General features: G+C 61.7%; 36 protein-coding genes. 13 read left to right on the top strand and 23 right to left on the bottom strand.

The window, feature by feature from the left end; genetic code table 11:
• The 7 genes from K1X71_15645 to K1X71_15615 all read right to left on the bottom strand — a co-directional run.
• Positions 1-230, bottom strand: a 230-nt coding sequence (locus K1X71_15645) for a hypothetical protein (GenBank protein MBX7074576.1), incomplete at its 3' end; no start/stop codon positions are given.
• 170 nt (positions 231-400) lie between these two features.
• Positions 401-1,918 carry a hypothetical protein gene (locus K1X71_15640; protein ID MBX7074575.1) on the bottom strand — a complete coding sequence of 506 codons (1,518 nt, stop codon included), beginning with the start codon at positions 1,916-1,918 and terminating at the stop codon, positions 401-403.
• A gap of 4 nt (positions 1,919-1,922) precedes the next feature.
• Positions 1,923-2,774 carry a hypothetical protein gene (locus K1X71_15635; protein ID MBX7074574.1) on the bottom strand — a complete coding sequence of 284 codons (852 nt, stop codon included), beginning with the start codon at positions 2,772-2,774 and terminating at the stop codon, positions 1,923-1,925.
• Positions 2,775-2,876: 102 nt separating this feature from the next.
• Complete coding sequence (gene hpnH / locus K1X71_15630; GenBank protein ID MBX7074573.1) at positions 2,877-3,896, bottom strand: adenosyl-hopene transferase HpnH; 1,020 nt, start codon at positions 3,894-3,896, stop codon at positions 2,877-2,879.
• 37 nt (positions 3,897-3,933) lie between these two features.
• Complete coding sequence (locus K1X71_15625) at positions 3,934-6,081, bottom strand: terpene cyclase/mutase family protein (GenBank protein ID MBX7074572.1); 2,148 nt, start codon at positions 6,079-6,081, stop codon at positions 3,934-3,936.
• Positions 6,082-6,237: 156 nt separating this feature from the next.
• On the bottom strand, positions 6,238-6,792 hold the full coding sequence (locus K1X71_15620; protein ID MBX7074571.1) for a Uma2 family endonuclease: 555 nt from the start codon (positions 6,790-6,792) through the stop codon (positions 6,238-6,240).
• A 73-nt stretch (positions 6,793-6,865) separates the two neighbouring features.
• A complete protein-coding gene (locus tag K1X71_15615) occupies positions 6,866-8,980 on the bottom strand; it encodes a hypothetical protein (protein ID MBX7074570.1) in 2,115 nt (704 codons plus the stop codon).
• 136 nt (positions 8,981-9,116) lie between these two features.
• Between K1X71_15615 and K1X71_15610 the strand changes: the two genes are divergently transcribed.
• The 4 genes from K1X71_15610 (at position 9,117) to K1X71_15595 (ending at position 13,630) form a co-directional block, all read left to right on the top strand.
• Positions 9,117-10,151 carry a dihydrodipicolinate synthase family protein gene (locus tag K1X71_15610; protein ID MBX7074569.1) on the top strand — a complete coding sequence of 345 codons (1,035 nt, stop codon included), beginning with the start codon at positions 9,117-9,119 and terminating at the stop codon, positions 10,149-10,151.
• Between the two features lie 1,513 nt (positions 10,152-11,664).
• Positions 11,665-12,144, top strand: a complete 480-nt coding sequence (locus K1X71_15605; protein MBX7074568.1) for a VOC family protein — start codon at positions 11,665-11,667, stop codon at positions 12,142-12,144.
• A 55-nt stretch (positions 12,145-12,199) separates the two neighbouring features.
• Positions 12,200-12,607: a DoxX family protein gene (locus K1X71_15600; protein ID MBX7074567.1), complete on the top strand. Its 408-nt coding sequence runs from the start codon at positions 12,200-12,202 to the stop codon at positions 12,605-12,607.
• Positions 12,608-12,751: 144 nt separating this feature from the next.
• The gene (locus K1X71_15595; GenBank protein MBX7074566.1) at positions 12,752-13,630 is read left to right on the top strand and encodes a hypothetical protein; all 879 of its coding nucleotides are present in this window, start codon (positions 12,752-12,754) and stop codon (positions 13,628-13,630) included.
• Here the strand turns inward: K1X71_15595 and K1X71_15590 are convergent.
• Positions 13,627-14,622: a ketose-bisphosphate aldolase gene (locus K1X71_15590; protein MBX7074565.1), complete on the bottom strand. Its 996-nt coding sequence runs from the start codon at positions 14,620-14,622 to the stop codon at positions 13,627-13,629. The genes K1X71_15595 and K1X71_15590 overlap by 4 nt on opposite strands.
• A gap of 214 nt (positions 14,623-14,836) precedes the next feature.
• On the opposite strand from K1X71_15590, the gene K1X71_15585 reads away from it, so the two are divergent.
• The 6 genes from K1X71_15585 to K1X71_15560 all read left to right on the top strand — a co-directional run bounded on the left by K1X71_15585 (position 14,837) and on the right by K1X71_15560 (position 21,826).
• Entirely contained in the window at positions 14,837-15,853 is a 1,017-nt protein-coding gene (locus tag K1X71_15585) for a KpsF/GutQ family sugar-phosphate isomerase (protein ID MBX7074564.1), read from the top strand.
• Between the two features lie 110 nt (positions 15,854-15,963).
• Positions 15,964-16,485, top strand: a complete 522-nt coding sequence (locus K1X71_15580) for an HAD hydrolase family protein (GenBank protein ID MBX7074563.1) — start codon at positions 15,964-15,966, stop codon at positions 16,483-16,485.
• Between the two features lie 24 nt (positions 16,486-16,509).
• On the top strand, positions 16,510-19,902 hold the full coding sequence (locus tag K1X71_15575) for a hypothetical protein (protein MBX7074562.1): 3,393 nt from the start codon (positions 16,510-16,512) through the stop codon (positions 19,900-19,902).
• Positions 19,903-20,009: 107 nt separating this feature from the next.
• Positions 20,010-20,657: a cytochrome P460 family protein gene (locus K1X71_15570; GenBank protein MBX7074561.1), complete on the top strand. Its 648-nt coding sequence runs from the start codon at positions 20,010-20,012 to the stop codon at positions 20,655-20,657.
• 141 nt (positions 20,658-20,798) lie between these two features.
• The gene (cysC, locus tag K1X71_15565; GenBank protein ID MBX7074560.1) at positions 20,799-21,452 is read left to right on the top strand and encodes an adenylyl-sulfate kinase; all 654 of its coding nucleotides are present in this window, start codon (positions 20,799-20,801) and stop codon (positions 21,450-21,452) included.
• Positions 21,453-21,583: 131 nt separating this feature from the next.
• Complete coding sequence (locus K1X71_15560; GenBank protein MBX7074559.1) at positions 21,584-21,826, top strand: BON domain-containing protein; 243 nt, start codon at positions 21,584-21,586, stop codon at positions 21,824-21,826.
• Positions 21,827-21,860: 34 nt separating this feature from the next.
• Here the strand turns inward: K1X71_15560 and K1X71_15555 are convergent, their stop codons facing one another.
• From K1X71_15555 to rfaE2, 4 genes are read right to left on the bottom strand one after another with little or no spacing between them, the layout of a single operon-like run.
• Positions 21,861-23,012, bottom strand: coding sequence for a glycosyltransferase family 4 protein (locus K1X71_15555; protein ID MBX7074558.1), 1,152 nt, complete (start codon positions 23,010-23,012; stop codon positions 21,861-21,863).
• Positions 23,009-24,706 carry a hypothetical protein gene (locus tag K1X71_15550; GenBank protein ID MBX7074557.1) on the bottom strand — a complete coding sequence of 566 codons (1,698 nt, stop codon included), beginning with the start codon at positions 24,704-24,706 and terminating at the stop codon, positions 23,009-23,011. Before K1X71_15550 ends, K1X71_15555 begins: the two co-directional genes overlap by 4 nt.
• Positions 24,707-24,741: 35 nt before the next feature.
• Positions 24,742-25,788 (bottom strand): lipopolysaccharide heptosyltransferase II, encoded by a 1,047-nt coding sequence (gene waaF / locus K1X71_15545; protein MBX7074556.1) that lies wholly within the window; start codon positions 25,786-25,788, stop codon positions 24,742-24,744.
• A gap of 2 nt (positions 25,789-25,790) precedes the next feature.
• Positions 25,791-27,353 carry a D-glycero-beta-D-manno-heptose 1-phosphate adenylyltransferase gene (gene rfaE2 / locus K1X71_15540; protein MBX7074555.1) on the bottom strand — a complete coding sequence of 521 codons (1,563 nt, stop codon included), beginning with the start codon at positions 27,351-27,353 and terminating at the stop codon, positions 25,791-25,793.
• 192 nt (positions 27,354-27,545) lie between these two features.
• Here rfaE2 and K1X71_15535 point away from each other — a divergent pair, with 192 nt between their 5' ends.
• Positions 27,546-28,538 carry a hypothetical protein gene (locus K1X71_15535; GenBank protein ID MBX7074554.1) on the top strand — a complete coding sequence of 331 codons (993 nt, stop codon included), beginning with the start codon at positions 27,546-27,548 and terminating at the stop codon, positions 28,536-28,538.
• On the opposite strand, the gene lpxK is transcribed toward K1X71_15535, so the two are convergent.
• Together lpxK and K1X71_15525 are read right to left on the bottom strand one after the other, a co-directional pair.
• A complete protein-coding gene (lpxK, locus tag K1X71_15530; GenBank protein MBX7074553.1) occupies positions 28,501-29,604 on the bottom strand; it encodes a tetraacyldisaccharide 4'-kinase in 1,104 nt (367 codons plus the stop codon). The two genes, K1X71_15535 and lpxK, sit on opposite strands and share 38 nt — an antisense overlap.
• Before the next feature lie 15 nt (positions 29,605-29,619).
• Positions 29,620-30,720, bottom strand: coding sequence for an isocitrate/isopropylmalate dehydrogenase family protein (locus K1X71_15525; protein MBX7074552.1), 1,101 nt, complete (start codon positions 30,718-30,720; stop codon positions 29,620-29,622).
• A gap of 300 nt (positions 30,721-31,020) precedes the next feature.
• Between K1X71_15525 and K1X71_15520 the strand changes: the two genes are divergently transcribed.
• Positions 31,021-31,641: a methyltransferase domain-containing protein gene (locus K1X71_15520; GenBank protein MBX7074551.1), complete on the top strand. Its 621-nt coding sequence runs from the start codon at positions 31,021-31,023 to the stop codon at positions 31,639-31,641.
• A 30-nt stretch (positions 31,642-31,671) separates the two neighbouring features.
• Here K1X71_15520 and K1X71_15515 read toward each other — a convergent pair whose 3' ends face one another.
• The 9 genes from K1X71_15515 to K1X71_15475 form a co-directional block, all read right to left on the bottom strand.
• Positions 31,672-31,902 (bottom strand): hypothetical protein, encoded by a 231-nt coding sequence (locus tag K1X71_15515; protein MBX7074550.1) that lies wholly within the window; start codon positions 31,900-31,902, stop codon positions 31,672-31,674.
• A gap of 56 nt (positions 31,903-31,958) precedes the next feature.
• Positions 31,959-32,615, bottom strand: a complete 657-nt coding sequence (locus tag K1X71_15510) for a DedA family protein (GenBank protein MBX7074549.1) — start codon at positions 32,613-32,615, stop codon at positions 31,959-31,961.
• A gap of 42 nt (positions 32,616-32,657) precedes the next feature.
• Positions 32,658-33,890 (bottom strand): LL-diaminopimelate aminotransferase, encoded by a 1,233-nt coding sequence (locus K1X71_15505; GenBank protein ID MBX7074548.1) that lies wholly within the window; start codon positions 33,888-33,890, stop codon positions 32,658-32,660.
• A 92-nt stretch (positions 33,891-33,982) separates the two neighbouring features.
• Positions 33,983-34,552, bottom strand: coding sequence for a hypothetical protein (locus tag K1X71_15500; GenBank protein ID MBX7074547.1), 570 nt, complete (start codon positions 34,550-34,552; stop codon positions 33,983-33,985).
• A gap of 1,025 nt (positions 34,553-35,577) precedes the next feature.
• Complete coding sequence (locus tag K1X71_15495; protein ID MBX7074546.1) at positions 35,578-36,906, bottom strand: tetratricopeptide repeat protein; 1,329 nt, start codon at positions 36,904-36,906, stop codon at positions 35,578-35,580.
• Between the two features lie 83 nt (positions 36,907-36,989).
• The gene (locus tag K1X71_15490; GenBank protein MBX7074545.1) at positions 36,990-37,946 is read right to left on the bottom strand and encodes an amidohydrolase family protein; all 957 of its coding nucleotides are present in this window, start codon (positions 37,944-37,946) and stop codon (positions 36,990-36,992) included.
• A gap of 49 nt (positions 37,947-37,995) precedes the next feature.
• Positions 37,996-40,860, bottom strand: a complete 2,865-nt coding sequence (gene uvrA, locus K1X71_15485) for an excinuclease ABC subunit UvrA (protein ID MBX7074544.1) — start codon at positions 40,858-40,860, stop codon at positions 37,996-37,998.
• Between the two features lie 180 nt (positions 40,861-41,040).
• Positions 41,041-41,340 (bottom strand): BON domain-containing protein, encoded by a 300-nt coding sequence (locus tag K1X71_15480; GenBank protein ID MBX7074543.1) that lies wholly within the window; start codon positions 41,338-41,340, stop codon positions 41,041-41,043.
• 94 nt (positions 41,341-41,434) lie between these two features.
• Complete coding sequence (locus K1X71_15475; protein MBX7074542.1) at positions 41,435-42,118, bottom strand: DUF1080 domain-containing protein; 684 nt, start codon at positions 42,116-42,118, stop codon at positions 41,435-41,437.
• A 257-nt stretch (positions 42,119-42,375) separates the two neighbouring features.
• On the opposite strand from K1X71_15475, the gene K1X71_15470 reads away from it, so the two are divergent.
• On the top strand, positions 42,376-43,383 hold the full coding sequence (locus K1X71_15470; protein ID MBX7074541.1) for a UbiA prenyltransferase family protein: 1,008 nt from the start codon (positions 42,376-42,378) through the stop codon (positions 43,381-43,383).
• The last annotated feature ends 125 nt before the right edge of the window (positions 43,384-43,508 follow it).

Here is a 43,508-nt window from a genome sequence, read left to right as displayed (position 1 = left end):
ACCACCATGCCCGGCGGACTACTGATCGCGGCGGGGAAATTGGCGGTCGTGATTACCGGCGCCGCGCTCACTATCTGCGGCGCGGCAACCACCGCCGTGCTGGGATAGAAGGTCGTGGTCTGTGGCTGCACCCAAAAGGTGTCGACCGGCCCCGTAACCTCGGTGTAGTCGGCCCGCGCAAAGGTCAGCGGAAGCCCAATCAGTGCCAGGACCAATAGGTGTTTTCTCATGGCGCACGCCCTTTGAAGGGATGTGTCGCGGGCTGTTCACCCACAACAAGTGAGGCTAAATCGTCGCAGCTCGGCAAAAACGGTACAAACCGCATACCCTTTCTGCCTATCAACAATCTAGCTCTTTCCCCCGGGCGTGCAATGATGCGAAAAGTGCGAGCAAAATGCCGCTAGCGAGAGACGCCTGGCGACAAGACCGCCGCGAACCGCTGCCGGGCAGCCGCCGTTTGATCCAGCCGCAAAAAGCGCAGCATCCAATACGCGTGCAGATAATCGATCGCGCACGCAAACGTGTCCCCGGTCGGTCCGGTTGGCCGAAAGCGCTCCTCGGGGTTCACCTTCCAGTAGTAGTCATCCGGAAAGTGGGCATCGTTGTACAGCGCTTCACGGGCGTTCTCTTCCTCCCCTGGGCCGCAAAATCGATTGAGCCGAAAGCGCCGTAACTGCTCGATGCCATCAATTAGCCCGTATTCCGCTTGTCGCCGCACGCGCTCGGCGTCGCGCGGCGCAAGGGCCGCCAGCACCTGTCCGTCGCGAACCAGGCCCGCCCACATGAAGTTGCACAGGCTGTTGTGCTGGTTCCACAGCAAATTCATGCTGTGCGTCATCGTCTGGCCGAGTTGAAAAACCAGCTTGCGATCGAACGCCAAATGATGCTGCCGCGCATGCTCAATATCTAGCTCCAAGCCCAGGTACGCGGCATACGTCACATGCAGCCGATCGTTCATTCCCTTGACCAGCGGGCTCCCGCCAATTCGCTGCGGGAGCACCAACAGGCTTCCCCACGGCTCTTCGTAATAGACGTGGTGTTTGTGACGTAAGCGATTGAACTCCGCCGCGATCTTCTCGCGCGCGGCGTTGTTGTCCGGCGGAAAATAATGCGCCGCCGCCACAATCATGTACGCCACCTGCGCATTGAACGGCGCCCCGACCGATGCCACAACAGGCGTCAAGTCGCCGTATGGCGTTCGCTTGCCATCCGCCTCCGTCAGATGATATTCGTGCTCAATCAGGTGTAGAGCGATGGCCGCCAGATCATCGCTTGCCATCCGCTCGTAGTTTCCCGGCAGGTCGCGTCCCACGTGCAACAATAGCGTCAAGTAGCCGCCCGCAAGCTGGTTGACGGTCCCCTTGGCCGCCTGCGAACGAAACGCGAATTTTCGGCCATCTTTCTCAAAGCGGCCAGTTTGATCGTCCGCTACTGGTCCATCGAGCGGCGTCACATTGCGCGCCGGCAGCCCCGGTTGCCCGGTCGCCTCAAAGAACAATCGCAAGCCATCGAGCAAGCCGCAGATATGCGTTAGCGTGTCCCGGTCGCGAGTCACCGCGTACTTGTACGCCAGCGCTCCCAGCAGCGCCCCATTCCACGTCGAGCTATCCGAGCCTGGCAGCCACTCGGGCAGCTTGCCTCGTTCGCCCGGCAACCGCGCGCGGTTGTACACCTGCTGGTAATCGGTGCGGTGATAGCGCCACAACTGCCATTCGAAAAACGCCGCCTTCTCGGCCAGCGGAATATTCCGGTAATCGCCGTACTGCCGCTCGATGCCGGTCAAATACCGGCGCAGCGATGCGGCCGTGTAATCGTCGCCGTGCGGCGGCAGATCGACCAGTGGCGCCAAATCGGCGCCAAGACCTGGCGCCGCTCCCGCCGCGCAAATCACAATCGCAAGCAGCAACTGGCGAAGCATGACCTCACCGCGCTCGTGGTTCCGCATCGACCCCTGGCGACAGCTCGCGCACCAAACTGGTCAAGAAACGCGCCAGCCGATCCGAGAGCATCAAGCTCTCCTCGCGCATCTTGTACATCGTTTTGAAATTGCTCGGCCGCTTGGCTAGCGCGCCCAGCACTACGCCCGCCTTGCCGCTCAACGACTTCTGATGCGAGTATTGATCCAGAAACGGCGGCAACCGCGATTCAACATCGTCGCTCACGATCCGCACCGCCAGAAACGGCGTCCCCCGCTCGCGGCAGGCCGCGGCCACGGCATACGACTCCATGTCGACCGCCAGCGCCTCGTGTCGCCGCCCCAATTCCGCTTTGTCCGCCGGCTCGCAAACCAATTCGTCCACCGTGACCAGTGAGCCGATGTGCAGCCCGCTCTGCCGCGCCGACTGGCGATCAATCCGCAGATCGACGTCGATCGCCTCCCCCGCGCAGTCCACCACGCGCTCGGCCAGCACAATGTCTCCTAGCTTCGCCTGCGGCTGTAGCCCCCCAGAGTAGCCGGCCGAAATGACCCATCGTGGACGATGGCCTTCGACCAGCGCCAAGGTCCCACGGCGCGCGGCGTCGCGCCGCATGCCAGTCACCACCAGCCCCACGCGCCGTCCGGCCAATGTCCCCACCGTGGCGCGAAAGCCATCGCCTCGCACATGCCGCGCCTCGCCAAGCTGGTCCAACAGTCCGGCGGCTTCCATGCCCATGGCAAAGACAAACCCGATCTCGCAGCCCAAATCAACAGGCTCCGCGCCTGCGGTCGCCTGTTTGAGCACCGCCTCGCGTGCGGCGTCGCGCAACCAGCGCTGCATCAACAGGCGTAGCATCGGCCCTGCCTAGAACCAAAAAGAAGACGAGTCCCCCTTGAGCTTACGCGACGCCAAGGCGAGGGTGAACACGCGACGAGCCAAGCGGACGGAGCCGAATGGTTACGTCAACTGCCAGAGCGCCATCTTCAAGGTGTCGCCCAGGCGCTTGTTGACCCCCAGCACCGCCGCCGGCTCAAAGCCGCAGTGCATCATGCAGTTTTCGCAACGCGGGTCGTTGCCTTGCCCCAGTTTGTCCCAGTCGGTCAGTTGGACCAACTCCTTGTGCGTCTTGTAGTGTCGGTCGGTAATCAGGTAGCACGGCCCTTTCCAGCCGCGAATATTGCGGGTGGGGTTCGCCCAGGCCGCGCAGCGCAGGTCGCGTTCGCCTCGCAGAAACTCCTGATACACCGGCGACGTGTTCAACTTGAAACGCTTGAGCAGGTGCTTCGCCTCGCGGAACTTCGCATGCACGTCGTCGCGCGTCATGAAGATTTCCGCGGCGCCGTCCGGGTTGGTGTTCTGCACCGACTGATAGCCGAACGCCGGCGAGAGCATGAAGCCGTCCACGCCGAGCTCGGTCAGGTACGCCAACAGCACGGCGATCTCGTGCATGTCGGTTTCTTTGTAAATCGTGGTGTTCGTGCAAACCAAAAAGCCGGCCTGCTTGGCCGCCTTGATCCCCTCGACCGCTTCGTTGAACACCCCCTTCCGCTCCACCGCCAGGTCGTGCGTCTCCTCCATGCCGTCGAGATGCACGTTCCAGAAAAAGCGGCTGGTCGGTTGGAAGCTGGCCAGCTTCTTGCGGATGAACATGCCGTTGGTGCACAAGTAAATGTGCTTCTTCCGCTCCAGAATCTTGGCCACCAACTCTTCAATGCCCGGGTAGATCATCGGCTCGCCGCCGCAGATCGAAACTACCGGCGCGCCGCATTCGTCGACCGCGGCCAGACATTCGTCGATCGAGAGCTTGTCCTTGAGATTCGTCGAATACTCGCGGATTCGGCCGCAACCAGTGCAGGTCAGATTGCAGGCGTGCAGCGGTTCTAGCATCAGCACCAGCGGATACTTCTCCTCTCCCGACATGCGCTTCTTGAGCAGGTAGCTCGTCATCGTGCGGGTGAGAGAAAAAGGAAATCGCATGCTCGTGCTCCAATCGAGATCTGGGTCGCGGGTCGCCTTAGACCAAGGACGAGTCGTGTAGCGCGGCGTTCATCGGCGGCGTCATGGCCAACTGCGGGCGCTGCGCCTGCTTGGCCGCCGCAAAGCGCGCCAGCGCCATGAGCGGGAAATAAATCCGGTACAGGTGATAACGCAGATAAAACACGCGCGGGAAACCGGTGCCCGTGAACTCCGGCTCGTCCCACGTGCCGTCGCTATTCTGTTTGCTCACCAGGTAGCGCACTCCGCGCGCCACGGCCGGATGGTCGGCCAAGCCTGCGGCGATCAAGCCCATCAAGGCCCAGGCCGTTTGCGAAGCGGTGGGCTTGCCTTGCCCGCGCAGGCTCGGATCGTCGTAGCTGTCGGGCGATTCGCCCCAGCCACCACAGGGCTGTTGATAACTGAGCAGCCAATTGGCGCCAGAGACAATGGCCGAATCGTCGTGCGGCACGCCGACTTCGCGCAGACCAGACACGGCCAGCCAGGTTCCGTAGATGTAGTTCACTCCCCAGCGGCCAAACCAACTACCGTCGGCCTCTTGTGTGCTGCGCAGGTAGGCCACCGCGCGGTCAACCGGCGTGTCTCCCACCCGAAAGCCGAGTCGCCCCAACGACACCATCACACGGCCACTCAAGTCGGGCGCGCTCGGGTCGATCATCGCGTTGTGATCGGCGAACGGCACATAACAGAGAAACTCGCGATTATTGTCTTTATCGAACGCCCCCCAGCCGCCATCGCGGTTCTGCATCGCCAGCACCCAGCGCTTGCCGCGCTCCACTGCCTCCAGACTCTTTTCCATCAGCGCCACTTTGGCGTGGGCGTCGTGCAGGTTCGCCGCCGAGGCCTCTCCCATCAGTCGCAGTTCCGGCGCCAGCGCGTCGCCTCCTTCACGCACATCGCTGAACCGTTCGCTCAACGCCATGGCCACCATCGCCGTGTCGTCAACATCCGGGTAGAACTCGTTGGCGTGCTCAAAGCACCAGCCCGCCGGTTCGGCGTCCACCGTTTCCGACCAGTCGCCGCTGCGCCGAATCTCTTTCGACAACAGCCAGCGCGTTGCCTGCTCCAGACTGGGGTGATCGGCCTCCAGCCCGCTGTCGAGCAGCGCCTTCATGGTGATCGCCGTGTCCCATACCGGCGACTTGCACGGCTCCAGCCGCGCCGTGTCCCCTTCGCTAATCAGCAGATCGTCGACTTGCTTGCGGCAGTAGACCATCTCTGGGCTGTCGTCGGCGTAGCCCAGGCTACGCAGCGCGATAATGCTCCACACCATCGGCGGAAAGATGGCGCCCAGCCCTTCGCTCCCCTCGAATCGAGTCAGGCACCACTCTTTGGCCTGCTCGATCGCCCGGTCGCGCAGCGTATTGCGCTGCAGCAGCCGTTCGTAACACTTGATGCCGCGGTCGATCACACGAAAGAACCGATCCCAGCTCAACATCCCGGTGCTGCCCGGCAAGCCAGGACAACGCGGCAAGGGCCACGACTCCGGCGCGTTGATGAGTAGTTCGCGAATGCCCTTTTCTGGTTCAAGATGCCGCACCGGCTTCTTCGCCGAGACAATCGATAGCGGCACGATGATCGTCCGCGACCAGGCGCTCACCGCGTAGAGATTGACCGGAAGCCACTTCGGCAGCAGCATCACCTCGGGCGGCACCGACGGGCATTGGTCGTAGCTGATCTGCCCCAATAGCGCCAGATAAAACCGCGTGAAGCTGTTCACCGCGTCGGCCCCGCCGTGGCGCAAGATCGCCTCGCGAGCGCGCTGCATGTATTCGGCCGCCGGGTCATGTCCGGTGAGCTTGAGCGCGAAGTAGTTCTTCACGCTGCCGCTGATCTCGACCGCGCCGCCGGGGTACATCGACCAGCCCCCCTCGGGCGACTGCTGCTTCAAAATGTGTCGCGCAGCGCGCTGGGCCGCCGCCGAATTTTCTTCTCCCAGATACGCGAGCAGCAGGATGTACTCGCTCTCCAGAATCGTGTCCCCTTCCAATTCGCCCACCCAATAGCCCGACGGATGTTGCTCGTCGAGCAACCAGTTGCGGGTGCGAAAAATCGCCTGGCGGACCGAGCCGCTCAGTCGATCGCGAGAGTGATTTGGACCGGTCGTACGGGCAAAACCGACCGATTCTTGTTCAGGCGACAAGACGCGAACGTGGGTAGCTTCCATGCCGACTACTCTGCCAAGAGCGGTTACTAGGTCGTCCATGACCACACCAGCTATTGCCGGGACGAGAAGCTTAGACGAGCCGATTGCGCCTCACAAGGGCATTCGCGGTAATGCTTTCTAGCGCAGCCGCTGACAGCACTCGCTTGCTAGCAGTCGTTAGGGCGCACGAAAAAGCTCTGCAACGCGAACGGCAAACCCCGGCAGCAACACGGAGTCTTCCAGCAACATCGCCTCGGTAAAGATCGCGGCTGCGGCTTCGCGATGCCAGACGGCCACGCAGCGCCGAGCCGGGTCGACCACCCATACTCCCTGCGCGCCCGCCGTGAGCCAATGCTGCGCTTTTGCTTCGACCTGCGCGGGCGAATCGTTCGGCGGCATGACCTCGACCGCCAGATCGGGCGCGCCGCGATAATATCCCGTCCCTCGATCCGTCGGCGCCCGCGCGGCGCGAACGAAAGCAATATCAGGCGCTAGCAAGGTATCGGGGGTTGTCTCCAGTAAGAACCCCGTTTCGGCGCCACAGATTTTGCCAAGCTCGTGGAAACGCACAAACTGCCACAGGTGCCCCGTCAACTCGCCAATCACCGCCCCATGCTCATAGCCGCCGGGCGACAAACTGTTCAGCTTCCCTTGAATCAATTCATAGCGCCGACCGTCGTCCGGCATTTGCAGCAGTTCATCGGCGGTCGTCAGTCGCTCTCTAGTGGCCATCACATCATCCTCGAACATCCAGCGTCGTGGCGTTATCGCATGATACGACGGCGCCGACTGGCCGAGTCATTTATTACTCCAGCACCGGGTAAATCACCACCGCGCCCTCCGCGAACGACGCCGCCGGCCGCCCTAGCACCCCGCGGCGCAGCAACTCGTCGAACACGCTCGGCTGCACAAAGTCGCTAAAGCCATAGTTGCCCGGCGAGCGATAGCGCGCGATCTCCGACCAATCGACATACACATAGGCCACGCCCGCTAGTCGCGCGCGAATCTCGGCGGTCGGTCGCAATTGGCCATCGGCCCCGCGCACGATCTGCTCAAAGCGCGACTCGTCGAACACTGTGTTGTAGAGCGCCCTCGGCTCAAGATCAAAAACCTGCGCGTCCCCCACCGCCAGCACGGCCATGCCCGGCGGCGTGTGCTCGTTGAGCCAAAGTCGCCATGGCGCAACGCGCTGTGGATCGACCCGTAGTTGAGCAAGCGGCGCGAAAAATCGATTGTCCGCGATGACTCCCGCCACCAACAACAGGCCGCAATACACCACCGCCAGCGCGACTACCGCAGTCAGCGCCACGCGCCGCCAGCGCGATGACGCCCAACTGGCCGCCGCGCCGGCGGCCAGGCAGACCGCCGGCAACGCCGGTATCCAAAACCGATCGATGCGGTGCGTGAACAACCACCACGTCGCAATCACGATGGCGAAATACCCCAGCAGCGGCGGCGCCAGGTCACGCCGCTTGGAAATCAATAGCGCCAGCATCGCCAGCGGCCATAGCGCCGGACTCAACCACTCGCTGGCGACCAACACATCCCAGATCCGCCGCGCCAGATCGGCGACGCCGAAGCCCCCTGGTCCGTGCGCGGCATTCCATTGTGCAGCCATCTCGACTGTGCGCGTCGTCCCGCCAAACACCGAGTACAAGAGCGGATACGTCGGATTGCCCGTCAGCCACCAGTTTTTGGCGAACCACGCCCCGCAGGCCGCGGCGACAAAAATCAACAACAGCGCTGCCGCCTTAAACGCTCGCGAGTACCCTTGTTCCCTCCGCGCGCCATTCACCACCCACAGCGTGAGCGGCACGACCAGAAACAGCATCGCCGGATACTTAACCGCCACCGCGCTACCGGCGAGAAACCCGGTCAGGCAAAGCCGCCGCGTCGCGCATACCTCACCTGCCGTCGTCGCATCGCGCCACAGTAGCGCCGCGTACCAACTCATGAACACATAAAACGCCACCGCCGGCTCCACCAGTCCTTGCGTGGCGACCAGCCCAATCCAGGGGATCGACAGATACACCGCCGCCGCCAGTCCCCCCGCGCGCGTCGATATCCAGCGTCGTCCCGCGGCCGCCAGCGCCAGCGCCGTGAAGAGCGGATAGAGGCTCTCCAGCAACTTGCCCACCAGCGCCCCGTGCCACCAGTCCCCCAGCAGCGTCATCGCCAGCAGCGAGTGCATCTCGCTCCCCAGCGCCATGTTGGCATACACGTTGTGCGGCAAGAACGTGATATGCCCAGTCCGATAAAACTCCTTCGGCGCCTGCAAATGATATTCGCGCACATCAAACTCGGCGGGCGGCAGCATGCCGCCCAGCGCCATGAACACCACCAGCGGCGCCGCCATCCAAATCCAGCCGCTTCGCCATACTGGCAAGTCGTCCGCCAGCCGAGCCACCGCTTGGCGGCTACCGCTTTTCCAGGCCCGCGCCGCCAGCACCAGCGCGCTGAACAGCACCGTGGCCGCCGAGGTCATCATGAGCGCGCGATCTTGAGTCCGGCCAGCCAGCCCCAGCGCCAAGGTATAAAGCGAAGTCGCGCTTAGCCCGACCGCCAGTTCGAACAAGAAACGTTCGAGCCGCGCCAGTCCCTCGGCGGAGCGTGTCGCATGCAGCAGCAGCATGCCCAGCGACCACGACGCCAACAAGATCACGCCTGCGGTCCACACCAACGGTAGCCGATCGGCAATGGCCACCTCTCCCGAGGCGCCAAGCCAATGCGGCACAATCTGGTCGGGCGTCAACAACGGCGCCAAAAACTGCCAGCGGCGCACCACCCCTCCGGTCAACTGCTCCACGCTCGGCAGTCGCCCGACGAAAAACAGAACCTCGTAGACGATCGTGGCTAGCGTAAACGCGACCAGTCCTCGATCGATCGGCCCGCCGCGTCGCGCCGCCGCGACCGGCGCCACTGTGGCAATTTCCTGCGGTTTTGATCGCTTTTTGCTCGCCACTGACGGTTTTCTCGACGCCCTCAAAATCGGCCGCAAGCTATGTTACCCTTGACGCCGCCCCCTTGCGCAGCCACCCCCCCGAGGCCACAGCGACATGTCTGCCGCACCCCGACTGCAAGGCATCTTCACGCCTAATTTGGTCCCGTTCGACGCGCGCGGCCAGATCAACGAACGCGAACTGCGCCGCTACACCGATTGGCTGATCGCCAAAGGGGTGCATGGACTATACCCCAACGGCTCGACAGGCGAGTTCACTCGCTTCACCCCCGAAGAACGCCGCCGCATTATTGCCATCATGGCCGACCAGGCCGCCGGACGTGTCCCCATTCTCGCCGGCGCCGCCGAGGCCAACGTCCAGGAGACGATCGCCGCCTGCGAGTATTACCACTCGCTCGGCGTGCGGGCGGTGGCCATCGTCTCTCCGTATTACTACAAGCTGAGCCCGGCGAGCGTTTACGCCTACTTCAAACAGATCGCCGATCATTCTCCGATCGACATCACGCTCTACAACATTCCGATGTTCGCTTCGCCGATCGATGTTCCCACGGTACGCCGACTTGCCGAGGAATGTCCTCGCGTGGTGGCCATCAAAGATTCGTCGGGCGACATCCCGCACATGATTCGCATGATCCAGGCGGTGCGCCCCCATCGCCCTGAGTTCAGCTTTCTCACCGGCTGGGACGCCGCGCTCATGCCAATGTTGCTGATCGGTTGCGACGGCGGCACCAACGCCACCAGCGGCATCGTGCCAGAACTGACTCGCAAACTCTACGATCTCACCATCGCTCGGCGCATCGACGAGGCCCTCGATCTCCAGTACCGGCTGGTGACGCTCTTCGACACCATGATCTACTCGGCCGACTTTCCAGAAGGTTTTCGCGCGGCGCTCAAGCTCCGCGGCTTCGATACCGGCGTCGGCAGGCAACCGCTGTCGGTCGATCAGCAAATCGATCTGGCGACCCTTTCCGATACGCTGCAATGCCTGCTGGCCGAGCAAGGCTTTACCGACGAACCCGTCGGCGGCTGCCTCACTCGATCGGCCCCCAGCGGCGCTAAGTCGCCGTCCGCCGACGTGGGTCGCATCGTCGAGGCGGTCGTGGCAGAACTCTCCCGCCGCGGCTTGGCCTAGCCCCCGAATCCCCAATTTCTGTGACCGCGCGCGACACAACGTCTCAATGTGTGCCCTGGTGCGCGCTTGGCCGAAAATCGCGGCAAAAAGCCTGATCCTTGGGTTTTTTGCTAGTGCATACGGCAACGATACTTCCGCCGCGCGGCATCTTTTTCGGTCGCATCCGCCCTGCGCGGCGCCAATATTGCCTCAGCAATGCTGCGGTTTGAGGCGACCCAAAGTCAAAAGCGAGTGGCGCCTCTTCCAAGCGGGGTGGCGGCCAACGTCGCAGGGAGTGAGCGCCGGAATCTTTTGTCCAAAGGCCCGGCGCTCAGTCGCTTGCGATCGAGGCACGCAAGAACCCGTATCCAAGTCCGCGACATACGCCAGAGTAAGAAAACCCAGCGGACACCCAACTACCCAAAGCTGCTTCACGTGAATGGTGGAGTCGCAGTTCGAAGTCGGAGCGAGGCAACAAGGGTCAACGTGAAGGAGGCTTAATGGAGCATAGTCCGACATATAAGCCGATGGGTAAAACCCTCGGCGGGCGACATCTCTAGCTCCCAAAGGAGCGCCCCCGCGAATTCCCCCTACGATTGCGCCATGGCGCTCCCTCGTCGCCCCCTAAAGCCGTCCAGCGGAACAGCGGTGCGCCTCCGTTCTGGACGGCTTTTTTAATGCGCTCATCCGGCCACGCCAGGCGACTCTCCACCGCGCCCGCCGTCGCGCATCTCGCCCTCCCTGGGCCGGCATCGGTCCCGTGCTGAGAGGCCCAAATCATTGTCGGAGTGCGATTCCGAAAACTCCGAAAACCCCACCCGCGGTTCGCCGGCTAGGCGAAGCGCGCAAGCCATAGCTAGATCAGATGTTGTGATCTTATCACGCGCTATTTTTAGGGGTTGTCGGACAGGCGTTTTCGGAGTTTACCCCCCCTGTTTTTGTGTTTTCGTTGCAATTCCATTCGTTGCTTCCGTAGCGGCCCACCGGGCCGCCTCACCTGCTCCACTGCTCACCTGATCTCTCTCCTCACTCCTTTGTGTCCTTGCGATTCTTTCTTCTTCCCATCACCACTTCTCTCTCTGCGTCTCGGCGTCTCTGCGGTTCGTTCTCCCTCCTAATCACTCTCCACTCGCCGCTTCTCCTCCGTGCGCTCACCAAACTGCCAAACTGCGATTGTTCAAAAAAATGACTTGAGATTTGTACACCGAATTGTGTACTGTACGCATGTTCCTGTCGCGCGCTTCGTGAACGGCGTTTGTCAGCGACGGGAGCAATGTCGTGGCATTGATCCAACTTCCAGCGGTGGAGGGACGTTTATCGCGAAAACTCGCTAGCCAGCACAGAATCCAGCTCGAACTCTGACCGATCAGCGTGTTGTCCGGTTGCCGAACACTGCCCGCGAGTTGGCGAATATTTCGCAAGCCTGTCGAATTGGGCGATCCACCAACGACTAGCTTTTGAAGTTCAATCCAACCTCGGGCCCAAACGGGGCGCCCGCCCAGGCGTGCGCCCCAGACGCAACAAGGACACCCTCATGATCCGTCAGAAAATCAAGACGTTTCTTTGGTACGACCGAAGCGCCGAAGAAGCCGCGAATTTCTATTGCTCGCTCTTCAAGGACTCGCAGGTAAACAAAGTCACTCGCTACCCCAAGGGCGCCCCGGCGCCGGAGGGAACCGCGATGACCGTTGAGTTTCAACTGGCGGGCATCGAGTTCGTGGCGCTCAACGGGGGACCGCATTTCAAGTTCACCGAGGCCATCTCGCTGTCGGTCGACTGCGAATCGCAAGCAGAGGTCGATCATCTCTGGAGCAGTCTGACGCAAGGCGGGCAACCGAGTCAGTGTGGTTGGCTCAAAGATCGTTACGGCCTCTCCTGGCAAATTGTCCCCCGTGCCCTGCCAGAACTGCTTGCCAGCAAGGACGCGGCCAAGTCGGGTCGGGTGATGCAGGCCATGTTGCAAATGTCCAAGATCGACATCGCGGAGCTACAGCGCGCCGCCGACGGCAACTAACGCGGCCCATGTGAAGCCGCATGTCATTCAATACAACAATTCAGGAGCGATTCCGATGGTTCCGTCCAAGAAGCAACGCATTACCGGCTGGGTGCTCAGCGGCCTCACCGCCGCCTTCCTGATCGTCGCTAGCGCTATGGGCAAGTTCACCGAATGGGAAGGCAAGGAGAAGATGTTCGACCAGATGGGCTTCGACACCGACTTGATGTTCAAGATCGGGATCCTGGAAGTCGTGCTGGCGATCATTTATTTGATCCCCAGAACCTCCTTCATTGGCGCCGTCCTGCTGACCGGCTATCTCGGCGGCGCCGTGGTCACGCACTTGCGCGTCGGCGAACCGTTCTTCTTCCCCATCATCATCGGCGTCGTCATGTGGCTCGGCTGCGCTTTTCGCCGCCCAGAGGTCTTCGCGCTCGCCGCTGGCAAGACAGGAAGTTGCGATCGCACGCCAGCATCGTACTGAGCAGGCTGCGACTCATCGCAGTGCCACTGGAAGCACAATACTCTCGGAGGACGATTTGCCGAAACTGCCCCAATTGCCTTGACGCATGCTCTGGCCAACCTTAGCCTACGCCCCCATTTGAAACCTGGCCTTTGTGAGCGCGCCATGCGGGCGTTGTCGTGGATCATCGCCGTGTCGCTGGCCCTGGCTGGCTGTCGGCAGGTCAACGTCGACGCGCACAAGCTCTTGGCCGAGCCACGCATGTCCACTGCCAGTGTGGTGCTCGACCTGTTCTTCGTGCGGCTTCCCGCGGCTGACGAGCAGTTCGCCAACCGCTTGTGGAACGAGGTCGACGAACAAAAGTTGCCCCCCGCCCAGCGCCAGCGACTGGCCCGCTATGGGTTTCGCGCGGGGGTCTGCGGCGCTCACCCGCCGGCCGATCTCGAACGCCTGATCAACCAAGAAGCCGCCACCGTCCAGCCGGCAAAGAACACGATCAGCGATTTCGCGGTCGATCCGGTGGTTCGGCGTCGCCACCTGCAATTGCTTTCCGGACGTCCGGCGGAAGTGATCGCGTCGAGCATGTACGAGTCGCTACCGCTGCTGGAGGCCGCGGCAAATGGCGCCGTCTCAGGCCAAACCTTCAAGCAAGCGCAAGGCGTCTTTTCGCTCCGCGCCGTGCCAGAATCCGATGGCCGCGTGCGACTGACGCTTGTGCCCGAGGTGCAACACGGCGAAGCGAAGCAGCAATTCATGCAGCGCGACACCCATTTGGAGATTGTGTCGCAAAAGCCCCGCAAGACGTACGAATCGCTAACCACCGAGCTGCCGCTCGCGCCGGGAGAAATGTTGATCCTCGGCGCCTGGAACGAGCGTCGCGGCAGCGTCGGTCATTATTTCTTCACCGAGCCAACATCCAGCGGACTGGTCCACAAGGTGCTGGTGGTGCGACTATCGCAAACGCAACACGACTCCGCGGTCGGCGCCGAGCTTGCTGTCGATCAGCTACCGACCGCGGCGCTTGCCGATCAGAGCGAACCCTAAACTGGCTGACCCGACAATGCGGCGCGCACACCCTTCAGTTGGCCCGCAGATCCCAACTTTTGGTTTTTGTGAATGATGAAGCCGGCGTATTCCGCCATGAATGGCTTGCCCGGCGTGCGCGGATCGAAGTCGCCCGGCTTGTCGCGGAACGACTCGCGATACACCGCGCACCAGATCAAACGACCATCGGTGTCGATGTTCACCTTGGTCACTCCCAGCTTCGCGGCGGGCAGATATTGATCTTCCGCAACTCCGCTCGTGTCGGGCAATTGGCCGCCCGCGCGATTGACGCGATCGACCCATTCCTTCGGCACGCTGCTGGCGCCGTGCATCACCAGCGGAAAGCCGGGCAGCAGCTTTTGTATCTGCTCGATGCGATCAAAGTGCAATCCCTGGCTGCCCTTGAACTTGTACGCGCCATGCGATGTGCCGATCGCCACGGCCAGCGAGTCGCAGCCAGAGCGCCCGACAAACTCCACGGCCTGATCGGGATCGGTCAGGCAGGCGTGCTCCTCTTCGACGTGAATGTCTTCTTCCACGCCGCCGAGCATGCCCAATTCGGCTTCGACCGACAGCCCCCGCTCATGCGCCCGGTCCGCAACACGGCGAGTGATCTCAATGTTCTTGTCGAACGACTCGTGCGAAGCGTCGATCATCACCGAAGAGTAGAAACCGCTGTCAATGCATTCGTAGCACACTTCCTCCGTGCCATGATCGAGATGCACCGCAAAGATCGCCTCGGGAAATATCTCCTCGGCCGCCCGGATAATGCCCTCCAAAAATCGCTTGTCCGTGAACGCCCGGGCGCCTCGGGAAATTTGGATAATAAACGGCGCCGCCAGCTTGGCGTCGACCGGTTCTTCGTTCGCGTTGCGTTTGCCCAGATTGCCTCGAAACAGGCCAACCGTCTGTTCCAAGTTGTTGATGTTGTACGCTCCAACGGCGTATTTTCCATAAGCCTGGTCGAACAATTCGCGTGTCGTGACGATCATGGCGGGCGTGCTCCATCGCTAAAAGTGTTACTGCCGATTTTAGCGAATCGCGCCAATTTTGCCTATCACCCGCAGGTCAGCGAGACGGCCGCTGGCCCCGCTGGCACGCGTTTCGCACTCGCATTCCGTGGCTTGGCGTGCTTGGATACAATCGCCCCGCCGAATTCTGCCCGCATGCGCATGGATGCGCTTTCTCAGTCAAGGACGACAACGCATGAGCACTAGCGCCCTGGCCGCGACTGGCCCGCTCAGCCCCTTTGAGCAAATTCGCTACGCGCGCGAGATTATCCACATCGAGTCGCAAACTTTGACTCAATTGGCCACGCGCGTGGGTACCGATTTCTGCCGTGCGGTCGATTGCCTGTTCGAGTGTCGCGGCAGCGTCATCGTCAGCGGCATCGGCAAGGCGGGACTGATTGGCCAAAAGATCGCGGCCACACTATCGTCCACCGGCACGCGTTCGCACTTTCTGCATCCGGCCGAAGCCATGCACGGCGATCTCGGCCGCATTCATCGCGATGATTTATTGCTCATCCTCTCGCAAAGCGGCGAGACCGAGGAAGTCACTCGCCTGCTGCCGTCGCTCCGCGATTTTGGCGTGGTGACCATCGCGCTCACCGCGCGCTCCACCAGCACGCTGGGACGCGCCGCGACCGTCGTGCTCGAACTGGGGCCGCTCAAAGAGGCCTGCTCCCTCGGCCTGGCGCCTAGCACCAGCACCGCCGCCATGCTGGCGATGGGCGACGCGCTGGCGCTCGTGACCAGTCGCATGCGCAACTTCGGTCGCGAGGATTTTGCCCGCTTTCATCCCGGCGGCAGTTTGGGACGCCAACTCAGCCGCGTGCAAGATATCATGCGGCCGCTCGAAGAATGTCGTCTGGCGAGCGACGCGCTGTCGGTGCGCCAAGTCTATGTCGAACTGTGCCGCCCTGGCCGCCGCCCGGGAGCGATCATGCTGGTAGGCGAGGCAGGCCAGCTAACCGGTCTCTTCACCGACAGCGATTTGGCGCGACTGTTCGAGCACCGCCGCGACGACGCCTTCGATCGACCCGTCGCTGCGGTGATGACTGCACAGCCGCGCACGGTGCGCGTCGATTCGCGAACCGTCGACGCCGTGGAAATCATGGCCGAAAGAAAAATCAGCGAACTGCCCGTCGTCGACTCGCTCGGTCAACCATGCGGATTGATCGACATCACCGATGTCGTTGGCCTGATGCCCGAGGGAACCTGACGACGACCACTCCTTCGTCGGCCAATCAGATTATCTAACCCGCAAAGTCAACTGCCCTGATCCGCGAAACGCCAATCGCTTTGAACACTTTGCCGCTGCCGAGCCGTAGTATGAAACTGAGCGAACGCTGCCAATCGATTGAATTGATCCTGTCCGACGTCGACGGCGTGCTCACCGATGGTGGCGTGACCTTCGACAACAAGGGAATTGAGCTCAAGCGGTTTCACATTCGCGACGGCTCCGGCATCAAGCTGTGGCAGCGCGCCGGCGGACGCTTTGGGCTAATTACCGGTCGCACCTCGCACATCGTCGAGGTACGGGCGGCGGAGCTGGGCATCGAAATCGTGCGGCAAGGGACAGACAACAAAGTGACCGCGGCGCAGGAAGTAATGGCTGAGCTAAGGCTGAAACCCGAACAGGTGTGCTATGTCGGCGACGATCTGCCCGATCTACCGGTGCTGCGCCGTGTCGGTTTAGGTGTGGCCGTCGGCGATGCCTGTCTCGAACTACGTGACGAAGCCCATTTAGTCACCCGCGCGGTGGGAGGCTCGGGCGCCATTCGTGAAGTCATCGAAACCGTGCTCAAGCAACAGCAACGTTGGTCCGATTTGGTTCAGATTTATTACACGTAACAGACGAGTCGATTCATCGGCAAGTTGGGAGCCATCATCGCCAGTTGGAAACGCGGCCTCGCCAGTCTGGCGATCGTGCTGGCCGCATTCTGGCTCTATGCGCTAATCGCCGTGCCGCTGATCGAGCCCAGCGTTGAGCTATCGAATGTCGCTGCGAGTACAGCGGCAGAACGGCAGGCAGCCCGCGATCGTCCGGCGGTCCGGCACGAAGAGTTGGCCGACTGGTTTGGCCCACAAGATTGGGAGCTGACGAGCCCCAAGGTGCTCGAAACCGCGCGCGGCAAACTGCTGTTTCGCGAATATGAAAATGGCAAGGACGGCACGCTCCGTTTTCGCCCCTGCACGGTCATTCTGCTCGGCGAGCGCGGCGACAAGTCCGAAGAGCAGTGGAAGCGCGAGGCCATCATCCTGCAGGCGCCGGACGGCGCCGATCTCAAGTTCGACTCGCCACTGAGCATTGGCTCTGGCAAGCTCGGCAAACTAGTGGCCGGTCATCTGCGAGGGCGGTTCACCATTCGCAGCGATCAGCGCGCCCCAGGACCCGCTGACGACTTGTTGATCACCAGTCAAGACGCCCTTTTGGCAGACAATCGAATTACCAGCCAGCATCCGATTCAGTTCCGCCTGGCGGGAAGCTACGGCTCCGGACGCGAGTTGCGCATCGACTTGATGCCGAGCGAGGGCGAGTCCGAGGCGCTCAGTTTCGATGGCATCGCCGGGATTGAGGTGCGCCGCAATGTCGTCATGAATCTGAACGTCGATGAGCTATCCAGCCGCAGATCAGGACAACCACAGGCCACCCAACCGGCCCCGGCCCAAGCGGTTCCATTAGCTGGTCAAACCGGGCCACAGCCACCGATCCGCATCACCAGCCAAGGTCCATTTCGCTTCGACATGACGCAGTTCGTCGCCACGTTCAAGGAGCAAGTCGATGTGCTGCGGATGCACGCCCAGGGACAAAGCGATCATCTGCATGGCGATCTTCTCTCGCTGTTCTTTGCCGCGCCGCCCGGCGCCAGCCTCGAACCCGGTCGGTTTGGCAAGCTGCTTCCCAACCGCATCGAAGTTCGAGGTCTTCCGGTGGTGATGGAATCGACATTGGAAGACATGGATGCCCGCGGTGAACTGCTGATCTACGAGTTTTCTACTCGGCGCATGACGCTCGAAGGCAAACAACCGGTGACGGTTCGCCGAGGCGAGAGCCGCATCCAGGCGCCGCGCTTGCTCTACGAACCGCCGCTGCCATCCGCGCGCTCGCGTTTTGGCCGCTTCTCCGCCACCGGCCCAGGATTCTTGGACGCCGTGCGCCCGGATCGGCCCGGCGAAATGTATCGCGCGCGCTGGAGCAAACACGCCCTGTTCGGCCCGGAACAGCAGTTTCATCTCGTTTCGCTGGTGGGCGATGCCTGGTTCCACGATGCGCGCACCGGCGCGCTGGAAGGCGAAGAAGTCTATGTTTGGCTTGTGGAGCAGTCGCCACCGAATCCAGCGCCCGCGACCGCGACGTCCCCTCAAAGAGCGCCGCCGTTTATTCCAGATCGCATGCTGGCAAGGGGTGGCGTCCGGCTTGAATCGCAACAAGTGACGTGCAATGTCGAGGAGCTACAAGTCTGGTTCGCTGCCGCGGGCGGGGCCGCCGTCCGATCGCCAATTGAGGAACTGCCGTTGCCGCAAGCGCCGGGGCGGGCTCTGCCGCCAGTCGCACCGCCGCGAGGCCAACCCACTGGCCGCATTCAGCAAGTGGGCTTCCGTGGCGCTCCACCACCGCGGGCCGTCCCACGTAGTGCCGCGCCGGTTCAGTATCAATATCCAGTACGCACCCCCTCGCCACCGCCTTCAACCAACGCGGCGCCCACTGCCTTCTCCGGCGAATTGCCACCGCCTCAGAATGCAAAACCCTTGGGCCCTGGCGCCGGCGCGCGGTATTTCGTGCAAGGCAAGTTGCTCCAAGTGCAACTCCGCATGCAAGGCGCCACGGCGGCCGATATTCAACTGCAAAAGCTGCGCGTGGTCGACAACGTGCGCGTCACGGAGGCATTTCATGGCACACCCGATGGCGCGCCGTTGGTGGTGACTGGGCAGCAGCTCGATTATGAGCAGACCAACAACCTGGACGGCAAGTTGGCCGTGATCGGCGAGCCCGCGCATGTCGAAGGACGCGGAGTGACGCTAGATGGACCAGTCATTCGCTTGAATCGCGGCGAGAGCACCATGGACGTCGATGGCGCCGGCGCCATGATTCTGCCGGCGAACGCGCAAATCGCCGTTGGACCATCCCGATCCGGCGCAACGACGGCTGCGACAACAGCGACAACGACTCCGATCGTGCTCAACTGGCAAAAACAGTTGCACTTTGATGGACGCATTGCCCACTTCACGGATCGAGTTGTGGCCAAGCTCGACCAACGAACACTTCGTGCCGGGGCCTTAGATGTGGCCTTTTCGCAACCGGTCAATTTTGCCAACCCTCCGCGTGGCCAAGGCGGCCCGGAAGTCGCCGAGCTATTCTGCTCCGGCGGGTTGATTCTTGAAGGCCGTACGGTGGAAAGTGGCCGACAAACCTCCGTGGAGCGGATGGAGGCCAAGACACTGCGAGTCAATCGACTCACCGGCGCGATCTTCGGCGATGGTCCCGGCTCGCTCGAAACGGTGCGCATAGGACAATGGAAGCTGCCGACCGCCCCAGGACAATCGACCGACCTTGCCGCCGTTAATCCCGGCGAAGAGCGGCTTTTGTATCTCAAAGTCGAGTTTCTGACGCGCGTCACCGGCAATCTGAACGATCGCATCACCGAGTTCGGTAATCGCGTGCGCACCGTGTTTGGCCCCGTGACTTCATGGGATGGCGTGGTTCGTCGCGACGATCTGGACCGCGTGGGCGCCGACGGCAAGCCGCTAGCACAGAACTGCGGCACGCTCGATAGTAGCCGCCTGACCGTCGCGCGGCTTCAAGCTCCGGATGGCACGACCAGCGTCGCGTTGGACGCCAGCGGCGACGCCAAACTGGATGGAGTGAATTTCTATCAACAGTCGTTTCGCGCCATTGGCAACCACATCAAATACGAGCAAGCCAAAGACCAGATCATTCTCGAAGGCGACGGTCGCGCCGATGCCGTGCTCGCGCGTTATGAGCACGTCTGGGACAAACCGCAATACAGCACGAGTCGCAAGATCACGTTCTGGCCTTCGACCAGCCGTGTACACGTGGATGGCGCGCATCAAATGGACCTGGCGATCCCGGGACGTTCCATGCCGGCGCAGCTTCCTGGCACGGCGCCATTCGTCTCCGCTCCGCCGCGCAACACCTATGGCAACCCTTCGGCGCCGCCGCCGGCGCTGGAGTTTTCCAACGACGACTCCTCCGCGTTTGGCGTCTCGACTGGCGGCAACTATCCGCAACTCGGGCCACGGCCGTAGCAATCGGCTCGCCGCGCGGAATGTACAAAAAATGGCGCTAGATATTGGCGCGGGCATCACAGACAATGTGGCTCGATTGACGGTTGCCCCGCGAGGAGTTGTCACCGATGTTGCGCACCAAGTTGACGACGTGCTTGGTTTTCTTTGGTATCGCCCTGGCCTCGTGCGCGCTTTTCGGCGCTGATGCAGCGCAACCACAGAGCGACGGCCCCGATAAAGCCGAACACTTGTCGGAGTCGATGGAGTTGCCGCGCTATGACCAACACGGCGCGTTGCTGCGACCTGTGGACTACGACGACTGGACTTTCGTTGGCGCATCGCTCGGCCTGCGCTACGAAGTGAACGACGAGCACCACGGCGAGGGACCGGGCCTCTTTCTCAATGTGTTCATGCAGCCAGAGGCGTTCCGCGAATACGCGCGCACCGGCTACTTCCCCGACAAGACGATGTTCGTGATGGAGGTTTACAAACCCAAGGCAAAATCATCGATCGCGCGTGGCGGATATTTTGAGGACGAGTTGCTCGGGATCGAGATGGCCGTCAAAGACTACGATCGCGCTGACCTCGGCTGGAGCTACTACAACTTCATCACGCCCCAAGGTTTCGTCGACTCGGCGAAACCGTTGCCACAGGCGATGTGTTGGGATTGTCATGCCGAGAACGGCAACGACGACAACGTGTTCACGCAGTTCTATCCCACGATTCTCCGCGCTCGAGATCGGCAGCGGCCGAACAATTCTCAGGCAACTCGGTAGGGCGACCCGTGCGACGTAATGGCCCAATTGCTTCGGCCAGGCGACAATTGGCGCGATTTGTGCCCTTTGCGCGGCGAGCCAGACCCACTATGATTTTTGGTTTGAGAATTGCCGCATTTCTGCCTGGGAGTCCGTCGGATTATGACCGAGAAAGTACACGTAGTCTGGCATGAGCACAGTGTCTCTCGCGAGGAACGCGAGAAACTCAACCGTCATAAAGGCTGCGTGGTCTGGTTTACAGGGCTCAGCGGCTGCGGAAAGAGCACTATCTCCAACTTGGTCGACCACAAGCTGCACGCACTCGGTTTGCACAGCTATGTGCTTGACGGCGACAATGTCCGCCACAGCCTCAATGCCGGTCCCGGCATGCTCAAAGAGCGGCATGGCGAGGAGTTCGCCAAGCGGTTTGGACTGGGGTTCTCGGCGCAAGATCGCGAAGAGAACATCCGCCGTATTGGCGCGGTCGCGGGCCTGTTTTGCCAGGCCGGACTCATCACGCTGACGGCGTTCATCAGCCCTTACCGCCGTGATCGCGATTTCGTTCGCCAAAGCATGCCCGAGGGAGATTTTGTCGAAGTGTTCGTCGACGCTCCTCTCGAAGTTTGCGAGCAGCGTGATCCCAAGGGGATGTATAAGAAGGCTCGCGCGGGCGAGATCAAGGGATTCACGGGGATCGACGATCCCTACGAAGCGCCGGTGAAGCCCGAGCTGGTGGTGGAGACTTCGAAGAAGTCAGCGGAAGAATCGGCCGACGAAGTCATTGCCTATTTGCGCAAGACTGGTCGCATCAGCTAGCACTTCATTCTGATCATCGTTGGCGCCGCGCAAGTCGCGATTGACCTGCGCGCGCCATGGGCACTATGTTCCTGTCGCTTGGTCGACGCGATCATTCGCGCGCGGCGGCGCTATTTGGGGAGTTGCAACCTATGTCGCATTCGCAGACGAATCAAACTCAGCCTCGCGCGAGTTCGGCCTTGGCTACCAGCCCGATTCGCAATTTACGCCGCCTGAAAGTGGAAGCGCGCGACAATCAACTGCGGATTCATGGTTTGGTAACCAGCTACTATCACAAGCAGATGGCGCAAGAGGCTGTCCTGGCCGTGGCCGATGGCATGCAGGTCGTCAACACGATTGCGGTGGTGAATCGCCCCGGCGAATTGGACGATTGACGCATTACAGTCTTTCGCACTCGAGCGAACGACTTTAAGCGGCCCGCCTGCGAAGCTGCGACACCTCTTGATACACGCTCAGTATCTCGCGGCAATTTCGCTCGAAGGTATGCGATAGCGCCAGTTTTCTCGCGGCGGCGCTCATAAGCTCTCGGCGATCTTGGTTCAACAGCGGCCGGATCGCATCGGCAAGTTCCCGCTCGTCAAGCGGATCGCCGATGACATATCCATGCTCGCCTTCCTTGATAAGTTCGCCGGCGCCATTGTAGCGACTGGTGACCACCGGCAATCCGCTGGCCAGCGCCTCGAGCGCCACCAGGCTGCACGGATCATAAAGCGTCGGCTGGACATACAGGTCGGCCGCCGCGTAGAAGGGAACCGGGTCACTCACCGCGCCGATGAACTCCACGCGGTCGCCGACACCCAAGCGCCCGGCCATACGTCGATACGGCCCAACACGCTTGCCACCAGCCACGATCAATCGCAATGGCGCACCTTCACGCGCCAGCGCTGCGACCGATCGCAGCAGCGTGGGCACGCCTTTGAGCGCCAGATTATGGGCGACGATCAGCAGCAGTGTTTCATGCGTGCCGATCCCGTGGGCTTGTCGAGTTTGCTCGCGATGTCGTTCGCGGTGTAGTGGCGAGAAGCGCACTGTATCGACGCCATTGTAAACGATGCGAATACGTTCGCGCGAAACCCCGTGCCAGCGCTGTAGATCGTGAGCGACCATTTTTGAGATCGCCAGGATCAACCGTCCATCGTTGGCGTATTGCCGGGAAACGAGTTGATCGAACTCGCGATATCGTGGAAGCCAGCGGCAGGCCTGTTCTTTCAGTGGCCGCGCCCAGCGCGGCAGCAGCAGGAGGTTTTGCCGAAATGCCGCCGTGCGCGAGCCGCCGTGCGGCTGCAACACGTGGGCGCGCCAGCCGGCGCCGGTGTCATGAACTACGTCGATCCGCATGTTACGCAGTTTCTCCGCGGCGGCGCTGGCGAAACCAAGTCGCGTGGCCGTCGTCGGCACGTAATGGCGCTCGATGTCGTGGTCAAAGCAGTTGCCGAAGCGGCGAGCAACCACATGGATATCGTGCCCCCAGTTCGTCAGTTGTCGCGCGAACTGATAAGTCCATTGTTCAACGCCGCCACGCGATGGATCGTATTCTTCAATGACCAGCGCGACCTTCATGGATGCCTTCCCAACTGCCATTCCATCAACTTTTGTTTGGCGAGCACCTGACGCACCAATCGCTTCTCGCCAGGGCCAAGCTTGGCGACGCCAAGATAGCGTTTGAAGAACGCCATGCGATCGGCGCAACTCACGTGAGCGGTCGGAGCGGAATAGGCCAGTTGCGCCAGGTCTTTCACAATCCAGCGCCGCCGCATGCGTCGCCGATGCTCAACGCGGTGAAGATCAATGAGATTCACCTGAAACTGGCCGCGAGCCTGCTCCTTGACAAAGAAGTGGCAACAATACAAATCGCGATGGTTGTATCCGAGCCGATGAAAATTGCTTGCCAGAGCTGCGACTTCGCCAAGCAGGCAACGCCATTGCCAATGGTCGTCTGGTTGTGTCTTGCTGGCGACGGTCGGAAAGCGGCGCTTGATGAAATCGTCCAGCGGTGCGAATCCGGCCAACTCCTCCGTCAGGACAAACGAGTGCAACTGCCCGTCGGCGGCGAGGCTCTCGCCAAACGCCACCAAGCGCATGGCGGCAATTCCCGCACGATTCAGTTCCGCAATGTTGCGGGCTTCTACCCGCCCATCCGTATTTCCCGGACCGCGATTCAACTTGGCGCGCAGCCAGGTGCTCAGCGTTCGGTGGTGATGCTTCTTGAGATACGCGCCTCGCGGACCGCGTGGATGCGCGAACTCGAGCCGCCGGTTTTCGCGATTCTTCAGCACACGCAGTTGCTTTCCCGCCTGGGAATTCATCATGTCGGGCACGCTGGCGATGCCGGCCGTCTCCAACTGCGCTCGATACTCCGGATCAATCCAAAGATGGCTGCGCATCGCGCCGTCTGTCCGACGGCGGGTCAGCTGTTCGGCTGACTCGCATTCGCGTATTTCCCAGATTTCGCGATGACTCAGCAACCGCTTGACGCGCAGGTCGATTTGTTCGGAAAGTTCCGCGGCCACGCTCGCGATGCGTCCTGCTGCGATATAACTGTCGACCATCCGCTGACGATCGTCACGCGTAACGAACCTCTCGGGCAGTGTCGCGATGATCGAGGCCAAATCGGCTGCTCTGTGCCGCAAACCAAGTGTCGCCGATTGTCTCATCGCTCCGTGCGCTTGCGTGCCAACGTCCCAGTGGCCGCTGATCTCGCGCGCGAGCAGATGAATTGCAAACAACTGCCCATGCGCAAAGCCCTTCGAATGCAACTCGGCGACATGTCGACCGATGGCGTGCAGCAACTCTTTTCGCCGCAGCGCATCGGCGGATTGTTGCAGCGTGGACAAGATCTGATGCATTGACAACGCTTCGGGAATCGACTCGAACATGAAGCAACCACCGCTGGGCGCGCCAAGCTCCTCGAGATAGACGAGCGGTTGCCCGACCAGCAGGCCAGCAGCTCTTAGTCGGCGCGACCATTCGAAATCACGCCGTAACTCAGTGACAGGTCGACCATGATTCAGCAAATTGCCTGCGCGGCGTCGCCAGTCGGACGTCGATCGCCGATTGAGCGTCAATGTGCGCTGTTCATTGCAGGCCATCGGATGTGGCCAGCGAACCAACGGCGCATCACCAAAACTATCGGACAACAAGGTTTGCAAGTCGGCGAGCCCATAGGCTTCGAGCCACCAGCGATCCTGCGGGGCAATCCATTCGCTACGCCACAAGATCCAGCGGCGCGAAGCCGTCGGGACGCTTCGTGGCATCGACCGTGACGGCGCTTGTGAGATGAGCGTCGGCTTCAGGCTGCTTGCGCCGTCCATAATTTCCCTAACATCTTGGCGACGGCAGTTTCTACAATGTCAACAGAGAGATCACGCATGCAGCGATGATGGCCGAGCGGGCACGTTCGTTGCTGGCAAGGACCGCAATCGACTGGATGTTGCAGATGCACCGCGCGGGTGTAATGAGTTTCGCTCCAGGCAATATGCGTGGGTCCGAAAAGCGTGATGACCGGCACGTCGAACGCGGCGGCAAAATGACGCGGTCCGCTGTCGGTCGTGATCATCAGTTGTGAACGGGCCACACAGGCCTTGGTCAGCCCAATGCTCAGCGGCATGTCAGCCACACTGCGCACGCGCGGATTGGCGGCGAGCGACACAATCTGGCGTGCGATCTCCCTTTCGTTGGGGCCACAGAGCACCAACACGTCATGGCGGTATTGCGTTACGATTCGCTTGGCCAACTCGGCGAAATATTCTGTTGGCCATAACTTGGCGGCGCCGAAAGCGCCGCTGGAGTTGATGGCGACAAACGGCGGCGAGATGCCCAGCGACTGAAGCGCCGCATCGGCAGCCGATTCGTCGGCGTGCGTAGTACCTAGTTCAATCCGCGGTGATTCCGCCGGACATCCCAGCGCATAGGCCAAACGCAGATAATCGTCGAGCACAGGCGACGGCACGAATTTGCCGTTCTGTGTATCCTGAAAAAGTCGATCGGTGAGCAGCCAGCCGCGCGCATTTCGCGAATAACCGATTCGTCGACGAGCGCCGCTCAGCCTGGCGAGCCAGGCGGTGCGAAACGAATTGGTGAACAGCACCGCAGCGTCGAGATGCCGACTGCGCAGGGCGCGAACAAAACGGCTGCCGCGCTGCGACGGATCCTTGCCGCGTGGGTCATACAAAAGTTGCTGATCCAGAAAATGCGTTCCGGCCAACACATCGACCAGATACGGCCGCAAGACGCCGACGATCTCCGCATGAGCAAAATGCCGCCGCAACGCGCGCAAGGCTGGCGTGGCCATTGCCAGATCGCCCACCCAGTTGGGAAGAAATAGTCCCAGTCGCATGTTCAACCAATACTCCGCGTATCTTGCCGAGTCGACGACTGCGCGAAGTGCGGTCCCCGTAGCGCATGCCGATCGGCAACGCTGTTAACAATCTTGGTAGTCGAGATGCCGTCCACCATGCCGGTCACACAGACACGGCCGCCATAGGCCTCGACCACTTCATGTCCAACCACCTGATCGGGCGTGTAGGTGCCGCCTTTGACAAGCACATCTGGCCTGAGACGATGCAGGAAATCGTGCGGCGTGTCCTCGTCGAACACCAACACATAATCCACCGCCGCCAGAGCGGCGAGCATCGCCGCGCGGTCGGCTTCGCTGATCACGGGGCGCGTCGGTCCCTTGAGCCGGCGCACGCTGGCATCGCTGTTGACCGCCACGATCAAACGATCTCCAAGCGCGCGCGCCTCTTGCAAATAGCTCACGTGACCGACATGCAACAGATCAAAACAGCCGTTGGTCAGCACAATGGATTCCCCGCGCGCACGATGTTCTCCCACCACGCGCGTCAGGTCATCCAGCGAGAGGATTTTCGATTGGGCTGCCGCCTGACGTTCGGCCAAAGCCGCGCGAATCTCCGCTCGCGGCACCACCGCCACACCAACTTTCTCCACTTCCAATCCCGCCGCGATATTGCCCAGCTCAATCGCCGCCGCGGGTGAAGCGCCGGCCGCCAGCGCCACGCCGATCATCGCCAACACCATATCGCCGGCGCCAGTGATGTCGTAAACGGCGCGTGCCCGAGTGGGGAAGATTTCCCCGGTCGGCTGGTCATTACGAGCGGGGGGGGGCCAAGCTAGCGCCATGCCATCGCGATCGAGCGTGACGATCGCCATGTCGAGCGCCAATTGCCGGCAGAGTTGCTCGCCCGCGCGGAAGGCGTCGGCGGTAGTGGAAATCTTGACGCCGGTCGCCAGTTCCGCCTCCAAACGGTTGGGCGTCATGGTGGTCGCGCCATGATAGACACTATAGTCGACTCCGCGCGCCGGATCGACAATTACCGGCACGCCGGCGTCTCGCGCCGCGTGAATGACTGCCTGCAGCAAACGGGGAGTGCAGACTCCCTTGTTGTAGTCGGAAATCAGCACGACTTGATACGAGCCAAGTTGCGGAAGCAATCGCTCGATGAATCGTTGCTCGATGCTGGTCGGCAGCGGATCACGCACTTCGCTATCGACGCGCAGAATCTGATGGGGATGCCGATTAGCCGCGCGCCCGATGAATCGCTCTTTCACGGTCGTTGGCCGTGTCGTATCGCTCAGCACGCACGAGGAGTCCACGCCCGCGTCGCTCAAGAGCGACACCAGTTCGCGACCGTCGGCGTCGTCGCCGACGACGCCGACGCATGTTACTTGGGCCTCCAGACCCAACAGCATCAGGCACACGTTGGCGGCGCCGCCGGCGCGGGCCTCGCGCTGATCCGCGCGCAGCAAAATCACCGGCGCCTCCTGGCTGACGCGTTCTGCGTTGCCAAAGGTGTAGCGGTCGAGAATCAGGTCGCCAATCACGAGAACCCGTGGATTTCCCAGGTTCTCAAACGTCTGCGCCAGCGCGTGCGAGTTCATCATCGAGGGTCGTCCCTGACCAGCGGGTGACAAGCTCGCAGACTGTATCGTCCCGGCGTAAACCAGAAAAGACGATTCATCACGGCGGATGCAGAGACGATAAGATAGATAACCGCGCTTTCGGATTGGCGCTCGTCGCCGCGCGACTGTAGGTTGAACGCGGTTCCAACAACTGATAGACCGGAAATTGCTAGCATGAGCCGCTATCAACTCTTTGATCGCAGTCGGATCGAGCTGCGCGATCTCGGCGACCGCGGTCATGACCTGACGCTGGCTGGTTTCCGCGAACTGGCGCCGCCGAACGAGTTGTTTCAGCATCCCGAATTTGATGATCTGATCGACGCGATTGTCGCCGCACGGCGCCATGGCAGACCGGTGATCGCGTTGATCGGCGGTCACCCGATCAAATTGGGTTTGTCGCGGTTCTTGATCGACTTGATTGAGCGCGGCGTCATCACGCTCTTGGCGACCAACGGGGCGGGCATCATTCATGATTACGAGTTGGCGCTTGGCGGCGGCACCAGCGAGAGCGTGCCCAAATGGATCAAGGCCGGGCAGTTTGGACTTTGGCGTCAGACCGGCCGCTTGAACGACATCGTTCGCGAAGCGGCCGACCGCGGCGAGGGCATGGGCGAAGGAGTAGGTCGCGTCATCGAGGCCGAGCGATTTCCGCATCGCGATATCAGCCTGGCCGCCGCCGGTTGGCGGGCCGGTGTGCCGGTCACGGCGCATGTGGGAGTAGGCAGCGACATCATCCACGCGCATGCCAATTGCGACGGCGCGGCGTTGGGGGCGACCAGCTACACCGACTTTTTGATCTTCGCTCGCGCAGTGCAAGATTTGGAAGGGGGCGTGTTTTTGAATATCGGCAGCGCGGTTGCCGGGCCGGAGGTGTATCTCAAGGCGCTCTCGATGGCTCGCAACATCGCGCGACAAGAGGGACGCGAGATCCGCGATTTCACCACGGCCGTGTTTGACCTGGTGGAACTGCCCGATGGATATCGTCATGGCCCGCCGGGCAAGGATCATCCGCAATACTACTACCGCCCTTGGAAGACCATTTTGGTTCGCACCGTGGCCGACGGCGGACGTAGCTATTATTTCTGCGGCGATCATCAGAAAACGATCCCCTCGCTCTGGCACGGAGTCGTCAGTCGTCAGGCGGCGGCGACAGCGGCGCGAGTCTAGCAATCAACTCGTCCTCGCCGCTCAAGATCTGCAATTCAACAATCAGCGCCCACAGCGGCACGCCGCCCAATTGGTCGAGGCGCAGTTTGACCAAGTCCTTGTGCGTAGTGAGCACCGCTTCGACATTCAACTTGCTGGCCCAATGCGCCAAACCGTCGACATCGTCGCGGATGTAGTTGTGATGATCTGGAAACTCGCGCAGCGCAATCAACTCGCAGCCTAGACTGGCGAGGGTTTGCTGGAATCCGCGCGGGTTGCCTAGGCCACAAAACGCCGCCACGCGGCGCCCCATTAGCCAATCAATGGTCTGCTGGCCGCCGCTGGAGGCAGACAGTCGCGCGGGGGCGTGGCGGGCTTCGATCCAAGCGATGGGCGGGGCGTGCTGCCGGGCGCGTTCTCGAATTGCCGAGCGCGCCGCGGCGTCGACCTGATCGGCGCGCGACAGCACGACGACTTGCGCACGCGCAAGGTTGGCGCTTGGCTCACGCAACGTTCCGCGCGGAAAGACATGATCGAAGCCAAACGGCTCCAGCGCGTCGAGCACGACAATATCGAGATCGCGGGCGAGCCGGCGATGTTGAAAGCCGTCGTCGAGCAGTATCAACTGGCTTTCGAACTCCTCGATCGCCATGCGCGCGGCCGCCACACGGTCGCGATTTTGCACATGTGGAACGTCGGGCAGCTTTTGTTCCAGCTCCAGCGCCTCGTCGTTGTAGCCCCCTTCATGAGCCTTATAGCCGCGGCTGACGAGCGCCACGCGCACACCGCGCCGGCGATACCAGCGGGCAATCCACTCGACCAAGGGAGTCTTGCCGGTGCCGCCGAGCGTAAGATTGCCCACGCTCACCACCGGAACCGACAGCCGCTGAACATCAACACCGGCATCGAACCGTCGGTTGCGCCAGCCGACCACCGCGCGATAAGGAAATTCGGCGGCCGACAACACAGCACGCGCCAGCGCCGGGCGAAGGCCCTTTTGCTCGCCGCTCACCAAGGCGCGAAATTCAGCCGCGCTGAACAAGGCGTCCTTTCCACAAGCCGCGAGCACGTCGCGGCGTTTTGGCATCGACCGCGGTTGCCGTTATTTCTTGAGTTTCGCGCAAATCGCGTCGGCCATCTGGCTGGTGCCGACGGCGGTGGGATCGTTGCGATCGGGCTTCATGTCGTAGGTGACGCTCTTGCCTTCGGCGATCACGTCGGCGACGGCTTGCTCCAAGCGATTGGCCGCATCGATCTCCTTGAGATGCTTGAGCATCAACATGCCCGACAAGATGAGCGCGGTGGGGTTGACCTTGTTTTGCCCCTTGTACTTGGGGGCGCTGCCGTGCGTCGCTTCGAACACGGCGCCGTCGGGGCCAATGTTGGCGCCCGGCGCCACACCAAGGCCGCCGACGAGTCCGGCGGCCAGATCGCTCACAATGTCGCCATACAAATTGGGCAGCGCCAGCACGTCGTACAGTTCCGGCTTTTGCACCAGTTGCATGCACATGTTGTCGACAATGCGATCCTCGAATTCGATGTCGGGATACTGCTTGGCGACGTTGCGCGACACTTCCAAAAACAAGCCATCCGTGAATTTGAGGATGTTCGCCTTGTGGACACAGGTCACCTTCTTGCGTTGATTGTCGCGGGCGTACTCGAAGGCGCAGCGAATGATCCGCTCGGTCCCGGTGACGCTGATCGACTTGATCGTGATGCCCGTCTCTTCCTTGCCGGTCTTCACGCGCCGATCGGGAGACCGTTGATTGATGAACTCGATCAGATCGGCCGTTTCTGGTTTGCCGCGTTCGAACTCAATGCCGGCGTAAAGACTCTCGGTATTCTCGCGCACAATGACCAGATCGATCGGCACGCTGGAGAAGAACGAGCGTACGCCGCGATAGGTCTTGCAGGGGCGAATGCAGGCGTACAAACCGAAGAGTTGCCGTAGATGGACATTAATGCTGCGAAAACCAGTGCCGACCGGGGTGGTGATCGGCGCCTTGAGGGCGCAATGGGTGCGGCGGAGGCTATCAATGACGCTTTGCGGCAGCGGCGTGCCTGCCTTCTCCATCACGTCGACGCCTGCTTCCTGCACATCCCAATTGATCTTCACACCGGTGGCGTCGACACAGCGGCGGGCCGCTTCGGCCAATTCAGGACCGGTGCCGTCGCCGGTAATCAGCGTAACTTCGTGGGCCATTGAGTAACCTTATCTGAGGCGGGAAGGCAGCTATCGGCTCGCCAAGGCGCGCAGGAAGGCATCGGTGGCGGCCCGGGTCGCGCTGTGATAGAGCCCGGGCCGCGTTAGCGCGGCGAACCCCAGCCAGGGGATCAAATGTCGATTAAACCCGAAGAATTTAGCAAAAACGGGGGCTTTGGTCAACGCTCGGAATTGCACAAGCGCCCTGGCGAAATCGGTTGCATGAGGGAAGTATTACCGAATCGCCTGCTGGTTGCGCCGCTGACATGCCGTGACGCTCTGCCTTGTGAGGTTTCCGTAATGGATGAAGTTGCCCGCGAATACAACCGCCTGGCCAAGGAGTACGATTCTCGCTGGTCAAAGTACATCGCAGCGACGATCGGCTTTTGTCTCGAAGGATTGGAACTAACCGCAAGTCAGCGAGTTTTGGATATTGCCTGCGGGACCGGAGCGCTGGCTGAACAGGTGGCGCAGCATTGGCCAGGGATAACAATCTATGGCGTCGATGTCAGTCGGGACATGCTTGTGCAAGCGCGGCGCAAGGATCGCAAGATGGCGCTTGTGCAAGGGGCGGCCGATCAGTTGCCGTTTCGAACAGGATGCTTTGATTGCGTCGTTTGCGCCAATGCGTTTCATTGTTTCCGACAACCGGAGTCGAGCCTGGCGGAAATGCGGCGGGTGCTTGTTCGTGGCGGTCGTCTGGTATTGTTGGATTGGTGCGATGACTACCTGAGTTGCAAGCTCATCGGCGTTTGGCTTCGCTGGCGCGATCCGGCGTACCATCGCGCCTACGGTTTGCAAGAATGCCAGAGTCGAATGGCGAGCGCTGGCTTTGAAGTCGTTTCGGCGGAGCGCCGCCGCGCCGGCCTGTGGGGCCTCATGCGGATCGAGGCAATCCCTCAACAACATTTACCGATCTAGCGCGTCGGCGAAGCACGTTCCGGCAATCGCCTAGCCCGGCAATTCCTTGGAACCGACGATGGTCAGGTTCATGCCGATTTGCGCAGTGATCGTTTTGTCGCCGACCTTGAGATTCACTTTGTTGTTGAGATACCAGCCAAGGGAGCCGGTGGAGAACTCTTTGGGGTCGGCGGTCATGGGGATCCCGCCGATCGTAATCTCGACCGCCTCGGCATGCTCGCGAAAATCGGCGCGCGTGATCGGGCAAGTGGTTTTGGCCATGTCGCACTTCTTTACGGATTGAGTTTTGTATTAGCGAGCGCGTGTGGCGCGCCGCGTCATGGTTCGGCAACGCGGGCTGCGGCTTCGCGCCGCGAGCGCCACCATTCAAAGACCGCCGGCAGCACCGAGATCAGCACAATGGCGATGACAACCAGTTCAAAGTTCTTTTTGACGAACGGAATGTTGCCGAAGAAATAACCGGCCATCAGGCAAACGGTGATCCACAGCAGTCCACCGGCGATGTTGTAGGTGGCGAACTTCCAATAGCTCATCTTGCCCACGCCGGCAAGGAAGGGAGCGAACGTGCGGACAATGGGCACAAAGCGGGCAATGATGATGGTCATGCCGCCGTAGCGCTCGTAGAAGGCGTGGGTTCGATCGAGATATTCCTTTTTGAAAACTCGGCTGTCGCCGGTCAGCACCTTGGGTCCGAGCAGCGCGCCAATCGAGTAGTTCACGGCGTCGCCCAGCACGGCGGCAGCGCCCAAGAGCACAATCAACACCGCGATGTCGAGCGAGCCGCGCGCGGCGAAGGCGCCCGCGGCGAACAAGAGCGAATCGCCGGGCAGAATGGGGGTCACCACCAGTCCGGTTTCGCAGAAGATGATCACGAACAGAATCAGATAGGTCCAACCGCCGTAATCGCCAATCACATCGTTCAGGTGATCGTCGAGATGCAGAAACAGGTCGATGAATTTTCTGAGCAGTTCCATGCTTGCGCCGGTGGGCCGTGGTTGAGCAACGGGTGAGACGAATTAAAAGGTCAGCTTGATTTGCCGCAAGCGTTCGGCTGTTTCGGCCATCAAGCGATCTTCGGCGGCTTCGGTGGGCGCCTCGTAGGTGACGGAGAATCGCAGGAAGGCGCCGGCATCGTCCCACGGCACGGTGACGATCGATTGCTGTTCGATGAGATATTGGCTCGCGGCCTCGGCGTTGGCGAAGCTGGGGCCGCCGGCCAGTCCCGTGGGCGACGGCGTGTAAAGGAAGTAGGTGCCGCCGGGCATCTGACAATCGAAGCCGACGCTGTGGAGCGTGTCGACCAGCTTTTTGAGGCGGCGCTGATATTTGGACCGCGTGGCGCCGGGGATGCTTGTCTCGTCGAGAGCGGCGGCCGCCGCCTTTTGCACGGCGATGAATTGCCCGGAGTCGCTGTTGTCCTTCACATCGGCAAAGGCCTGGACGATGCGCGGATGGCCGCAGACCCAACCGATGCGCCAACCGATCATGTGGAATCCCTTGGAGAGGGAATGCACTTCGACTCCTACTTCCTTGGCGCCGGGAACCTGCAAAAAGCTGAGCGGTTGGCCGTCGTAGCTCAATAAGATGTGAGCGGCGTCCTGCACCACGACAATCTCGTTTTCGCGGGCGAAATCGATCACGCGCTGGTAGAAATCGCGCGTGGCGACCTTGCCGGTGGGACTATTGGGGTAGTTGATCACCAACAACTTGGCGCGGCGACGCACGTCGGCGGGGATGCCGTCGAGATCGGGAAAGAAATTGTTCTGCGCCAACAGCGGCAGTCGATGCACCTCGCCGCCGTAGTAACGCGCGTGCGTGCCGGCAACAGGGTAGCCGGGGACGGTCATCAAAGTCACGTCGCCGGGATTGATGAAGCAGGCCGGCAACATGGCGAGCGCCGGCTTGGAGCCAATGGAGTGGTTGACTTCAGTGGCGGGATCGAGCGCGACGGCGAATTCGCGCTGCATGAACCGGGCGACGGCCTCGCGGAACTCGGCCACCCCGTTATCGGCGTAACCGCGATTTTCCAGCCGATTAATTTCTTGGGTCATCCGCGCCCGCACCGACTCGGGCGCCATCTCGTCGTTTTCGCCGATGCCGAAATCGATCAGCTTGCGCTCGGGATGCTCGGCCATGGCCTTGCGTTTGGCGCGCTTGATCTTTTCGAACTTATAGATTTCCGTTCCCTTGCCGTAGTTGACGCCGCCAATGCGATCGGCAAAGAGTTTTTGGAAGTAGGGATCGGACATGCTGATGGGGACCAAACGGGGCTAAGGGGTACAGACTGGGCCGCGTGAACGCACCAGCATGAAGGACGCTTGGGGGGTGTCAAGGGCTCGCGCTAGTTGGCGGCCGCGGGCGGCGACGGATCGGTCGGTTTGTCGTCTGTCGATTCGGCGTCGGGACGCACGATCTTGCCGAACATGTGCCCGCCGTGATCGGCGGCGCTCCAGGTGCCGGCGTACTCGTCGCCGTAGAAGAGCACACGCGCCGTGAATGTGCCGAGACCGGGGACAAAGACCTTCGTCAGCGTGACCACCGGGGTATCGCCGGCCCACTTTACTTCGAGCGGCATCGGCACCTTGGTGTCTTTGCCGTCGTATTGGATGCGCGCTTCGAAGAGCCAGAAGTCGTCTTTGAGCTTTTTGACCTTTTCGATGGTGTACTTGTCGGCCTTGAGGGGGTTGTCGGACTCCTTGCCCGACTCGGTGAAATAGCCCACCAGTTGGGCGCCCGACAGTTTTTCTTCGAACTGTTTGAAGAGTTCCTCCTGCGTCGGAGTGGCCGAGGCGGCCGGCGTGGTATTGGCAGGTTCGGCAACAGGGGGCGCCGCCGAAAGCATTTCCGGCAAGCCAATTGCGACCGCGAGCGTCAGGCAGACGCGATGAAGATATTGTGAGGCGGTTGACATGATGCTCCTCCTATCCGGCGGTTGCTCAAATGCGGCGCGATTGATGGCGGCGAGGCCGCAACGTGAGTCGTTGGCGGTAGCAAGGCACCACTTGGTGGGAGCCTTGCGCGCGCCGACCCGCTTGCAGCCACGAATTGGGAGCATCTTACGCCGCTTGCGCGGCGCCATCTAGTTTTGACACGCGCAGGCCAATGTCGCGCAGTCGCCGCGCCTTACGCCAGCGGCGCAGCAGACGAACGAGTCGTGGTTCTGCCAGACATTCGCACGCCGAGACGCATCAACGAACCGCCTGTGGAAACGTTAAAACGGAGGCAGATCGCCGGCGACGCCGGTGAGGAATGTTGCTTTTCTTGTGAAAAACTCGGGGCTCCGTGGTTGGATCTTGGTCCGCGCCGCATTTGCTCCCGCCGCTGACAAACGCCGTTCACGAAGCGCGCGACAGGAACATGCGTACAGTACACGATCTGGTGTACAAATTTCAAGTCATGTTTTTGAACACTGTTTACATGAGAGGGGAGAAGTGAACCGCCGAGACGCGGAGGCGCGGAGAGGAAAAAGTGGTGAGTGAGGAAGAAAGAAAGGCCAAGGCACGAAGACGCGAGGGAGGAGGATTGACTAGAGATTCGTGAGGAATACCAAAGACCCCCTCACCAGCGACCTACGGTCGCTGCCTCTCCCCCTACTGCGTGGGGGCGAGGCGGAAGAAGGGGATGAGCCGCAGAGGCGCTGAGACGCAGAGAGGGAATAGTGGGGAGGAGAGCGACCAGGTGAGCAGTGGATCAGGCGAGCAGGTGAGGCGGCGCGTGGGCCGGAATCGAATTGCAACGAAAACACGAAAACAGGGGGGGTGAACTCCGAAAACGCCTGTCCGACAACCCCTGGCAGTACCTCGCGATAAGTCCGCAACATCTGATCTAGCTAGGGCTTGCGCGATTCGCCTAGCCGACAAACCGCGGGTGGGGTTTTCGGAGTTTTCGGAATCGCCGTCTGAATTCGAATTGCACCCCGGAGCGGCGACGATCCGGTCACTTGGACGCCGCCGAAGGCTGGAGCGTTTGTCGGTCGCGGAGCGCGCCGGCGTGGTGGGGATCAAGTTTGAGGACCGCATCAAAGGCTTTGATGGCCTCGTCGCGCTTGCCCGCCTGGACCAGGATGTTGGCCAGTAAATATTGCCAATCAGCCGAATCGGGCGCAAGTCTCACGGCGGCGCGGGCCGACTCCTCTGCCGCGGGAAGTTCTCGTTGTCGCCATTGCAGTAGCGCCAATTGGGCATGCGCCGAGGCGTCGGGAGCGAGACGCAGACTCTCGCGCAGCTCGCTTTTGGCCTCGGCCAGTTGCCCGGTGCTCGCCAAGATCGCGGCCAAAGGTTGCCGCAATGCCGGGAGCGAACCAGGGATGGCGATTGCCTGGCGAAAATGCTGGATTGCCCACTGCGTCTGGCCGGCATCGCGCAGCGCCTCGGCCATGCGCGCTTGGGCAATCCAATTGTCGGGCCAGCGCTCGATGGCCAGCGCGTACTCGCGCATGGCGGCGGCGCGGTCGCCACTGTCGCGCCAAGCCTCGCCTTGCAGTCGATGGCCGATGCTGATGGCCTCGCCCCAGGAAGCGGGCGCCGCGCGGACGGCGGCTAGCGCCGTGACCGGGAGCACGATGCCGCAGGTGACAAGCACGGCCAGTGACCGTCGGCTAGCCAATGGTTCGCGGCAAGCGTCCAGCGCCCAGAGCAGGATGACAAACTGCGAGAGGACCTCGAAGACTTCGGTTTCTTCCTGCCAACTGAGGGGGCCAATGCCGGCCGTCCGCCAGCGAATGAGCAAACCGGCAAGGAGGCCAGCGGCGAGCACGGCGACGATTTGTCCACGAGGGACGGGAATACCGAGCGCAGAGACCAGTCGCCGGATGGGGGGGGCCAGGCAGGCCAGTGGCAAGAGGACAAAACCGCTGAGCACGGCCACCAGCCAGGCAAGTTGAAGGTAGTTGAGGCCGAAACTGGGTTGGAACCAAGCCAGGTTGTGCAGGTTGGCCTCGTCCGACGCGTTGTGCGCCGCGACCCAGCCTGGCGTTCGATACTCGACAATGCGCTGCGCCCAACTGGTTTCTTCCAGAAAGCAGAGGAGCAAACCCAGTCCGAATAGCATTGCCAGCCAGCGGCGACGCACCGAATGGAGCGAAACGGCCGCGCGAAAATCTCCGGTCAGCGCCGCCAACAAGAACAGGACGCCGGCGGCCAGGCAGCAGGCCGCGCCCAAGAGTTCAAACACGCCATCCTCGGCGCAGAGCCAGGAGCCAAGCGCCAGATGGCCGGTGGCGCGCAGTACGCCGCGCAGCGAAGCCAGTTCGACGGCGACGACCATCGCGGCCAGCAACCAAAGGCGGGATAGGACTCGCGAATGAGTCGCGGTCGGCGTCGGTCGGCTTTCGGCGGGAGACACGGGCGTCACGCGAGTCGGTAATAGCGAATGGCGTTGTCGTGGAACAGTCGGCGGCGCTCGCTTAGCGGTCGGTCGGCGACGATCTGGTTCAAGGCGTCGTACCATTCGCGATACGAGGCGCCGAGATTGCACACCGGCCAGTCGCCACCGTACATCACGCGGTCGGGTCCGAAGACAGTCAGCGCGTGATTGACAATCGGCGCTAGATCGTCCGCCTGCCACTCTCCCGGTTTGACGAAGGCGATGATGCCCGAGATTTTGCAGACGACGTTCTTTTGTTCGGCGACCGTTGCGATGTCGCGGCGCCAGGGGGCGAGATCGGGGGATTGGACGCTGGCATTGCCGCAGTGATCGAGAATGAACTGCGTGCCCGGACAGGCCTGGATCAGTTTGGCCGCGTCGGCCAGTTCGCCGGGGCGGATGACGATATCGAAGCTGAGGCCAAGCTCGCCGAGCGCGCGAATGCCGGCGATGAATTCTTTTTGCAGGCAGTAACCGGCGGGGGTCGATGGGCCATGCAGCACCTGCCTGACGCCACGCACGTAAGGATGGTCTTTGAATTGTCGCGCGTAGGCGGGGAACTGGTCGCTGATGGGGCGACCGGAGACCACGGCCGCCGCGAGCGGCCCCTCTTTGCGCCGGCACAGCTCCACTATGTAGTCGGCCTCGGCCTGCTGCTGGCTAGGTTCGACATCGACCTCGACATACACGCTTTTTTCGATGGGTATGCCGCGCGTCGCCTCCAGATAATCTTGCATTGAGAAGTCGCGGGCCATGGGCTTGTCGCGCTCGGTCCACGGCAGGTGGAATCGTTTGAGATCCCAGATGTGTTGGTGGCTGTCGACGACAGGAATCATCGCATCCTCCTGGGCATGGACTTGAGCGGTGGCGACGAGCGCCGTCGCCGCGACGGCGCCGGCCACGAACTCGCGGCGTGTGAGCGGTTGTTTCGTGCCAGACATTGGTATTTCCTGGCGGTCTGGTGCTTGGCAGATTGGGAAACGGACGATCTTACACCTGGAGCAGCGGACGCAGGTAGCGCCCCGTGATGCTGGCCTCGACGGCGGCCACGTCCTCGGGGGTTCCTTCGGCCAACAACTGGCCGCCGCGCTCGCCCCCCTCGGGGCCCAGATCGAGAATCCAGTCGGCGCATTTGACGACGTCCAGATTATGCTCGATGACGATCACGGTGTTGCCTAAATCGACTAATCGCATAAGGACGGCCAGCAGACGCTTGATGTCTTCGAAGTGCAGTCCGGTGGTCGGCTCGTCGAGGACGTAGAGGGTATTGCCGGTGCTGGTGCGGGCCAGTTCGGTCGCGAGTTTGATGCGCTGCGATTCTCCGCCAGAGAGCGTCGTCGAAGACTGGCCGAGCTTGAGATAGCCAAGGCCCACCTCGTCGAAGCAGGTCAAAAGCCGCGCCAGTTGCGGATAATTCTCGAAGAAGGCCAGCGCCTCGGCGACAGGCATATCGAGCACGTCGGCGATGCTCTTGCCGCGATAGCGGATCTCCAGCGTTTGGCGGTTGAAGCGCGCGCCGCGGCAGACGGGGCAGGTGACATAGAGATCGGGCAGAAAATTCATTTCAATCTTCTGCACGCCTTGGCCCTGGCACTCCTCGCAGCGGCCGCCAGCGGTGTTGAAGCTGAAGCGGCCGGTGCGATAGCCGCGCAATTTGGCGTCGCGGGTGGTGGCGAAGACTTTGCGAATTTCGTCCCAGGCGCCGCTGTAGGTGGCCAGATTGCTGCGGGGACTGCGGCCAATGGGACTTTGATCGATCGGGATCAACTTGTCGATCAGATCGGCGCCACGCAATCGTTCGAACGGACCCGGCTTGGGCACCGCGAGCCCCAGGTGTCGCAGCAACGCCGGGGTGAGCGTTTCGTTTAGCAGCGAACTTTTGCCCGAGCCACTGACGCCGGTCATGCAGGTGAAGACGCCGAGCGGAAAGCGAGCGGTGACGTGCTTGAGATTGTTGGTGGAGGCGCCTTCGAGGACGATGGCGCGCTTGCTGACGGCTTTGCGCCGAGCGGCGGGCACGACGATTGATTCGAGCCCGGCCAGATAGCGCCCCGTGAGCGAGGCGGGATCGCCGACCACCTGGCTGGCGGGGCCCTGCGACACGATCTGACCGCCGAACTCCCCAGCGCGCGGCCCCAGATCGATGAGCCAATCGGCGACGCGCATCATGGCCTCATCGTGTTCGACTACCAGCACGGTGTTGCCTTGCTGTTTGAGTTCGACCAGGGCGGCGATCAGGCGATCGTTGTCGCGCTGGTGCAGGCCAATCGATGGCTCGTCGAGCACATAGCAGACGCCGACCAGACCGGAACCAAGCCCGGCAGCCAACCGAATGCGCTGCGACTCGCCGCCCGAGAGGGTGTCGGCGGGACGATCGAGCGTGAGATAGTTGAGCCCCACCTTGAGGAGAAAATCGAGTCGCTTGCCAATTTCTTGCGACAGGGGTTCCCCAATCGCGGCCTGGACGCCGCTGAAACGGAGATCGGCGAAGTAGCTGGCCGCCTGCTCGACCGTGAGGGCCGCGATCTGGTGAATGCCGCGCTCGGCGACTTGCACAGCGCGGGCCTCGGGGCGCAGGCGAGCGCCTTGGCAATCGGCGCAGCGGACGTGGCCGCGGAATAGTTCCAGCTTTTCGCGCTCGGCGGTGATGGTTTCGGTGGAGTATTGCTGTTCGAGCAGGGTGAGCAGCCCGGGAAAGCGCTTGCCATCGCCCGACCAGAGTTGTTCGAGTTGTTTGGGGCGCCAATCGGCGAGCGGCAGATTGGCCCACTGTTCGTCGCTGGACAAGAACTCGTTGAGCACCGCCAGTTGCCGCTTGGCGGCGGCGCTTTTGCCATTGCGCCAAGGGGCGATTGCTCCCTTGCTGATCGAGCGCGACGCGTCGGGCAGCACCAACTCGGGATCGAACTGCACGCGGTAGCCCATGCCATCGCAAGCGGGACAAGCGCCGTAGGGACTATTGAAGCTGAAGGTGCGGGGTTCCAACTCGGCCAGACTGATCTTGCAGGTGGGGCAGGCGTATTGCGTGCTGAAGAGCCAATCGCGCCAGGCGCCTTGAGCCGGATCGTTGGCGGCCGCTTCGAGCCAACTGATGACCACGACCCCTTCGGTGTGCTTGAGCGCCAGGCGAATCGACTCGGCCATGCGAGGCCGAATGCCTTCGCGAATCATTACGCGGTCGACCACCGCCTCGATGTCGTGGCTCTTTTGGCGCGTTAACTCGGGCACGGCGTCGATATCGTGAATTTCTCCATCGACTCGCACGCGCACGAAGCCCGCCTTGCGAATGGTCTCCAGCACCTCCTTGTGCTGGCCTTTGCGACCGCGAACCATTGGCGCCAGGATCATGGCCTTGGTCTTTTCTGGCAGGGTGAGCGCCTCTTCCAGAATTTGATCGGCCGTCTGCGGGCGGATACCAACGCCGCATTGCGGGCAGCGTGGTTGTCCGACCCGCGCCCACAAGAGCCGCATGTGGTCGTAGATTTCGGTCACCGTGGCGACGGTGCTGCGCGGGTTTTGGCTTCCGCCGCGCTGATCGATGGAGATGGTGGGCTGCAGGCCGTCGATTTCGTCGACGTCTGGGCGTTCGAGTTGGTTTACGAACTGGCGCGCGTGAACGGACAGACTTTCGATGTATTGCCGTTGCCCCTCGGCAAAGACAGTGTCAAAGGCGAGCGAGCTTTTGCCCGAGCCGCTGAGGCCGGTGAGCACGACGAACTGATCGCGGGGGATATCGAGGTCGATATTCTTGAGATTATGGACCCTAGCGCCGCGGATGCGGATGACGTCTGAGGGGGCAGCAGGCGCGGGCTTGGTGCCGTTCCGCTGGCTGGTAGTGGCTGTCGCATCGGCCATCGAGACGCCCGTGGGCCAAGGCAGTTCGTCTGACATCTCTTGCGTGAGATGGCGCTGCCGGCGCTTCGCCGCGCCTGACAGCTCTTTCGGCAGGGGCCGAAACCACCCACGCTAACAGACGATTTGGCAGGCAACAAGCATTGCCTTGAGAGCTGGCGCCGGCGCCGAACGTTTAGGCGCCTAGCAGCCGCGCGGAGCGCGGACCTCGATGTTGTTGACGCACTCAATGACGCTCTCGTGCCGTGCGACCAACGTCTGCGCCATTTGCTTGAGATAAAAGGAAGAGACGCGTCCGCGTAGGGTCAATATGCCCTCGTGATAGTCGCAGAGCACCTTGCGCAACTCCTGATAGGCGCTCGATTGCAGCCAGTTTTGCACTTGCTCCGCGATTCGTGGACGTGCCGCGACGGCAGGACGCACATGGGCCAGATCGCAGCGCAGCGAGGTGTCGGAGGGAGTGGAGTCAGAGGGAGCATGCATGAACATTCATTTCCCGGATTGAACGCTGGCAGTCGGAGAAGGCATTTTGCAAGAGTGCAAAATACGGGCCATTTGCGAACTGCCTCCACATCAATCAAGGTTTTTTGGCGATTTCCTGGATTCGCACATTCCGCCAACGGACTTCCAGCGGTTCTTTTTTGCCGCCGACGCCATGCACTTGAAGGGCAATCAACCCGCTTGGCGTCATGTCGTCCTGGAGGTCGGCGGCGGGCACATCGTTCAGCCAGGTCTTGATGGAGTCGCCGCGGCACTCGACGCGCAGCTTGTTCCACTCGCCTGGACGGAAAGCCTTGCGAGCCGGTTCATTATTCTTGAGATCGTTCAGCCAGCCGCGGCGAGCTTCGTCGTAAATGCCGGCCGTCCAGGCGCGATCGGAAGGGTCGATCTCGACTTGATAACCATGCACGCGACCGGCCGGAATGACGCGGCGCTTGCCTTCGTGTTCAAAGGGGCGTGGCTCATCGAAACATTGGCTGCGAATCTGCACCCCGGAGTTGAGCGCGGGATCGACTTTGAACTCCAGTTCCAAAATAAAGTCGCCATAGTCGCTCTCGGTGCAGAGAAACGAATTGCCGGTGTTGGGGACGCTGGCGCCAACGATCTCGCCATTTTCGACGCGGTATTTGGCGTCGCCGCCACGCTGCTTCCAGCCGACCAGCGTTTTGCCATCGAACAGGTCCTTCCAGTCGCCGTCATCGGCGCGCGCGGAAGCGAGGCAGAGCGAGAAGAGCACGGCGAGCGTAAGCAGACGAGGCATGATGCGTATTCCGAGCGAGCGAATTGAATTTGCCAAGGCCCAACCGACTGGGCTCAATCGCGATAGTAGCAGAATTTGTGGCCGGTTTTGTCGTTTGTAGCGAGAAAGACCGGCCAGTGCCGCCGGTTGTTGCGGGGGCGGCGGCGCGCATTTAGCATGGACCTTCCTCGGCGGGCCGACGGCAAAACAGCGAGCCATCTCGCTCGATACGCGGTCGCATTTCCTGGCCTGCCGCTTTGTGTGTGGATCGATAGCGCATGAGCCAATTGGCTGAAACCACCGGGCAAGAAATGGCCGCCGCGCCGACCTGGGGGCAGCGACTGGCCGCCTACGTGGCGATTGCCCGGCCCGACTATTGGTTCAAGAACGTGTTCATGGGGCTGGGCGTGATCGTGGCCCTGTTTTACACGCATGAGGCGCTGCATTGGGGCATGCTGTGGCGGGTGCTGTGGGGATTGGCCGCCACCTGCCTGACCGCGTCGAGCAACTATGTGATCAACGAGATTCTCGACGCGCCGCTCGATCGTCATCATCCGACAAAGCGCGAGCGGCCGATCCCGTCGGGCAAGGTCTCTGTGCCGCTGGCCTATTGCGAATGGTTCTTGTTGGCGGCAGTGGCGCTGACGATGGCATGGCAACTGAACGTGCCGTTCTTTCTGTCCGCGGCGGCGCTGCTGGGCATGGGACTGCTCTACAACGTGCCTCCGGTGCGGCTTAAAGAATTGCCGTACGTGGATGTGCTGTCGGAGTCGGTGAACAATCCGCTACGGCTCTTGTTGGGCTGGTTCGCGGTGACCTCGGCGGCGGTGCCGCCGTTGACGTTCATCGCGTTCTACTGGATGGTAGGGGCGTTCTTCATGGCGAGCAAGCGCTTTGCCGAGTATCGCTCGATCGACGATCCGGCGGTCGCGGCGGCGTATCGTCGCTCGTTCGGCTATTACAACAGCGAACGGCTGATGATCAGCATGTTCTTTTACGCCACGGCGGCGGCGCTATTGTTGGGCATGTTCATCGTGCGCTACCACCTAGAACTGGTGCTCAGCGTGCCGCTGATTGCGGGATTTTTCAGCTACTACCTTCACGTGTCGCTCAAGCCGGACAGCGCGGCGCAGCAACCCGAGCAGCTTTATCGCGAGCTGGGCTTGATGGCCTATTTGGTGCTGTGCGTGGGGGTGTTCGTGGGTCTGATGTTCGTGCGGATTCACGTGTTGTACGAGTGGTTCAACGTGGCCGAATCGGGTTTGCCGCCGTTGTGGGAACTGTGAGCGCCAATACTCTCCCACCGGCCGATGGCGCCGCGCCGCGCGACGTTGCGGCGGCCCGGCCGCGCCGCGTCTGGCTGATTCTGGCCGCGATACTGGCGGTTGGCTTGGTGGCGCGCGTGGCGCTG

It is taken from the genome of Pirellulales bacterium (assembly GCA_019694455.1).
Taxonomy (GTDB): domain Bacteria; phylum Planctomycetota; class Planctomycetia; order Pirellulales; family JAEUIK01; genus JAIBBY01.
The sequence above is the reverse complement of the archived record's forward strand: the minus strand, read 5'-3'. Positions and strand labels throughout refer to the sequence as shown.

Coding starts and splice junctions, on each gene's coding strand:
- K1X71_15640 (MBX7074575.1), bottom strand. CDS start 1,918: ATGCTTCGCCAGTTGCTGCTTGCGATTGTGATTTGCGCGGCGGGAGCG.
- K1X71_15635 (MBX7074574.1), bottom strand. CDS start 2,774: ATGCTACGCCTGTTGATGCAGCGCTGGTTGCGCGACGCCGCACGCGAG.
- hpnH (MBX7074573.1), bottom strand. CDS start 3,896: ATGCGATTTCCTTTTTCTCTCACCCGCACGATGACGAGCTACCTGCTC.
- K1X71_15625 (MBX7074572.1), bottom strand. CDS start 6,081: ATGGAAGCTACCCACGTTCGCGTCTTGTCGCCTGAACAAGAATCGGTC.
- K1X71_15620 (MBX7074571.1), bottom strand. CDS start 6,792: ATGGCCACTAGAGAGCGACTGACGACCGCCGATGAACTGCTGCAAATG.
- K1X71_15610 (MBX7074569.1), top strand. CDS start 9,117: ATGTCTGCCGCACCCCGACTGCAAGGCATCTTCACGCCTAATTTGGTC.
- K1X71_15605 (MBX7074568.1), top strand. CDS start 11,665: ATGATCCGTCAGAAAATCAAGACGTTTCTTTGGTACGACCGAAGCGCC.
- K1X71_15600 (MBX7074567.1), top strand. CDS start 12,200: ATGGTTCCGTCCAAGAAGCAACGCATTACCGGCTGGGTGCTCAGCGGC.
- K1X71_15595 (MBX7074566.1), top strand. CDS start 12,752: ATGCGGGCGTTGTCGTGGATCATCGCCGTGTCGCTGGCCCTGGCTGGC.
- K1X71_15590 (MBX7074565.1), bottom strand. CDS start 14,622: ATGATCGTCACGACACGCGAATTGTTCGACCAGGCTTATGGAAAATAC.
- K1X71_15585 (MBX7074564.1), top strand. CDS start 14,837: ATGAGCACTAGCGCCCTGGCCGCGACTGGCCCGCTCAGCCCCTTTGAG.
- K1X71_15580 (MBX7074563.1), top strand. CDS start 15,964: ATGAAACTGAGCGAACGCTGCCAATCGATTGAATTGATCCTGTCCGAC.
- K1X71_15570 (MBX7074561.1), top strand. CDS start 20,010: ATGTTGCGCACCAAGTTGACGACGTGCTTGGTTTTCTTTGGTATCGCC.
- cysC (MBX7074560.1), top strand. CDS start 20,799: ATGACCGAGAAAGTACACGTAGTCTGGCATGAGCACAGTGTCTCTCGC.
- K1X71_15560 (MBX7074559.1), top strand. CDS start 21,584: ATGTCGCATTCGCAGACGAATCAAACTCAGCCTCGCGCGAGTTCGGCC.
- K1X71_15555 (MBX7074558.1), bottom strand. CDS start 23,012: ATGAAGGTCGCGCTGGTCATTGAAGAATACGATCCATCGCGTGGCGGC.
- K1X71_15550 (MBX7074557.1), bottom strand. CDS start 24,706: ATGCCACGAAGCGTCCCGACGGCTTCGCGCCGCTGGATCTTGTGGCGT.
- waaF (MBX7074556.1), bottom strand. CDS start 25,788: ATGCGACTGGGACTATTTCTTCCCAACTGGGTGGGCGATCTGGCAATG.
- rfaE2 (MBX7074555.1), bottom strand. CDS start 27,353: ATGATGAACTCGCACGCGCTGGCGCAGACGTTTGAGAACCTGGGAAAT.
- K1X71_15535 (MBX7074554.1), top strand. CDS start 27,546: ATGAGCCGCTATCAACTCTTTGATCGCAGTCGGATCGAGCTGCGCGAT.
- lpxK (MBX7074553.1), bottom strand. CDS start 29,604: ATGCCAAAACGCCGCGACGTGCTCGCGGCTTGTGGAAAGGACGCCTTG.
- K1X71_15525 (MBX7074552.1), bottom strand. CDS start 30,720: ATGGCCCACGAAGTTACGCTGATTACCGGCGACGGCACCGGTCCTGAA.
- K1X71_15520 (MBX7074551.1), top strand. CDS start 31,021: ATGGATGAAGTTGCCCGCGAATACAACCGCCTGGCCAAGGAGTACGAT.
- K1X71_15515 (MBX7074550.1), bottom strand. CDS start 31,902: ATGGCCAAAACCACTTGCCCGATCACGCGCGCCGATTTTCGCGAGCAT.
- K1X71_15510 (MBX7074549.1), bottom strand. CDS start 32,615: ATGGAACTGCTCAGAAAATTCATCGACCTGTTTCTGCATCTCGACGAT.
- K1X71_15505 (MBX7074548.1), bottom strand. CDS start 33,890: ATGTCCGATCCCTACTTCCAAAAACTCTTTGCCGATCGCATTGGCGGC.
- K1X71_15500 (MBX7074547.1), bottom strand. CDS start 34,552: ATGTCAACCGCCTCACAATATCTTCATCGCGTCTGCCTGACGCTCGCG.
- K1X71_15495 (MBX7074546.1), bottom strand. CDS start 36,906: ATGGTCGTCGCCGTCGAACTGGCTTCGCTGCGCGGCGTACTGCGCGCC.
- K1X71_15490 (MBX7074545.1), bottom strand. CDS start 37,946: ATGTCTGGCACGAAACAACCGCTCACACGCCGCGAGTTCGTGGCCGGC.
- uvrA (MBX7074544.1), bottom strand. CDS start 40,860: ATGGCCGATGCGACAGCCACTACCAGCCAGCGGAACGGCACCAAGCCC.
- K1X71_15480 (MBX7074543.1), bottom strand. CDS start 41,340: ATGCATGCTCCCTCTGACTCCACTCCCTCCGACACCTCGCTGCGCTGC.
- K1X71_15475 (MBX7074542.1), bottom strand. CDS start 42,118: ATGCCTCGTCTGCTTACGCTCGCCGTGCTCTTCTCGCTCTGCCTCGCT.
- K1X71_15470 (MBX7074541.1), top strand. CDS start 42,376: ATGAGCCAATTGGCTGAAACCACCGGGCAAGAAATGGCCGCCGCGCCG.